Annotated in this window: 47 protein-coding genes, 1 tRNA gene and 2 rRNA genes (1 of these 50 only partly in view); 28 read left to right on the top strand and 22 right to left on the bottom strand. The window is 60.1% G+C overall.

Annotated features, from left to right (window positions below):
• A protein-coding gene (locus LRO94_RS28045) for a methyl-accepting chemotaxis protein (RefSeq protein ID WP_401380621.1) crosses the window boundary here: on the top strand, positions 1 to 563 show its 3' portion. 193 nt of this gene lie to the left of the window's left edge; the window shows 563 of its 756 coding nt (coding positions 194-756); its start codon lies beyond the left edge, outside the window; its stop codon occupies positions 561 to 563.
• 13 nt (positions 564 to 576) lie between these two features.
• Here LRO94_RS28045 and LRO94_RS10365 read toward each other — a convergent pair whose 3' ends face one another.
• Genes LRO94_RS10365 through LRO94_RS10350 form a run of 4 tightly spaced genes read right to left on the bottom strand, consistent with a single transcriptional unit; the run spans position 577 to position 3207 of the window.
• Entirely contained in the window at positions 577 to 1929 is a 1353-nt protein-coding gene (locus LRO94_RS10365) for a sensor histidine kinase (protein ID WP_179179268.1), read from the bottom strand.
• Positions 1926 to 2594, bottom strand: a complete 669-nt coding sequence (locus LRO94_RS10360; RefSeq protein ID WP_032886699.1) for a response regulator transcription factor — start codon at positions 2592 to 2594, stop codon at positions 1926 to 1928. Before LRO94_RS10360 ends, LRO94_RS10365 begins: the two co-directional genes overlap by 4 nt.
• A complete protein-coding gene (locus LRO94_RS10355) occupies positions 2594 to 2905 on the bottom strand; it encodes a PepSY domain-containing protein (protein ID WP_032886701.1) in 312 nt (103 codons plus the stop codon). The genes LRO94_RS10360 and LRO94_RS10355 overlap by 1 nt, the downstream gene beginning before the upstream one ends.
• Positions 2905 to 3207: a PepSY domain-containing protein gene (locus tag LRO94_RS10350; protein ID WP_032886703.1), complete on the bottom strand. Its 303-nt coding sequence runs from the start codon at positions 3205 to 3207 to the stop codon at positions 2905 to 2907. Before LRO94_RS10350 ends, LRO94_RS10355 begins: the two co-directional genes overlap by 1 nt.
• Positions 3208 to 3365: 158 nt before the next feature.
• Here LRO94_RS10350 and LRO94_RS10345 point away from each other — a divergent pair, with 158 nt between their 5' ends.
• From LRO94_RS10345 to codA, 5 genes are all read left to right on the top strand, one after another.
• The gene (locus LRO94_RS10345) at positions 3366 to 4445 is read left to right on the top strand and encodes a patatin-like phospholipase domain-containing protein (RefSeq protein ID WP_179179269.1); all 1080 of its coding nucleotides are present in this window, start codon (positions 3366 to 3368) and stop codon (positions 4443 to 4445) included.
• Positions 4446 to 4521: 76 nt separating this feature from the next.
• Entirely contained in the window at positions 4522 to 4878 is a 357-nt protein-coding gene (gene queD, locus LRO94_RS10340) for a 6-carboxytetrahydropterin synthase QueD (RefSeq protein WP_003173033.1), read from the top strand.
• A 327-nt stretch (positions 4879 to 5205) separates the two neighbouring features.
• Positions 5206 to 6474, top strand: coding sequence for a cytosine permease (codB, locus tag LRO94_RS10335; RefSeq protein WP_032886708.1), 1269 nt, complete (start codon positions 5206 to 5208; stop codon positions 6472 to 6474).
• Complete coding sequence (locus LRO94_RS10330; RefSeq protein ID WP_122681508.1) at positions 6471 to 7676, top strand: PucR family transcriptional regulator; 1206 nt, start codon at positions 6471 to 6473, stop codon at positions 7674 to 7676. The genes codB and LRO94_RS10330 overlap by 4 nt, the downstream gene beginning before the upstream one ends.
• A gap of 27 nt (positions 7677 to 7703) precedes the next feature.
• Positions 7704 to 8939 carry a cytosine deaminase gene (gene codA, locus LRO94_RS10325; RefSeq protein ID WP_179179270.1) on the top strand — a complete coding sequence of 412 codons (1236 nt, stop codon included), beginning with the start codon at positions 7704 to 7706 and terminating at the stop codon, positions 8937 to 8939.
• A gap of 9 nt (positions 8940 to 8948) precedes the next feature.
• Here the strand turns inward: codA and LRO94_RS10320 are convergent, their stop codons facing one another.
• From LRO94_RS10320 to LRO94_RS10300, 5 genes are all read right to left on the bottom strand, one after another.
• Positions 8949 to 11099 (bottom strand): lipase family protein, encoded by a 2151-nt coding sequence (locus LRO94_RS10320; RefSeq protein WP_179179271.1) that lies wholly within the window; start codon positions 11097 to 11099, stop codon positions 8949 to 8951.
• 14 nt (positions 11100 to 11113) lie between these two features.
• Entirely contained in the window at positions 11114 to 11887 is a 774-nt protein-coding gene (locus tag LRO94_RS10315; RefSeq protein ID WP_179179272.1) for a hypothetical protein, read from the bottom strand.
• Complete coding sequence (locus LRO94_RS10310) at positions 11880 to 12716, bottom strand: DUF4123 domain-containing protein (protein ID WP_179179273.1); 837 nt, start codon at positions 12714 to 12716, stop codon at positions 11880 to 11882. The genes LRO94_RS10315 and LRO94_RS10310 overlap by 8 nt, the downstream gene beginning before the upstream one ends.
• Complete coding sequence (locus tag LRO94_RS10305) at positions 12716 to 14734, bottom strand: type VI secretion system Vgr family protein (protein ID WP_179179274.1); 2019 nt, start codon at positions 14732 to 14734, stop codon at positions 12716 to 12718. Before LRO94_RS10305 ends, LRO94_RS10310 begins: the two co-directional genes overlap by 1 nt.
• Positions 14735 to 15039: 305 nt before the next feature.
• Complete coding sequence (locus tag LRO94_RS10300) at positions 15040 to 16026, bottom strand: diaminopimelate epimerase (protein WP_179179275.1); 987 nt, start codon at positions 16024 to 16026, stop codon at positions 15040 to 15042.
• Positions 16027 to 16375: 349 nt separating this feature from the next.
• On the opposite strand from LRO94_RS10300, the gene LRO94_RS10295 reads away from it, so the two are divergent.
• Positions 16376 to 17527, top strand: a complete 1152-nt coding sequence (locus LRO94_RS10295; protein ID WP_179179276.1) for an MFS transporter — start codon at positions 16376 to 16378, stop codon at positions 17525 to 17527.
• Between the two features lie 4 nt (positions 17528 to 17531).
• Here LRO94_RS10295 and LRO94_RS10290 read toward each other — a convergent pair whose 3' ends face one another.
• Both LRO94_RS10290 and LRO94_RS10285 read right to left on the bottom strand, forming a co-directional pair.
• Positions 17532 to 18449: a type III secretion protein gene (locus LRO94_RS10290; protein ID WP_178075190.1), complete on the bottom strand. Its 918-nt coding sequence runs from the start codon at positions 18447 to 18449 to the stop codon at positions 17532 to 17534.
• Positions 18450 to 19054: 605 nt separating this feature from the next.
• Positions 19055 to 19606 (bottom strand): hypothetical protein, encoded by a 552-nt coding sequence (locus LRO94_RS10285; protein WP_177326434.1) that lies wholly within the window; start codon positions 19604 to 19606, stop codon positions 19055 to 19057.
• Positions 19607 to 19671: 65 nt separating this feature from the next.
• On the opposite strand from LRO94_RS10285, the gene LRO94_RS10280 reads away from it, so the two are divergent.
• Positions 19672 to 19842, top strand: a complete 171-nt coding sequence (locus tag LRO94_RS10280) for a hypothetical protein (RefSeq protein WP_233896995.1) — start codon at positions 19672 to 19674, stop codon at positions 19840 to 19842.
• A gap of 503 nt (positions 19843 to 20345) precedes the next feature.
• Here the strand turns inward: LRO94_RS10280 and LRO94_RS10275 are convergent.
• On the bottom strand, positions 20346 to 20540 hold the full coding sequence (locus tag LRO94_RS10275; RefSeq protein ID WP_179179278.1) for a hypothetical protein: 195 nt from the start codon (positions 20538 to 20540) through the stop codon (positions 20346 to 20348).
• An 86-nt stretch (positions 20541 to 20626) separates the two neighbouring features.
• On the opposite strand from LRO94_RS10275, the gene LRO94_RS10270 reads away from it, so the two are divergent.
• The 3 genes from LRO94_RS10270 (at position 20627) to LRO94_RS10260 (ending at position 24438) form a co-directional block, all read left to right on the top strand.
• The gene (locus LRO94_RS10270) at positions 20627 to 21427 is read left to right on the top strand and encodes a glucose 1-dehydrogenase (RefSeq protein ID WP_179179279.1); all 801 of its coding nucleotides are present in this window, start codon (positions 20627 to 20629) and stop codon (positions 21425 to 21427) included.
• On the top strand, positions 21420 to 23261 hold the full coding sequence (locus tag LRO94_RS10265) for a glycoside hydrolase family 15 protein (RefSeq protein ID WP_032888246.1): 1842 nt from the start codon (positions 21420 to 21422) through the stop codon (positions 23259 to 23261). The genes LRO94_RS10270 and LRO94_RS10265 overlap by 8 nt, the downstream gene beginning before the upstream one ends.
• Positions 23262 to 23532: 271 nt before the next feature.
• On the top strand, positions 23533 to 24438 hold the full coding sequence (locus tag LRO94_RS10260) for an alpha/beta fold hydrolase (protein ID WP_095186466.1): 906 nt from the start codon (positions 23533 to 23535) through the stop codon (positions 24436 to 24438).
• A 148-nt stretch (positions 24439 to 24586) separates the two neighbouring features.
• Here LRO94_RS10260 and LRO94_RS10255 read toward each other — a convergent pair whose 3' ends face one another.
• Positions 24587 to 25555 carry a GlxA family transcriptional regulator gene (locus LRO94_RS10255; protein ID WP_032888242.1) on the bottom strand — a complete coding sequence of 323 codons (969 nt, stop codon included), beginning with the start codon at positions 25553 to 25555 and terminating at the stop codon, positions 24587 to 24589.
• Between the two features lie 90 nt (positions 25556 to 25645).
• On the opposite strand from LRO94_RS10255, the gene inhA reads away from it, so the two are divergent.
• Entirely contained in the window at positions 25646 to 26326 is a 681-nt protein-coding gene (gene inhA / locus LRO94_RS10250) for an isonitrile hydratase (protein WP_032888239.1), read from the top strand.
• A 51-nt stretch (positions 26327 to 26377) separates the two neighbouring features.
• Here inhA and LRO94_RS10245 read toward each other — a convergent pair whose 3' ends face one another.
• On the bottom strand, positions 26378 to 27007 hold the full coding sequence (locus LRO94_RS10245) for a LysE family translocator (protein WP_032888237.1): 630 nt from the start codon (positions 27005 to 27007) through the stop codon (positions 26378 to 26380).
• 158 nt (positions 27008 to 27165) lie between these two features.
• Between LRO94_RS10245 and LRO94_RS10240 the strand changes: the two genes are divergently transcribed.
• The 15 genes from LRO94_RS10240 to LRO94_RS10170 all read left to right on the top strand — a co-directional run bounded on the left by LRO94_RS10240 (position 27166) and on the right by LRO94_RS10170 (position 46996).
• Entirely contained in the window at positions 27166 to 27681 is a 516-nt protein-coding gene (locus LRO94_RS10240; protein WP_032888235.1) for a sigma-70 family RNA polymerase sigma factor, read from the top strand.
• Positions 27668 to 28618: a FecR domain-containing protein gene (locus tag LRO94_RS10235; protein WP_179179280.1), complete on the top strand. Its 951-nt coding sequence runs from the start codon at positions 27668 to 27670 to the stop codon at positions 28616 to 28618. The genes LRO94_RS10240 and LRO94_RS10235 overlap by 14 nt, the downstream gene beginning before the upstream one ends.
• A 105-nt stretch (positions 28619 to 28723) precedes the next feature.
• Positions 28724 to 31210, top strand: coding sequence for a TonB-dependent siderophore receptor (locus tag LRO94_RS10230; RefSeq protein WP_179179281.1), 2487 nt, complete (start codon positions 28724 to 28726; stop codon positions 31208 to 31210).
• A 431-nt stretch (positions 31211 to 31641) separates the two neighbouring features.
• Positions 31642 to 33081 (top strand): undecaprenyl-phosphate glucose phosphotransferase, encoded by a 1440-nt coding sequence (locus tag LRO94_RS10225; RefSeq protein WP_179179282.1) that lies wholly within the window; start codon positions 31642 to 31644, stop codon positions 33079 to 33081.
• Positions 33081 to 34541, top strand: a complete 1461-nt coding sequence (locus LRO94_RS10220) for a mannose-1-phosphate guanylyltransferase/mannose-6-phosphate isomerase (RefSeq protein ID WP_179179283.1) — start codon at positions 33081 to 33083, stop codon at positions 34539 to 34541. The genes LRO94_RS10225 and LRO94_RS10220 overlap by 1 nt, the downstream gene beginning before the upstream one ends.
• Before the next feature lies 1 nt (position 34542).
• A complete protein-coding gene (locus tag LRO94_RS10215) occupies positions 34543 to 35454 on the top strand; it encodes a glycosyltransferase family 2 protein (protein ID WP_032888224.1) in 912 nt (303 codons plus the stop codon).
• A 29-nt stretch (positions 35455 to 35483) separates the two neighbouring features.
• On the top strand, positions 35484 to 36260 hold the full coding sequence (locus LRO94_RS10210) for a polysaccharide biosynthesis/export family protein (RefSeq protein WP_032888222.1): 777 nt from the start codon (positions 35484 to 35486) through the stop codon (positions 36258 to 36260).
• Between the two features lie 14 nt (positions 36261 to 36274).
• Complete coding sequence (locus LRO94_RS10205; RefSeq protein WP_032888220.1) at positions 36275 to 38266, top strand: GumC family protein; 1992 nt, start codon at positions 36275 to 36277, stop codon at positions 38264 to 38266.
• Complete coding sequence (locus tag LRO94_RS10200) at positions 38266 to 39456, top strand: glycosyltransferase (RefSeq protein ID WP_122681526.1); 1191 nt, start codon at positions 38266 to 38268, stop codon at positions 39454 to 39456. The genes LRO94_RS10205 and LRO94_RS10200 overlap by 1 nt, the downstream gene beginning before the upstream one ends.
• Positions 39446 to 40774, top strand: a complete 1329-nt coding sequence (locus tag LRO94_RS10195; protein ID WP_095186473.1) for a GH39 family glycosyl hydrolase — start codon at positions 39446 to 39448, stop codon at positions 40772 to 40774. The genes LRO94_RS10200 and LRO94_RS10195 overlap by 11 nt, the downstream gene beginning before the upstream one ends.
• 8 nt (positions 40775 to 40782) lie before the next feature.
• Positions 40783 to 42000 (top strand): glycosyltransferase family 4 protein, encoded by a 1218-nt coding sequence (locus LRO94_RS10190; protein ID WP_095186474.1) that lies wholly within the window; start codon positions 40783 to 40785, stop codon positions 41998 to 42000.
• Positions 41991 to 43094 (top strand): glycosyltransferase family 4 protein, encoded by a 1104-nt coding sequence (locus LRO94_RS10185; protein WP_179179284.1) that lies wholly within the window; start codon positions 41991 to 41993, stop codon positions 43092 to 43094. The genes LRO94_RS10190 and LRO94_RS10185 overlap by 10 nt, the downstream gene beginning before the upstream one ends.
• Positions 43095 to 43096: 2 nt before the next feature.
• Entirely contained in the window at positions 43097 to 44524 is a 1428-nt protein-coding gene (locus LRO94_RS10180; RefSeq protein WP_179180083.1) for an O-antigen ligase family protein, read from the top strand.
• Positions 44524 to 45933, top strand: a complete 1410-nt coding sequence (murJ, locus tag LRO94_RS10175; protein ID WP_179179285.1) for a murein biosynthesis integral membrane protein MurJ — start codon at positions 44524 to 44526, stop codon at positions 45931 to 45933. Before LRO94_RS10180 ends, murJ begins: the two co-directional genes overlap by 1 nt.
• Positions 45934 to 45955: 22 nt before the next feature.
• Positions 45956 to 46996, top strand: a complete 1041-nt coding sequence (locus LRO94_RS10170) for an acyltransferase family protein (protein ID WP_099601513.1) — start codon at positions 45956 to 45958, stop codon at positions 46994 to 46996.
• 26 nt (positions 46997 to 47022) lie between these two features.
• On the opposite strand, the gene LRO94_RS10165 is transcribed toward LRO94_RS10170, so the two are convergent.
• The 4 genes from LRO94_RS10165 to LRO94_RS10150 form a co-directional block, all read right to left on the bottom strand.
• Positions 47023 to 47598: a DUF4174 domain-containing protein gene (locus LRO94_RS10165; protein ID WP_032888204.1), complete on the bottom strand. Its 576-nt coding sequence runs from the start codon at positions 47596 to 47598 to the stop codon at positions 47023 to 47025.
• Positions 47599 to 47762: 164 nt separating this feature from the next.
• The gene (locus LRO94_RS10160; protein ID WP_095186478.1) at positions 47763 to 48395 is read right to left on the bottom strand and encodes a glutathione S-transferase N-terminal domain-containing protein; all 633 of its coding nucleotides are present in this window, start codon (positions 48393 to 48395) and stop codon (positions 47763 to 47765) included.
• A 59-nt stretch (positions 48396 to 48454) separates the two neighbouring features.
• A complete protein-coding gene (locus LRO94_RS10155; protein ID WP_179179286.1) occupies positions 48455 to 50812 on the bottom strand; it encodes a DNA polymerase II in 2358 nt (785 codons plus the stop codon).
• Positions 50813 to 51021: 209 nt separating this feature from the next.
• Positions 51022 to 51489: an SRPBCC family protein gene (locus tag LRO94_RS10150; RefSeq protein ID WP_032888196.1), complete on the bottom strand. Its 468-nt coding sequence runs from the start codon at positions 51487 to 51489 to the stop codon at positions 51022 to 51024.
• A gap of 99 nt (positions 51490 to 51588) precedes the next feature.
• Here LRO94_RS10150 and LRO94_RS10145 point away from each other — a divergent pair, with 99 nt between their 5' ends.
• The gene (locus LRO94_RS10145) at positions 51589 to 51990 is read left to right on the top strand and encodes a GFA family protein (RefSeq protein ID WP_032888194.1); all 402 of its coding nucleotides are present in this window, start codon (positions 51589 to 51591) and stop codon (positions 51988 to 51990) included.
• 1 nt (position 51991) lies between these two features.
• On the opposite strand, the gene mrdA is transcribed toward LRO94_RS10145, so the two are convergent.
• The 4 genes from mrdA to LRO94_RS10125 form a co-directional block, all read right to left on the bottom strand.
• Positions 51992 to 53884, bottom strand: coding sequence for a penicillin-binding protein 2 (gene mrdA / locus LRO94_RS10140; RefSeq protein ID WP_032888193.1), 1893 nt, complete (start codon positions 53882 to 53884; stop codon positions 51992 to 51994).
• 272 nt (positions 53885 to 54156) lie between these two features.
• Positions 54157 to 54272, bottom strand: a 5S ribosomal RNA gene (rrf, locus tag LRO94_RS10135).
• A gap of 169 nt (positions 54273 to 54441) precedes the next feature.
• Positions 54442 to 57333, bottom strand: a 23S ribosomal RNA gene (locus tag LRO94_RS10130).
• A 247-nt stretch (positions 57334 to 57580) separates the two neighbouring features.
• Positions 57581 to 57656: transfer RNA gene (locus LRO94_RS10125), tRNA-Ala, on the bottom strand.
• Between the last annotated feature and the right edge of the window lie 15 nt (positions 57657 to 57671).

The following is a 57671-nucleotide window of genomic DNA, read 5'->3' as shown; positions in this document are numbered from 1 at the left end:
GCACGGCCATGGCCCAGGTCGAAGGCCTGGCCGCCAATAGCGAGAAAATCGGCTCGGTACTTGAAGTGATTCGCGGCATTGCCGAGCAGACCAACCTGCTGGCGCTCAACGCAGCCATCGAAGCCGCCCGCGCCGGTGAGGCCGGTCGTGGCTTTGCGGTGGTGGCGGATGAAGTGCGCAACCTTGCGCGGCGCACCCAGGAATCGGTGGAAGAAACCCGCCTGGTGATTGAGCAACTGCAAAGCGGCACCGAGGATGTAGTCGGTTCCATGGGCAACAGTTATCGCCAGGCGCAGGGCAGTGTCGAACAGGTCGGCCAAGCCGTGACGGCCCTGCGCCAGATTGGCGATGCGGTCACAGTGATCAGCGACATGAACCTGCAGATCGCCAGCGCCGCCGAAGAGCAAAGCGCGGTGGCCGAGGAGATCAACAACAACGTGGCAACCATTCGCGATGTGACCGAGTCGTTGTCGGAACAAGCCAATGAATCGGCGCGGGTGAGCCAGGCGTTGAACAGCCTGGCGAATCAGCAGCAGGGGTTGATGGACCAGTTCCGCGTCTGAGGGTTGAAGAGGGTCAAATGTGGGAGGGAGCCGGTCGAATCGTCGCACCGCCCCTTCCACAGGGCAATTCGATCAGCACCTTGAGCCCGCCCAGCTCGCTTTCCTGCAACTGCAACACCCCGCCCCACACCTCGACGATATCCCGCACGATCCCCAGCCCCAAACCATGGCCATCAATCTGCTCATCCAGGCGTGTGCCACGGCTGAATACCTGATCGCGCTGGGTTTCGGGGATACCGGGGCCGTCATCCTCAACCACCAGCAGGTAGCAGTTGGCGGTTTCACTGATATTCAGCCGCACATCGGCATCCGCCCATTTGCAGGCGTTGTCCAGCAGATTGCCGAGCAGTTCCAGTAGGTCTTCCCGGTCCCAAGGCAATTGCAAGCCTGGGGCCGCGTGGTAACTGAGGTCCAGGTGCTCGCCATGGACCATGTTCAGGGTGGCCAGCAAACCGGGCAGTTCTTTTTCACAGTCGAACAAGGCGCCCGGCAAGGTTTCGCCGGCCAGGCGTGCGCGGTTGAGCTCACGGTTGAGGCGCTGTTGAACCTGCTCCAACTGCTCGCGCAAGAGTTTGCTCAGTTTAGGGTGATCCTTGAGCGCCTCGCTCGACGCAGCGCTCAACAGCACCGCCAGCGGGGTTTTGAGGGCATGGCCCAGGTTGCCGAGGGCATTGCGCGAGCGCTTGAGGCTGTCTTCGGTGTGGGCCAGCAGGTGGTTGATCTGCGCCACCAGCGGCTCCAGCTCCAACGGCACCTGGGTGTCGAGTTGCGAGCGCTGGCCCTGCTGCAATTGGGCGATCTGGTTGCGGGCGGTTTCCAGCGGGCGCAAGGCGCGACGTACGGTGACCCGCTGCAGGATCAATACCAGCAGCAACGCCGCCAACCCCAGCACCAGACCGATCTGACGCATCAGCCGGAAGCTTTCCCGCACGGGTGTGTAGTCCTGAGCCACGCTGATGGAAATTGATTGGCCAAAGCGTTTGTAGTCCGAGCGCAATACCAGCAACTGCTGGCCTTCCGGGCCCAGTTGCAGGTTGCCCTTGAGCCCCACTTCGGGCAGTCGGGGCAACTCCTGATCCCACAGCGAACGGGAACGCCAATGGGTGTCAGCAAAATCGATACGGAAGTAATGCCCGGAAAACGGCCGCTGATAGGCCGGCGAGAGGCGCTGCTCATCCAACTGTACGCCGTTGGGCCCGCGCACCAGCGCCACCAACAGGTTTTCAGCGTCGTTGCGCAACCCTGCTTCCAGGTAGCGCTGCAAACCGGCTTCAAACAACCACAGACTGGTTTGCGCCAACACCAGGCCGACGATCACCATCACACTGATCAACCCCAGGCTGAGGCGGCGTTGAATCGACTTCATGCAGGGCTGGCGCCAAAGCGGTAACCCTGGCCGCGCCGGGTTTCGATCACGCTGCGCCCCAATTTGCGGCGCAGGTGATTGACGTGGACTTCCAGCACGTTGGAATCGCGCTCCGTCTCGCCGTCATACAAGTGCTCAGCCAGGTGGCTTTTCGACAGGATCTGTTCGGGGTGCAGCATGAAGTAGCGCAACAGGCGGAATTCGGCGGCGGTCAGTTGGATCTCGTCACCGTCGCGCAGTACGCATTGGCGACCTTCGTCCAGGTGCAGCCCGGCGGCCTGCAAGGTGGGCTGGTTGGCCTGGCCGTGGGAACGGCGCAACAGCGCCTGGATGCGCAGGTGCAGTTCTTCGGGGTGAAAGGGTTTACTCAGGTAGTCGTCGGCACCGGCCTTGAGCCCTTCGATCCGTTCTGCCCACGAATCGCGGGCGGTAAGAACGAGCACCGGAGTGGCCAGCGCGGCTGCACGCCATTGCGCCAGCACCTCAAGGCCGGGCAAACCGGGCAGGCCGAGGTCGAGGATGATCAGGTCGTAGGGTTCGCTGCGGCCCTGGTAAGCAGCGTCGCGGCCGTCGGCCAGCCAGTCGACGGCATAGCCCTGGCGCTGCAGGCCGGCCAACAATTCATCGGCCAGGGGTACGTTGTCTTCCACCAGGAGCAGGCGCATCAGTCTTCCTCGTCTTTGATCAGTACACCGTTGGTGGCGTCGAGTTTAATCTCACGTACCACACCTTCGGTGGTCACCAACTCCACTTCGTAGGCATATTGGCCGTGTTTTTTCTCAAGCTCGGCTTCCAGCAAACGGGAGCCGGGATACCGCGCCATGGCCTGCTGCAACAGTTGCTCCAGCGGCAGGATCACCCCCTGCTGGCGCAGCGCGAGGGCTTCGTCCTGGTTGAGATCGCGGGCCTGCAAACCTGAGCAGAACACCACCAGCACCAACGCCACTCGACTGCCGGCGCGTAAATTTACCTTCATTACGTATCCTGATGATTCTTGAGAACCTGCCCGGTGAGCGCGTCCAATTCAACATCCCATTCAATGCCGTGGCGATCTTCCAACTCAACCTCGTAGACGTACTTGCCATACGCCTCGTCCAGATCGGTGTCCAGCAGCGTCGAACCGGGGTGCAGGGCCAGGGCCGTGGCTTCCAGTTGGTCAAAGGCGACAATTGTAACAGTGGCGGGCACGGTCAGTGGCTTGTCGGGGTCCACGGCTCCGGCCTGGGACGCCGCGGAGGCGATGATAGCGGCGGCGACCAGAGCAGTGAGGCGTTTCATGATAAGTCTCCATAACACGAAGTTAGTCCTACGCCAGCCACGGTATATGCCGCAACTTAACTGAAGCTGAATTGCCACCATGGCAATTTCGGGAAAGGCCTTTTCCCACAACCCGCGAGATTTCCTATACTGCCCCGCTCGCTTCAACAGAGACCGGTATGACAGCCATTCACATCAAGTTTCCCGCCCTGACCCTCAAGGCCGGCACGCGCGCCCTCGCCCGCATCCGCGAACAAGGCCTTAAGCCTGCCGACGTAGGCATCCTCCCCGGTGCGGCTGGCGGCCCCAAGGCTTTGGGCATCCAGGGCCTGGACTTGGCGCTGTTCGGCGACTGGCTGCCCCGCGCACCACGGGAGCGGGCGCTGATAGGCGCATCCATCGGTTCCTGGCGCTTTGCCAGCGCCTGCCTGCCCAACCCGGTGCAAGGCCTGCTGGACCTCGGCCGCTTGTACAACGAGCAGCGTTTTGCCAAAGGCGTGACCATGGCCGAGGTCACCCAGAGCTGCCAGCGCATGCTCGACGACCTGCTCGCCGGCCGCGATGCACGCGTACTGGACAATCCCGACTATCGCCTGAATATCATGGTGGTCAAAAGCCACGGCCTGCTTGCCGACGACCATCGCGGGCGCCTGGGTCTGGGCCTGTCAACGGTGATCGCCGACAACCTGCGCGGCCGCGCGCGGCTGTCGCGGCATTTCGAACGGTTGATCATCCATGACCCGCGCCAACTGCCACCGGTGCATCCACTGAAGGATTTCCCATCGCGGTTTCTTGAACTGGATGCAGGCAACCTGCGCCAGGCACTTCTGGCGTCGGGCTCGATCCCGATGGTGATGCAAGGCGTGCGCGACCTGCCCGGCGCAGGCGCTGGCACCTACCGCGACGGCGGCCTGCTGGACTACCACCTTGACCTGCCCTACCACGGCGATGACATCGTGCTGTACCCGCACTTTACCGATCGGGTGATCCCCGGCTGGTTCGACAAAGGGCTGCCATGGCGGCGCAGCAATCAGCAGGGATTGCAGGACGTGTTGCTGCTGGCGCCGTCCAAGGACTACCTGGCCCGCCTGCCCCACGGCAAACTGCCGGACCGCAGCGATTTCAAACGCTTTTTGGGCGACGACGAAAGCCGCAATAAGTACTGGCAAACCGCGATGAGCGAGAGCCAGCGGTTGGGGGATGAGTTTCTGCAACTGGCGGATAACGGAGGCCTGGGCGAGCGCTTGCAGGCGCTTTGACCCAGCGGTATGCGCGGCGCGTGATCAAGCTGTTAAACTCGCCGCCTGCCAGATACCTGACCGAGCTGAAAATACTGTGGAAATCTTCAAAGAGTTTACCTTCGAATCCGCCCACCGCCTGCCGCACGTGCCGGATGGCCACAAATGCGGGCGCCTGCATGGGCATTCGTTCAAGGTGGCGATTCACCTGAGCGGCGACCTGGATCCCCACACCGGCTGGATTCGCGACTTCTCGGAGATCAAGGCGATTTTCAAGCCACTCTATGAACGCCTCGACCACAACTACCTCAATGACATCCCAGGCCTGGAAAACCCAACCAGCGAAGTGCTGGCCAAGTGGATCTGGAATGAACTGAAACCACTGCTGCCAGAACTCAGCGCAATTCGCATCCATGAGACCTGCACCAGCGGCTGTATCTATCGCGGCGAGTAAGCCAGCGATGTGAAAAAACCACCCATGCGGTGGTTTTTTTGTGGCTGCCTCACTTACAGCCACGCTTCCCGACGGTAAGGAGCACTTGCGCCGACGGCCGGACTCAAGCCCAGCGATCACACACGCTGTCCGACTGATCCATTTTGTATCACCCCTGCACTGCTTTCGTGCCCGACTGGGCACAGCGAACATTCTTTTCTGCGCTTCTCCCCTGTTTGGCTATAAATACTGTGCACCGTGCACAGCCGCCGCCGTGCGCCCGTCACTGCTGCGGATTTGGCACGCGCGGTGCAATAGGCCTCGTCACTCATTCAGGGAGCAAGGCACATGACGCAGCAAGAAACGGGCAACGATTACCCTTTAAGCGAAGTCCCCATGCATGCGCGCAAGGGCCTGGCGTCAACCGCCATGGTGCTGTTGGGCTTTACGTTTTTTACCGCGACCATGTTTGCCGGCGGCAAGCTGGGAGTAGCGTTCAGCTTCACCGACATGCTCGGCGTGGTGGCCCTGGGTAACCTGCTGCTGGGTATTTACGCCGCAGGCCTGGGCTACATTGCCTTCAAGAGTGGTTTGAACTCGGTGCTGATGGGGCGATTCTGCTTCGGCGAAGTGGGCAGCAAACTCAGCGACTTGATCCTCGGTTTCACCCAAATCGGCTGGTACGCCTGGGGCACCGCCACTGCTGCCGTGGTGCTGGGTAAATATTTCGAGCTGAGCCAGGGCAGTGTGCTGGCCTTGATGGTGCTGTTCGGTCTGGTGTTCTGCGCCACGGCCTACGTGGGCTATCGCGGGCTGGAGATTCTGTCCTACATAGCAGTGCCGGCCATGGGCCTGTTGCTGTTTTTGTCGATGTGGGTCGCCACGGTGAAAATCGGCGGGCTGGACGGGTTGCTGGCGGTGGTGCCGACCGCTGAACTGGACTTGTCGACGGCAATCACCCTGGTGTTCGGCACCTTTGTCAGCGGCGCGACCCAGGCCACCAACTGGACGCGGTTTTCACGCTCAGCCAGGGTGGCGGTGCTGGCCAGCCTGATCGGTTTCTTTATCGGCAATGGCCTGATGGTGTTGATCGGGGCCTATGGCGCCATCGTCTATCAGCAACCGGACGTGGTGGAAGTATTGCTGCTGCAAGGCTTTGCCATGGCGGCGATGGCCATGTTGCTGCTCAACATTTGGAGCACCCAAGACAACACCATTTATAACTTCGCCGTGGCCGGCTGCAATCTGCTGCGCACCAAACGCCGCAAAACCGTGACCCTGGCTGGTGCGGTGATCGGCACGTTGCTGGCGCTGCTCGGCATGTACGACATGCTGGTGCCCTACCTGATCCTGCTGGGCACGGTGATCCCACCCATTGGTGGCGTCATCATGGCGGACTTCTTCTACCGCTATCGCGGCCAATACCCGCGCCTGGCTGAAGCGCGTCTGCCTGCGTTCAACTGGCCGGGGCTGGTGGCGTATGCGGTGGGCACCGTGCTGGCATTCAACTCACCCTGGGTCGCGCCGTTGGTGGGGATCGCTGCCGCGTCGCTGACCTACATCGCGCTGACCGCCGTACTACGCGTGCGTGTACCGCTGGCTGACGCCCAGGCATGAGCCTGACCCTCGCCGACGTACTGGCCCTGCCCGGGCTGGAATCCATGCGCCTGCGGGCCGGTGAAGCCAGCCTGGATAACCGCGTTCGCTGGCCGTACGTGGCGGAAAACAGCGGGATCGCCGAGTGGGTACTGGGCGGCGAACTGGTGTTCGTCACCGGCATCAACCACCCACGGGATGAAGCCAACCTGCTGCAACTGCTGGACGAAGCGTGTCAGCGCCAGGTCGCCGGATTGGTGATTCTTACCGGGCCGGCATATATCCAGGCGATCCCCCAGCGTTTACTCGACGCCGCCGAAGCCGCCGGCATGCCACTGATCGAACAGCCTTATTCGTTGAAAATGGTACTGGTGACCCAGGCTATCGGCTCCGCACTGATTCAGTCCGAACAGCTGGGGCGCTCACGCCATGATGTGCTGGAGCGCTTGCTGACCGGTGACTATCAATCCCTGGATCTGCTGCTGCACCGCGCCGTGCAATTGGGCATGTCCCTGGCGGGGCATTGGCAAATTGTGCAATTGCAACTGGAAGGCAGTGAATTGCTGTTCGCCCAAGACGACGCGACGCGGGTGGAGGCGCAACTGGCCCGACAGCACGATGCAATCAGTCGCCGCTTGCGTCAGTTGTCGACCGCGCTGCCGATACTCGGGCGGGCCGGACAATGGACCCTGTTGCTACCGGCGCCGGATGCTGTCGCGGCCTCGGCCAACCGTCAGCAATTGGCCCAGTGGCTGAAGCCACTGAACTTGCGCCTGGCACCCCTCAAGCTATTTATCGGCTTGAGCGCGGCGCGCCATCCGGCCGAGCGCCTGGCTCAGGCACAGGATGAAGCGCGCCAGGCCCTGGCCGCCGCGCGACGGTTCAGCGAGCGGGCCGGATTGTGCGTGTATGACGAATTGGGCGTGCTCAAGTTGCTCAGCGGCGTGCGTGATCGCGCCCTGCTCGACCAATTTCTCAATGAGCGCCTCGGCCCGTTGCTGCGCCACGACCTGCACCATGGCCCCAGCCTGATGCCGACCCTGGAAGCCTGGTTTCACGAGAATGGTAACCTGATGGCCGCCGCCCAGCGCCTGGCCGTACACCGCAATACCCTGACCCACCGCATCCAGCGCATCGAAGCCCTGTGCGGGCTGACGCTGGATAATTCATATGACCGCCTGGACATCGGCATTGCCCTGATGATCTGGCGGCTGTCTGCCTGATTGTTTTTAGCCAAGAGGAACTTGCCCATGCACATCATCAACGCCCGCCTGCGCAACCGTGAAGGCCTGCATGATCTGCACCTGGAAAACGGCCGGATCGCCAGCATCACCCCACAAGCGACGCCACCCGTCATGAAGGCTGGCGACCTGGATGCCGCTGGCAATCTGGTAATCCCGCCCTTCGTCGAACCCCATATCCACCTTGACGCCACTCTTACCGCTGGCGAACCACGTTGGAACATGAGCGGCACCCTGTTCGAAGGCATCGAGTGCTGGGGAGAACGCAAAGCCACCATCACCGAGGAAGACACCAGGACCCGTGCCAAGAAAACTATCCAGTCCCTTGCCGCCCACGGCATCCAGCACGTACGCACCCATGTCGACGTGACCGACCCCGACCTCACGGCGCTCAAGGCCATGCTGCAAGTGCGCGAAGAAAGCACGCACCTGATCGACCTGCAAATCGTCGCCTTCCCTCAAGAAGGCATCGAGTCGTACCGCAACGGCCGCGAGCTCATGGAAGAAGCCATCCGCCTGGGCGCCGACGTGATCGGCGGCATCCCCCACTTTGAATACACTCGCGACCAAGGCGTGAGTTCTGTGAAATTCCTGATGGACCTGGCAGAGCGCACCGGTTGCCTGGTGGACGTGCATTGCGACGAAACCGACGACCCCCATTCGCGCTTCCTCGAAGTGCTGGCCGAAGAAGCCCGCAGCCGCGACATGGGTGCCCGTGTCACGGCCAGCCACACAACGGCCATGGGTTCCTACGACAATGCCTACTGCGCCAAGTTGTTCCGCCTGCTGGGCCACTCCGGTATCAGCTTCGTCTCGTGCCCGACCGAAAGCATCCACTTGCAAGGCCGCTTCGACAGTTTCCCGAAACGCCGAGGTGTCACGCGGGTCAACGAACTGCTCGAAGCAGGCATGAACGTGTGCTTCGGACAGGACTCCATCGTCGATCCCTGGTACCCGCTCGGCAACGGCAACATCCTGCGGGTGCTCGAAGCCGGTTTGCACATCTGCCACATGCTCGGCTACCGCAACCTGCAAAGCGCACTCGACCTGGTGACCGACAACAGCGCCAAGGCCATGGCCCTGGGTGATCGCTACGGCCTTGAGCCTGGACGCCCAGCCAATTTGTTGATCCTCTCGGCGGACAGCGACTACGAAGTGATTCGCAGCCAAGGACTACCGCTGTACTCGATTCGCAACGGCAAGGTATTGATGAAGCGCCAGCCCGCGCAGGTGGAGTTTATGTAAGCACGGGGATCATACGACTGAGTCGATATCCAGCGATTGCGCCCTCCCCAGCTCGCTTGGCGTGGCGGGAGGGATACTGGCGACCTGAGGCAGTGCCTGGTTTTCACGATGACGGAACCAGCGCTTCAGGCTCGGCGGCAGCGCTGCAGAGTGGGCGTGGCTCCCGTAGATATCACGGGCATCGAGGCGACGCCAACGCAGGGTTTGCAGGCGTTCGCGACTGGTGTGCAGGCGGTCGATCTCGGCATTCAAGGGCTCGTGATATTCATAGGACCGTGCGTTGGTCGGGCGATGTCGGGTGAGTTCACGCCGCTTGTCTTGCAGTTGTTTGCGCATGGTCGCCAGGGCATGGTCGAGCAGTTCAAACTCGCGCTGGGTCACCAGAGGGCCGTTGCTATCCAAAGCTTGTTGCCAGCGCCGCAACGTAGCCCAGGCAGCAGGGATGTAGCTGGCGGTCATGAAGTGCTGTTTGTATTGCACCAGTTGCCTGATCAAACCTTCGCGGTCGGGCATGTCACCTCGCACTTGCAACGCTCGACTGTGACCAGCCTCTTCGATGGACTCACAACCAGGCTTCCACAATACCGACGAGTGCGTGCCATCCGGGAGCATGATCGGCATAAAGTGCTGCTGCTCGCCATGATGTTGGTAAGGGTTGCCGCCAATACGTATCAAGCCGGCTGCGAACAGCAGACCACCTGCGGTGGGCGCGCTGAATAGCGTGACGGCGCCAGGGATCCAGAGCTTGGCGGTAGTATTCATCCAGGGCGCCGGGACGCTGGGAACGGGGTCGTTGTGGTTGACGATGCGATGGTGAACCAACGTGGATGCGCCGCGAGTGAACTCGGAGTCGGCGGCGCGGGGAGCGCCGTAGGTGTAAAGAAGGACGTTGTAATTAGCATCGGGAATTCGACGTAACCCTTCAGCCAGGAGCAACGCAATCGCGCCGCCCAGGCTGTGGCCACAAATCACAATGCGCTGGCCGGTGTGAAACTGATCAAGGTAGCGTAGTACGAAATCACGCACCGCTTGGTATGCCAGATAAAACCCTTCATGCGCCTTGCCAACACCCTCCGCGAAAAGCACCTGGTGGGCGTTGGCATCTCGCAACCCATCAGCTGAACTGGCAGTGCCTCGCACCGCTATCAGAATTACCTCATCGTGGTGAGTGATGAACGCCTGGGTATCAGTGCCGCCTTTTTCGTCATCGAAGAAATGCAAGCGCGCGGGGTGTTCCTGTTCATCCCCCAGTTCCGGGCGATTCTGTGGGTATAACGCAGGATCAAAGGGCAGGATTTCGAAGCGCCTGGAGTACGGGACTTCCTCATAGAGTGGATAGAAACGCTGCGTTTGCTCCGGATCAACTCTCCACGCTTCCTGATGCCCTGAAAGCTGCTCGGCAAATAGATTTCCGACACTTGGGTCTAGCGGAAAACGCACTTCATCCTGGGGTTTCTCCGGCGGCACCTGACCGAAGTTGCAATAACTCAGTGATGCAAACAATGCCAACTGGTACAGGTTCAAGGCACAGAAATCGTCTTGAGTGGAAAGCATTGGGCGCAGGGCTCGAAGCGGGCGTACTTCGAGAACGGTGTGGTTGTTGGGGAAGAGCACGACCCCGAACAAGGCTGGCTGAGGTGGACCGAAGCCGAGGTCTGCCATCATTTTTAGGGCGTGGCGTTGGGGGCGATGAGTACGAGGAGCTATCGGAGGTAAGTGGGCGACATGGCGAACGAGATCGCGCACCTCGACTTGATAAAACCTATTGGCATGCTGTTTCGCGGGATTGTTTTCGATACGGCGACCGTCAGCCGCAGCAAATCGGGTTTGTTCTGCACGAAATTGGAGCTCGGTGATGGGAAGCTTATAGGTAGGACGTATCATTAGCCGCTGATACGGTAGATCTACTCCAGAATACAAATCGTCAAAAACAAGAACCACAGGGCCGCAATACACATCTCCTAGTTTGGCGAAACCTTCCCCATTCAGCCGGCCTTTGTATTGCTGTCCAGTACTGTCATGGACAGTGTAGGACAGACCGCCATACGTCACTCCAACCCCAAGTTCATCTACTAGACAGAAACTTACCCAATGCCCTCGCAATGAGCAGGCGGGCTTATTGTCACTAAAAAAAGGTTGCTTCCTTGCGTCCAAACTCATGAGCTTTCTCCTTGCTACTTGCACGATGGATAAACATCACAGATGCGGCCATCCGGCATTTTAATCGGCTTAAAGTTGGTCGTATCACCATTGCAAAAGGCGTCCAGATCTTCGAAGCTTTTCCCCCTACACCGCTTCCAGCCACCAGGAACGGCAACCCAGCTATCGTCAAAAGCCGGCTGTTCCTCCTCCGTTAAAGTCATCACCACCCTAAGCGTTTTACCCGGTAGCTCATCGCGCAGTGCAACACCCCCTGCGGGCGTTTTTTGCAGTTGACCTGCCGCGTCCAGTGAACGGCATTGCAGAATCTTCCTGATCCCATGAAGAGGGCCTACCGTTCGAAACCACCACTGACATTGACCCGGCAGCTCCTGAACACCGGACTCAGGCATCCGGGGCGAATCTAGGCGATCGATAATGGAAATACCCGCAATATCCCCCCCAACATCCCCATCCCGTTTCCCCCATTTCGCATAAAAATCAAATTCCACGCCACGCAACACCAACGGGCATCCCTCCACCGTTTCAGTTAGCGGCAATTGATAACTCACCCGACTGGCCTCAGGTTTGTATTCGGTAAAAAAGACCTTCCGCTCTGGCCGCTTGCCTCGACGCCTTGGCAAGGTGCAGGTCTCACCCGTGGCGGGCCTGTAGTTGGCGGCTGTTTTAAGTTTAAATTCCGGTGGTAGATCCACCTGCAGCGTAAAGCTTTCGACCGGCTTTACCGCACACCCCGAAAGCCCCGCCATCCCCAGCGCCAGCAGCACCCCCAAGATCCGCCTACTCATCGGTTTTCTCCATCGAGCGCCACAGCTGCAACGTCCGCTGGAAATGATCTTCAGGGGTTTCTCCGACGGTTGGCTGCCATCGAATCACACTGGCGCGACTGGCCTCTTCCAACCGTCGCACTACCAGAAACTCCAACTGCTCCGGCCGGTTCCATTGCCAGGCACGAGCCTGTTCGAGTACCTGGGTCAGCCATACCCTGGGGTCTTGGAATTCGACCAGCGCTGCCAGACTTTCACTGTGCTCCGCCAGCAGGTAACGCAGGATATTGGCGTGCAAAATGGCGTAGGCATTTGGGTTAGGTATGTTCAGCCAAGGGGCTGGATCGGGCACCGGATAATCACCGGGAGCAGGGTTACTGCCATAGTGCCAACGGTCTTCGTGCCAGTAACACACACTGATCAGCGGACCTAGGAATGCTGGCCATTGCTCAACCTTCAGGCAGTTGAGTGCACGCGCCAGCGTACGATTGTCGTGAAATCGGTACAGCGCCTGGTGCCCCTCGGGCCCGACCAGCAGCCGGTCGCGCCAATGCCGCGTCACGTCCGTGAGGTCCACGTTTGGCAAACTGCCCAACCACCCCCAATTCATCTCCGGCTTTTGTAGAAGATCGAGTAGCGCGGGCTCGCCAACCTGATCCAGCAACAGGATCAAGGGGCCAGCCGTGGCGATTTCCGCCAGCGGGGTTTGTGCGTAGAGGCTGCAATAGTCTGGAAAACCTCGCGCTGCCAACATCGGCTGGCGGGCTGCGTTACTGCCTTCAAGTATCAAGCACAGCCTGCGCCCTGCCTGCAGCTGCTGGCTCATCCATTGGTTTGGAAGGTTGTCCATCAGGCAGCCCTCTCACTGATATCGCACAGGCCTTCGCGGCAGCGTTCGCACACTGGACAGAAGTCCGCGCCCAGTTGCTTGGCCAAGTGCATGATGACGCCCTGGACAACGGAGACTTCAGGGGCTGTAGCAACCGACACAGAACTCGCCGACCCGGTCGCGGACGGTGTGCCACCGAGGGTAATGGGCCGACTACTGAAAATACCTCCCGCCTGGATCACCAGGTGCTCTCCGCCCGCCTTAAAGCTCAGGTGTGCGCCGGCGTCGATCACCAAGCTGGCACCGGCCTTGAGATGCACCTCTTGGCCAGCTTCGATCACGAGGGTCTGCCGGACATACGTCTGGCTATCGCCCTGCACGTCCAGGTGGTCGCTGGCTTTAAGAACAACCTTACGATCACCCGTGACATGACGATGCTCCTCACTTTCCAGGTGAACCGTGCTTAACCCCCGGATGAGTTCCCGTCGCTCCCCATCCACTTCCAAGCGAGCGTCATGGCCCACCTGTTGCTCAAAATCCCGTTGAGCCCGAACGTAGATGAGCTCCTCGCCACGACGATCTTCGAGGTGCAACTCGTTGGAACCTTCACCGCCCAGGGTGCTGCGAGTGCGCAAGACACTGCGGGTCTTGTGTTGCGGCAAAGGATAGGTAGGCATGTGCAACGCATTCGGCAGGCAACCGTGGATCAACGGCTGGTCCGGGTCTCCTTCAAGGAAGGTCACCAGCACTTCCATGCCCACCCGTGGGAGCATCGTTGCGCCAAACCCATCACCGGCCCATCCTGACGCCACTCGCACCCAACAACTGCTTTTGTCATCAGTCTTGTCCAACCGGTCCCAATGAAATCGCACTTTCACCCGGCCGTATGCATCGCAATGCACTTCCTCACCGGAAGGCCCGGTGACCGTTGCGGTCTGGGTCCCGTTGATGGTCGGCTTGGGGTGTTTGAGGGGCGGTCGATGTGTCGCACTCCAGGGTGTCGCCGTGAAGCGATTGCGATACCCCTGAAATGTACCCACTTCCTCTGCCGCTTCCTCCAGCACCTGGGGTTGATAACCCTCGTGACGGACCGAAGTGATTAACCAAAGGTCGTTGCAGAGCGGGTCTGGATAGTCTTGCAATTCAAGGAAATGTCCACTGCGCAATACCGGCTGGTCGCTCTTGCCCAGCGCGCGAAAACGGTCGCGTTGATGACGCTCCAAGCCTCTGCGTGCCAGGCGCGAACCCCGTGCATGACCGCTAAAACCTGCTGGATAACAGTAGTCTTCAAGGGTTTGCGCTGCGGTCGAGCCTGCGGTGGTCTGTAAGCGCAAGGAGGGATGTTCAAAGTCATGATCGCGGCGCACCGTTTGCCCACTGCGGGTGCCCAGGCGCACATCGAAACGCTGGATAACCCGCGTATCAGCCTGCGGCCCGCCGGCAGGTGAATAACGTTGCACGGGCAAGCGGCGGAATACGGTCTGGTCATCGCCAAATACCAACACATGCGCGCCCTCGCTGTGACGGAAGTGGTAATGAATGCCCTCCTCTTCACACAGCCGCTGGATGAAATGCAGGTCGGTTTCCGCGTATTGCACACAGAACGTACGAGGCGGATACACCACCGGCCCCAGCTCAAAGGCATAGCTGTCGGCCAGAATGCCGTGGTGCTCAAGGACTGTCGCGATGATCTGGGGAACGCTGCGCTGCTGGAAAATCCGCTGGTCGCGCCGATGACCAAGGTAGGCGAGGCGCGGCGCCAACGTCAGGTGATAGCGGGTGAGCCGCCGGCCAGGATCATCGCGGCCAATTGCGTAAATCTGCCCATGCAATCCTGTATCTGTGTCGCCGAACGCCAGGTATGCGGGCTGGTGGAGCAAAGCCTCCAGATCCAGTGAAGGATTTTCGCTGACCACCTGCACCTGAATAAAAAATGGTTGATCAACGACCTCCTGGCCTTTGAACGCCAACACTTGAAAGTCACTTTTAATACCTGGAAGGATCAAATTGAAACGTGACGAAAAAAACGCACTAACCATCCGTTGTTACCCGCCAAATCTATTTATTACCGTACTGAAATACTTCCCCCGTCAAACGTAGAAAAGTTACCGAGAGAAAGCGCCTGAACGCCATGAAGCTTAGCGATTTCAGGAAAAAATCGACCTCGAAAAAATAAAAGAGAAGTTTCGTACAACGAAGTTTGAAGGGTCTTTTACAAGATATTAATTCTATTCAACCAAACACTTCTTAAAGACAAGAAATGCCCTACACCAACTTTCGCCTAATCAATTAATTGATCGTGAAACAGCTGGCACCCCCTTGGGCATCAGCGATTCAAAAAGCTTTACGCCTGAGGCCGCGCGGTCCCGAACAGACTGACGCTCTGCAGTGTGTCGTTCTGCGTATGCAGGCGTACCGGCGCAGTGCCACCAGGCATCACCACGGCGACTTCACCGCCCTCAACCCAACCCGCTCGCCAAGCCGCACAGGCCACGGCACTGGCGCTGGTTCCGGAGGACGCCGTAGGGCCTTCTCCCCGTTCGAACACCCGGGCAATCACTCGGTTGCGGGAGTGCCTGGCGACCCATTGCAAATTGATCCCGGCCAAACAGGGGCGACCGCTGCCAGCCGGAGGGGCGAAGGCTATCGCCTGCAAGGGTTCATACAACGCGGGTTGCTGCATCTGTCGGTTATCCGGCAAAGCTGACGCCTGATCGACCAAGGTCACACAATGAGGGTTACCTACACGCACAAACTGACTGTGTGTCCACCGCGGATCGATCGCCGCCAACGCCCTCACGTAACTCAGTTCAGTGCCGGCCAGAATTGTCTGCTCCACCTCTTGCGCACCAACGGCGGACGGCCCAAATCCAGGCAAACCCAAGGCCAGCCAAAATCCCGAGAGGTGCTCGTAGACGGCAGGCTCGACACGAGTCACCACCGGCGACACTGCATCAGGCTTGTCATGATGCACTCGCAATTCACACGCCTCAGTCATCAAGCCCTGGTCAGTGAGGGCCTGGGCGAAAATCGTCAACCCATTGCCACTGCGCTCAGCCAGGGAGCCGTCGGTGTTCACGATCAATAGGTCAAACGGCGGTTCGGTCTGGAACGGGCCAACCAACAAACCATCACAGCGGTGGGGCTTGGCATTGATGGGACGCGGCGTCGAATTCCAATCGCATTCAGACGTTATGGCTCGGGTTGCCCAACGCTCGCGAGCACGCACGGCTTGCGCGGCGCTGTCGGGCACCTCAATGCCCTGGCTTCGTAAAAAAGCCGGGCTGGTCACGCCATAAATATTGCCTCGCGCGTCATAGAACAGGGTCATGGTGCTAGTCGCCTTCCAATTTTCATCGGTTCGTCCGCTCACTTGCCTACAGGCTGAGCCAGCAGCGTATTACACAACGTAGCGTTTGTGGGAGGCGGCCTGGAAGGTGGTAATCCACCACGAGAAACCCGGGGTTCACCGGTTCCCACAGGGATTACGCACCTTCCAGGCCGCCTCCTCTGAGCTCAACACCTCCTGTTGTGGCTGCCGACATCCATAGGGTTCCTGGTTTTTAAAAATTAACCTGAGTACAGGTCATCTCCGGGGAACCCGGCTCGCCCCCCAAGGCCCGATGTGCAAGGATGTCGCGTCGGACACCGTTCGTTGAACGCAAAACCAAGGATTTTTCATGACTGCCATTCCCACCTCCGCGCCCGTGATCCCCGGGCGGTTGGAGCAGATGTCGACACGTATTGCATTTTTTATCGCCGGCTTCGGCATTGCTGCGTGGGCGCCGCTGGTGCCGTACGCCAAGGCTCGTGCAGAACTGAGTGAGGGCACCTTGGGTCTGCTGCTGTTGTGCCTGGGGGTGGGGTCTATCATCGCCATGCCGGCCGCCGGCGCATTGGCATCGCGCTATGGTTGCCGACGCGTGCTGAGCGCCGGCACGATCATGATCTGCCTGGCCCTGCCCATGCTGGCCACGGTCAGCTCGATACCGTTACTGATCGCCGCGTTGTTCCTGTTTGGCGCGGGCTTGGGTACTGTGGACTCCACCGTGAACCTGCAAGCCGTGATTGTTGAGCGGGCCAGTGGCAAAACAATGATGTCGGGCTTCCATGGTTTGTTCAGCCTGGGAGGTATTGTCGGCGCGGCGGGGGTTGCCGGGTTGTTGGGACTGGGGCTGTCGCCTCTCCAAGCGACCCTGGTGGTGATCGTCATCATGGCGGTGGCGCTGCTCAAGGCCGGGCCGCATTTGCTGCCCTACGGCAGTGAAAGTTCGGGCCCGGCATTTGCTGTTCCCCACGGCGTGGTGCTGTTTATCGGCTGTCTGTGCTTTATCGTGTTTTTGGCCGAAGGCGCCGTGCTTGACTGGAGTGCGGTGTTCCTCAGTGCCGAACGCGGACTTGACGAAGCCTACGCTGGCCTGGGTTACGCAGCGTTCGCCCTGACCATGACCGCCGGCCGTTTGACGGGTGATGCCATCGTACGGCGCCTGGGCGCTACGCGGGTGATCGTGATCGGGGGCGCACTGGCCACCGCCGGCATGTTGCTGGCGACGCTGCTTCCTACCTGGGAAACCGCTCTGCTGGGCTACGCATTGGTAGGCGCCGGGTGTTCGAATATCGTACCGGTGCTGTATACCGCCGTCGGTAAACAGACAGTGATGCCAGAGCACATCGCCGTGCCCGCCATCACTACCCTGGGGTATGCCGGGATTCTTGCCGGTCCCGCCGTGATCGGTTTCATCGCGCATGGCAGCAGCCTGAGCAGCGCCTTCGTGCTGATCGCATTGTTGCTTGCGGGTGTGTCCCTCAGCGGCAAAATTCTCAAGGTGTAAACCATCAGCGCGCCTTGCGAGCTTCGTCTTGTTCCAGCCAACGATCGAGACTTTTGTTGCTGAGCCAGCCTTCCTTTTGAGGAGGCCCAAATAGTCGCGTTCCGTTCGCGCGCTCCAGTGAAGGCAGTAACCCTGGCCGCTCTAGAATGTTCTTTGCGGTGTAGACGCAAAGCTCGCTGTACTTGGGCCTGGGCATGCCGGTGGACGGCTCCAGCACTGGGATACCCTGCGGGTCAACGGCATACGGGTCCTGCATGACCGCCTTGAGTGTGGCGATTTCGACGTACTGGTGCTGCTCAAACAGAAACGTCCGGTCCTGGGATTTGTCTCTCAGTTGCTCGAAGTGGCCCTGCAGGGCCTGCACCACCTGGGTGTTACTCTGGGCATGGAACGGATCCTGGCTGAACACGCTCGGAGAACTATTGCCCTGCAATGTTTGGGCGGCGGCCCTGAGACTGTCACGAGTAATATCACCGTCGCGGCTCAAGATCGCATCATTCAATCGCGGTCGCTTCAGAATTTCACTGACCACCTGAATCGTTCGGTCCAACTCCTCGTGTTGACCCGTACGTTCAGCGGCAACGCGCCGCAATGACGACCAGGTCAAACGTCCTTCGTTCAGGAATGGGTGCAGCCTGCCAAAATCTTTTTCCAGGGCCGTCGCTAATTGGCTGTCCGTGGACGCCACCCCGGGAGGCGAAAGATTGGCGCGCGTCACTGACAGGTTCTGCAGCGCTCGGTGATGCAGCACCGACAATGTACCGCGCAACGGCAATCGCCCGCGCGACGCGTTTTCCGGGTGCGCTGGGCGAGCGTCATTCCAGGTTTCAGCGTGGGTTTGCGACGCTGGCGCTGTGGGTCTCGAAACCATCCCGTCCAGTGCCAGAGGCCCACCATGAGGTAGTACACCCTCGATTTTCATGGGTTTTCTCCAACTTTTTCCCGATCCCTGCCTGTACGGTGATCGCCCCCTTGGCGGCCGAAATCATCGAATGGATTCCACTCAGGCAAGCACCTCATGTGTGGCTGGACGAATACGACAGTTCCTTACAACCAATGAATTCCAATGACAGCATGTAAAAACCCACGAACGCGCCTTTACCGACTCCACCAGGCCGTCAGGTAACTCATCAGCCTGGAGTGTTTAAGTGGCTTGGTGTTATCACTAGAGGCGTGGTTGGACTTGAGCAGTCCCCTGCAAAAATCTTCCTCTACGGGCGCCTGGAATTTGTGCTGACCTGCGAATGTCCTCATGCGCCTGGCTTCGACAGCATGCGCAGTCTGCAGGGCCAGGGACTCTTGCGTCGCTATGTCGCCTTTGGACAGAGTTGAGTCGCCATCATGGGGATCACGAAACAACTCATGACAGCTGGGTTGAGATGAGTGAAACGAGGTTGACGTCATTTGCTAGCCCTCCACTTGGAATTTGAAAGACGGTGCATATGACCTATGTGGTAAATCGGCGTAAACAGTTCCTGACACAATTGAAGCAGACGCCGTCATTCAATAACGGCGCCTGAGTTTCGGTTAACGGGAAAGCTGGTAGAGCGCTTGCCAGCTGATGCGACCGTCGTTATCACGGCCCGCGAGATTGTCCATTTTCTTCAACACGTCACTGCGTCTGAGAATTTCCTGGGCAAGCTGGACAAGGTGATCCTTGGAAGAATCGCCCGTCTGAGACTGTGACGCCAACCGCCTAAGGTCATGGAAGCTCAGTTCCCCGGCCCTGGGATTACTTTTCAACTCGTTGAAGTGCTTAAGCATTTCCCCGGCCAACTCCTTATCGCTCTTGTATTTGAAGTAATTTTCTCCCTTGATTACAGCATTCACATTTTGCCGATTGATCAGGCCATCCAACGCACCGGTGGAGGTATTCCGGTCAAGGGCGCTCATCAGTTCTGGACGACGTAGCAACTCATTGGCCAGGCGAATGTTCGCGTTCATGACGGGATCGGGAGACCAGCCTTTTTTTGCCATCGCATGGATACTATCAACGCTTATATACCCAGGGTTATTGCGGTCCCTGAAGGCGTTGAAGTTGTCGCTCAACTGCTGCGCCAACTGTTCGTTGTTTTTCAACGAGTACTGCGGATCAGGCCTGCATGGAGGCATCGGATAGGGTCTGCAGGGGGTGGGGTTGGGTCGTGGGGGTGGATTACTACAGCCTGGATTTGGCCTCGGCGGCGGATTACTACAGCCAGGATTTGGCCTCGGTGGCGGATTGCTGCAGCCTGGGTTTGGCCTCGGTGGTGGATTGCTGCAACCGGGAAAGGGTGGTCGATAGCCGGAAAAACAATGGCCTACCCAGTGTTTGAAAGAGGTCACGAAATTCGACGTGGCCGGCGCGCTGTAAGAAGGCTCCATACGTTCAAAAGGGTTCTGACGGGCCGGCAACGACTGGCGATCGCCGAATACCGGCCCGCCCTGGCTCTCCGGCGACAGGAACCTGACGTTCGCAGCCGCGTTGCCGTTCGGGGCGGGCACCTGCCGTTCGGCGTTGCCTTGAGGCGCAAGATTGTCCTGCGAACGAGCAGAGGTTGATGAAGCAGCAGCGTGTGTATCGGACATCGATACCGACATAAGTTTTCTCCATTGCGGTGGGCGCGATCTTCAGCTTGTCGCTCCAACGTAACGTCGAAGCCCATCAGCTTTCCCATGCGTGGTGCTTTCGTCGGTACCGGTTCCTGTGTCCGCCGCAATATGCGCTGCATGGATGTAAGAAATAGCCAAAAAAATCAAAGCCCCTCGCTGAGCTGCGACTTTTCCCAAACGATACGGGTTAGAACCCGACGCTGGCCTGTAAAAAGAACGTACACGGCTAGCCTAGGTACAACCCCGCAGTGTTGTCGCTGGAGCGGGTGTAGTGCTGCTGGTCGAACTCATAGTGGTGTTCTGAGTTCTCAGTGCGCCACGCGTCGAAACGCTGGCGCTCGATGGCGTCCACATTGCGCGCGGTTTGATACGGATACGTGGATATAAGCACCCGCACAACAACCAGTGTGAGTCGGCTCAATTTCTCCCAGCTACCACACGGATGAACTTCCGTTGCGCGCCATCAGTCAGCTAATTGAACTCATGAATTAATAGGCTGGGTGGGCAATGCACATCTCGTTAGAGCAACAAGTAGCACTGGTGACGGGCGCCAGTTCCGGAATCGGTGCTGGTGCGGCCAAGGCTCTGGCTCAGGCCGGGGCTGCCGTGGTGCTGAACTACAACCGCCAAGCCGCCCCCGCCGAAACGCTGGCGGCGCAGATCAACGCCGACGGCGGGCGGGCGATTGCCATTGGCGCCGACGTGTCCAAAGAGGCCGATGTAGAACGGCTGTTTGCCCAGACCCTCGATGCGTTTGGCCACCTGGATATCCTGGTGGCCAACTCCGGCATGCAGAAGGACGCTGCCGTGGTCGACATGACCCTCGACGATTGGAACAGCGTGATCGGCGTCAACCTCACCGGCCAGTTCCTCTGTGCCCGCGCTGCCCTGCGTATCTTCAACCGCCAGGGCATCCGTGAAGGCGTGTCCCGGGCGGCGGGCAAAATCATCCAAATGAGCTCGGTGCACCAACTGATCCCTTGGGCCGGGCATGTGAATTACGCCGCGTCCAAGGGCGGCGTGGAAATGCTGATGCGCAGCCTTGCCCAAGAGGTCAGCGAGCAGCGCATCCGCATCAATGGGATTGCGCCAGGGGCGATTCGGACGGCGATCAACCGCGCAGCCACCGAAGGCGCGGCGGAAAAAGAACTGCTCAAGTTGATCCCGTATGGCCGGGTCGGCGATGTGGAAGACGTCGCCAACGCCGTGGTCTGGCTGGCCAGCGATGCCTCCGACTATGTGGTCGGCAGTACCTTGTTCATTGACGGCGGCATGAGCCTATATCCGGAGTTTCGTGACAATGGTTGATTTGAAAAAGGTTGATTTGAGAAACGAACCACAGAGCGCCATTGACGCCCACGGCATCATCGGCGACATGCGCAGCGCGGCGCTGGTTAACGATAAAGGCAGCATCGATTTTTTCTGCTGGCCGGAATTCGACAGCCCCTCGATCTTTTGCTCGCTGCTCGACACCCCCGATGCCGGTATCTTCCAACTCGCCCCGGATTTGCCCAACGCCCGCCGCGAGCAGATCTACCTGCCCGACACCAACGTGCTGCAAACCCGCTGGCTCAGCGATGAAGCCGTGGTGGAAATCACGGACCTGCTGACCATCAGCGAAGAAGCCGATGACCTGCCACTGTTGATCCGCCGGGTACGCGTGGTCAGCGGCCAAGCCAACATTCACCTGCGCTGCGCCGTGCGCCATGACTACGCACGCACGCCAACCGCCGCCTCCCTCGATAACGGCACCGTGTGCTTCAGCGCCGACGGCCAGCCTGGCCTGCGTTTGTCCAGCAGCCATCCACTGCAACTCGAAGACAACACTGCCGTGGCGAGCTTTACCCTGACTCAGGAAGAAGGCGCCGAATTTGTCCTCGGCGGCCAAAACGATGAACGCGTCGACAGCAGCTGTACCGACTTGGCGCTGGCCCACACGTTGAAGTTCTGGCGTGGCTGGATCGCCCAATCGAACTACCGTGGGCGCTGGCGCGAAATGGTCAACCGCTCGGCCCTGGCGCTGAAGCTGTTGACCTCGCGCAAACACGGCGCAATTATCGCCGCCGCCACCTTCGGGCTGCCGGAAGCACCCGGCGGCGAGCGCAACTGGGACTACCGTTACACTTGGATCCGTGACGCCTCGTTTACCGTCTATGCCTTTATGCGCTTGGGCTTCATCGACGAAGCCAATGCTTACATGCGTTGGCTCAAAGGACGCGTCAGCGACTGCTGCGGCAAGCCGACCAAAATCAACATCCTCTACGGCATCGACGGTCGTCAGGAGCTGCCAGAAACCGAGCTGGACCACTTCAGCGGCCACGGTGGCGCCCGGCCGGTGCGCATCGGCAATGAGGCCGTCGACCAGATCCAGCTGGATATTTATGGCGAGTTGATGGACGCGGTGTACTTGGTCAACAAGTACGGCGAAGCCATCTCCCACGAGGGTTGGAAACACACCGTGGAAGTCGCCGATCAGGTCTGCGAAATCTGGAACCAGAAAGATGTGGGCATCTGGGAAATGCGCGGTGAGCAGCACCACTTTCTGCATTCGCGATTGATGTGCTGGGTGGCCCTGGACCGTGCGATCCGCCTGGCCTCCAAACGCTCGCTGCCGGCGCCGTTCGCGCGCTGGGACCAGACGCGCCAGGCGATCTACGCCGACATCTGGAGCAACTTCTGGAACGAAGAACGCGGGCACTTTGTACAGCACATCGGCAGCACGGCGCTGGATGGTTCGATGCTGCTGATGCCGCTGGTGCGCTTCGTCGCCGCCACCGACCCGCGCTGGTTGAGCACCCTGGAAGCGATCCAGAAAAGCCTGGTGCGCGACGGCATGGTCTACCGCTATCGCAACGACGACAGCCAGATCGACGGCCTGCAAGGCACCGAAGGCGCATTCACCGCTTGCTCGTTCTGGTACGTGGAATGCCTGGCCCGCGCCGGCCAGGTGGAAAAGGCCCACCTGGAATTCGAACAACTGCTGCGCTACGCCAACCCACTGGGGTTGTATGCCGAAGAGTTCGACAGCCAGGCGCGGCATCTGGGCAATACGCCCCAAGCGTTGAGCCATTTGGCGCTGATCAGCGCGGCGACATTCCTGGACCGTAAATTGAGTGGGGAGAAAACGGTATGGCAACCCTGAGAGGTGACCGGTAAGGCACTGACTCACTGCGGTCCAAATAGCGGCCTGTGCTCTACAAAAACGCAAAGGCTGACACATACTGCTGTGGCGAACAGGCTTGCCCCGCGCTGGGTGGCGAAACCGGCCCAATCAAAACGCCGCATTCTGCCTGACAGAACGCGGCGCCTGATTTTAGGGCCGCGTCGCAGCCCAGCGCGGGGCAAGGCCGCTCACCACAAGGGCCTTGCTTCCCTTCAAATGTGCTAACGCTGGCCAACCACGGAGCCCAACCATGACCCTGACCGCCCCATTGCTCCACGCGCAAACCTCCATGCTCGACATCGCCTATGAAGCCCACGGCCCTGCCGACGGTGAGCCGGTGATCCTGCTGCATGGTTTCCCTTACGACCCGCGCGCTTACGACGCCATTGCCCCGGTGCTCGCCGGGCGCGGCTGCCGGGTGTTGGTGCCGTACCTGCGCGGTTATGGCCCCACGCGTTTTATCAACGCGCAGGTAATGCGTTCCGGGCAACAGGCCGCGTTAGCCAAGGATCTGCTGGAGTTCATGGATACGCTGGGTATCGCGCAAGCCACGCTGGCGGGTTATGACTGGGGTGGGCGCGCCGCGTGTATCGTCGCCGCGCTGTGGCCGCAGCGGGTGCGCGGGCTGGTGACCGGGGATGGCTACAACATCCAGAACATCGCCAAGTCGCTCAAGCCTCGGGCGCCGGTGACGGAGCATCGGTTGTGGTACCAGTATTACTTTCACACCCAGCGCGGTGTGGACGGGTTGACCGCCAACCGTCGCGAGCTCTGCCAATTGCTATGGGCGCTGTGGTCGCCGTCATGGGCCGAGGGGCCGGACCTGTATGGGCAGACGGCGCCGTCCTTCGATAACCCGGACTTTGTCGAGGTGGTGATTCACTCTTACCGCCACCGTTTCATGTATGCGCCCGGCGATCCGGCGCTGGAAGCCATCGAGCAGGCGTTGGCGATGCAACCGGCGATCTCGGTCCCGAGCATCTCGTTGTGCGGTGCCGATGACGGCGTAGGCCCACCGCCGGAAGAGGACGATGACGTGGAGCACTTCAGCGGTTTTTACCGACGTCAGGTGTTGCCCGGCGTGGGCCACAATATTCCCCAGGAAGCACCGCAGGCGACCCTGTCAGCGATCATCGAGCTACTCGATAGGGCTTAAGGCACTGCGGCAATCCTGAAGCTGAACACGCTGCCCTGCCCCTCCTCGCTCTCAGCTCGGAGGGCGCCGCCGTAGGCTTCGATAAAAACCCCGCCCGCTGTGGGTGGGAGGCCAACATAGCACCTTGGTTCAACGGTGTACTTTTCGTTCAGGCCAGTGCGCAAAAGCGTTCGCGGTAGGCCTGGGGCGTGACCGACAAGGCCCGCAAAAAGCTGCGGCGCAGGGTTTCTTCACTGCCAAAACCGCACTGCACGGCGATACGTTTGATTGACGCATTGCTGTCTGCCAATTGCCGGCGGGCGGTTTCGACGCGGATCAGCTCGACGGCGCGCGCTGGGGTTTGCCCGGTTTCGGCGCGGTAGTGGCGCACAAAGCTGCGCTCGCTCATGCCGGCCTGGGCGGCCAGGGTCGGGATGTTCAATTCCAAAGTGAGGTTTTCGGCCATCCAGGCGTGGAGTTCTGCGAAGCGGCTGTCGCCCTTTTGCAGGGACAGGGTCACGCTGAACTGCGATTGGCCGCCGGGGCGCTTGAGAAACACCACCAGGTGCCGCGCCACTTCCAGCGCTACCGCGCCGCCGAGATCTTCTTCCACCAAGGCCAGGCAAAGGTCGATGCCGGCGGTGACACCGGCCGACGTCCACACGGCGCCCTGCTGGATGAAGATCGGATTGGACTCCACCGTCAGCGAAGGAAACCGGCGCGCCAATTCCTCGCAGCGCGTCCAGTGAGTCGCCACGCGACAGCCATCGAGCATGCCGCTGGCGGCCAGCAAAAATGCGCCCGTGCACACCGAGGTCATGCGTCGGGTATGCCGGGCCTTTTCCCGAACCCAGTCCACCAGCGCCAAGTCTTCGGAGGCGCCATAAACGCCCCAGCCGCCAGCGATTACCAAGGTATCGCAAGGCGCATCGACGGCGGGCAGCGGTTCGGCTACCAGGGCCAGCCCGGCAGAGGTCATCACCGGCGCGCTTTGAGCAGCGATCACCGAGACCGCATAAGGCAGTGGCAGGCCGCGCTGGCGGGCCAAGTCATTGGCGGAAGCGAACACCTGCAACGGCCCGGTCACGTCAAGCACTTGGGCGTTATCGAAAGCGAGGACGTGGACAATTCTGGGCATGATTGGCGTAATTCGTGGGGTCAATGGCGTATTCGCCAAAGCCTAGGCCTCTAGAGTGAAGCCGTCCACCTCTTTATCGGAGCATCCTTGATGACCTTGCAGATCGGCTTTGTGTTGTTTCCCGGCATCCAGCAACTGGACCTGACCGGCCCCTATGACGTGCTGGGTTCGCTGCCGGACGTGAAATTGCACCTGGTGTGGAAAGACCTGGCGCCGGTCACCTCCAGCACTGGGTTGGTGTTTACACCGACCACCACCTACGCCGACTGCCCCAACCTGGATGTGCTCTGCGTGCCCGGCGGTTCCGGCGTGGGTGCGCTGATGGAAGACCCGGCCACCCTGGATTTCCTCAAGACCCAGGCCCAGACCGCACGCTATGTGACCTCGGTGTGCACCGGCTCGCTGGTACTCGGCGCGGCGGGTCTGCTGCGCGGCCGCAAGGCCACCACCCACTGGGCCTACCACGACATGCTCGCCCCCCTCGGTGCTATCCCGGTGCAGGAGCGCGTAGTGCGTGACGGCAACCTGTTTACCGGGGGTGGAATCACCGCGGGGATCGACTTCGCGCTGGTGCTGGCGGCCGAGTTATACAGCGAAGCGGCGGCGCAACTGGTGCAGTTGCAGATCGAATATGCACCGGCACCGCCGTTCGATTCGGGCAGCCCGCAGACGGCGCCTGCGCATGTCCTGGAAGAGGCGAAGAAGCGCACGCTGGAATCGCGCAGGGTGCGCGGTGAGATCACCGCACGGGCGGCGGCGCGGTTGGGCTGACATGGACGCGCGCCGCTAGCTCTTGCCTGGCGTGCTCCCCGCCACCCAAGATCAGTTGGGACGAGACATCACCGCCAGGCGCACCGCCAGCAGCATCAGTACCGTCGCCAGGCCCCACTTCTGCAGCCAGGCGCTGTTTGAACGCCTGGCAAAGAATCGGCTGAGCGCCCCGCCAAAACACCCCAGCAGTACGTGAAATACACCGGCAATCACGGTCAGCACCCCGCCGAGCACCATCAGCTGCATGGCAATGGGCCCGGCCTCGGGCCTTACGAACTGCGGCAGGAATACCAGAAAAAACAGCAACGCCTTAGGGTTGAGCAAGCTGTTGAGCATCGCCTGCCAACAGACTTGGCCCAAGGCCACACGGTTGATGTGAGCCATGTCCAGGCCAGGGCTTTTCTGCAAGGTCTTGAACACCAGCCACAGCAGGTAGATCACTCCCGCATAGCGGATCACATCAAAGGATGGCGGCCAACTGGCGACCAGCGCCGTCACCCCGCTGGCGGTCAATACCGTCAGCAGCAGGTCCGCCACACAGATGCCCAACGCCGACGCCATTGCTCCGCGCCAGCCGTGGGTCACGCCATGGCTGATGACAAAAGCCATGTTCGGCCCCGGTGATAGCAACAACAGCACCACGGCACCGGAAAATATCGCCAGGGTCGCCACGTCGATCATGCTCAGCCCTCCACCAGGAAAGCCCGCAGACTAATCGGCGCGCCTTGGGCAAACAAAAAATTGTGCTGGATACATTGCTTGCCAGTGATTGCTCAACGCCACGACCAACGTCTAGAATGCGAAACATTATCAATTAAGACTGCTGCGCCAGGATGCCCATGTCGAGCGATCACCCACTGGACCATGCCGCCATCGGCCAGCTGTACCATGCCCATCATTCGTGGTTGCGCGGCTGGTTGAGTCGGCGCACCGGTTGCCGTGAGCATGCCGCCGACCTGGCCCAGGAAACCTTCGTGCGCCTGCTCAATGCGCGCAAGCAGCAGACGGTGCAGCAGCCGCGCGCGTACCTGAGCAGCATCGCGCGCAGCCTGATGATCGACCAGTACCGGCGCCGTGAACTGGAGCGTGCCTACCTCGAAAGCCTCGCGCATTTTCCGCAGGCTGAAGTGCCGTCGGAGGAAACCCGGCGGCTGATCCTCGACAGCCTCGAACGTATCGACCGCCTGCTCGACCAACTCAAGCCGCGCGTGCGCGAAGCGTTCCTGTTGGCCCAACTTGATGGCCTGACCTGCGCCCAGATCGCCCTGCGTCTGGGCGTGTCCAAAGCGACCGTGGAGCGCGACCTGTCCAAGGCGCTGCACGCCTGTTATCGGTTGCGTTATGCCGAACTATGACCCGCGCCTCGTAGACCAGGCCATCCAGTGGATGATCACGCTGCGCTTCAACACAGCCGACGACGCCAGCACCGCCGCATTTGACCGCTGGCTGCACACCAGCGCCGAACACCAGCAAGTGTGGCAGCGGGTGGCGACGATGAATGACGACTTCAGCCAACTACCGGCCCAGGTCGGGCGCCATGCCCTGCGGGGTGCGCGCCAACGCATCAGCCGTCGTGATGGCTTGAAACTGCTCGGGCTGATGGCCGGCGCAGCCGGTTTGACCTGGCTTGGCCGCGACTACACGCCGCTGCCGGCCCTGATGGCCGATTACCGTACCGTCACCGGCGAACGACGCTGGGTGGCGCTGAACGATGGCAGCAACATCCAGCTCAACAGCGCCAGCGCTTTCGATACGGCGTTCAATCAAGAGCGGCGCCTGGTGCACCTGCGCCAGAGTGAAATCCTGGTCAATACCGGCGTCGACAGCCGACCTTTCTGGGTGCAGACCCGCGACGGTTACTTGCGCGCCATTGGCACCCGCTTCCTGGTACGCGAAGACGCCCAAGGCACATTGCTCGCCGTGCAACAGGGCAGCGTGGCGCTGTTTGCCGACCGTCACGACACCCACGCACAGCAGTTGATAAAGCCGGGCGAACAGGTGCTGTTCGACCGCAATGGCATCCGCCCTCCCCTCGCCAATGGACTCGACCCTTGGGCCTGGAGCGATGGCGTGATCAGCGCCCACAACATGCGCCTGGATGACTTCCTCGCCGAGCTGGGCCGCTATCGAAACGGCCTGCTGCGGTGCAGCGAAGCGGTCGCCGGGATGCGCGTGTCGGGCACCTATCAGTTGGACGATACCGATCAAGTGCTCAGCCTGGTGGCGCATTCACTCAAGGTCGACGTCACCTACCGCAGCCGTTATTGGGTGACTGTTTCACCCCGCGTATAACCCTTCAAAAATAAATGAGGTGAATTCGCATTACCGCTCGACCTGTTAGGAAAGGCCGATCAACAGGCCGGTTCTGTTCACTTCCTTCAGGAGCATCCCGCGGTCATGCAAGCGTTCCCCTCCCAACGTTCCCCCCTCAAGCGCGCAGCGCAGGCCGCTTTGCTCGGCGCCTGCCTGAGTGGCGCGGCTGTGCCATTGGCCGTGATGGCTCAAACCCCAGCCAGTGACATCCAGGCCCGCGACTGGCATATCGCCGCCGGCCCCCTGGCCGATGCGCTGGACCAGTTCGCCCGTCAGGCCAGTATCAGCCTGTCGTATGACGCCACCAGCGTCGCCGGCAAGGCCAGCCCAGGCCTCAACGGCCGCTTCGACCCGCAACAGGCCCTCGGCCAGTTGTTGCGAGGCCAAGGCCTGGAAGCCCAGCGCCAGGGCAACAACACGTGGTTGCTGCTGCCCGAAGTGGCCGAAACCGGCGCTCTGAACCTGGGCGCCACGATGGTCACCGGCGAGCGCTTGGGCGTCATCACCGACGGCACCGGTTCGTACACCACCGGCGCAGTGACCATTGGCAAAGGCGAACACAGCCTGAGGGAAACGCCGCAATCGGTCAGTGTGCTGACCCGCCAACTCATGGATGACCAGAACCTCACCACCATCGACGATGTGATGGAACGCACGCCGGGGATCACCACCTACGAGTCGCCCATGGGCGGCAAGTACTTCTATTCCCGTGGCTTCAAGATGCTCGGCCAATACCAGTACGACGGCGTGCCGTTGGACATGGGCAAAGACTACGTACAAGCCGACAGTTTCAGCGCCAACATGGCGATCTACGACCGAGTGGAAGTGCTCAAGGGTGCGGCCGGGATGCTAAAGGGCGCCGGCACCGCCAGCGGCGCGGTGAACTTCGTGCGCAAGCGGCCCCAGGCCAATCCCACCACCAGCCTGTCGTTGTCCGCCGGCACCTGGGACAACTACCGCGCCGACGTCGACACCGGCGGCTCGATGAATGACAGCGGTACTATTCGCGTCCGCGCAGCGATCAGCCAGCAGGAGCGCGGCTCTTACATGGACATCCAGAAGCGCCAGGACCAAGCGTTCTACGGCGCGCTGGACATCGACCTAAGCCCCGAAACCACCCTGGGCGTCGGTGCCAGTTACGAAGACGTGGACGCCACACCGTGCTGGGGCGGCCTGCCCCGCTACGCCGATGGCAAAAGCGCCAACCTCAGCCGCTCCACTTGTCTGGGCCAGTCCTGGAACGACTGGCAAAGCCGGCGTACCACGTTCTTTGCCGACTTGACCCATCAACTCAACGATGACTGGAAACTCAAGGTGTCGGCGGTGCACAGCCGCAATCTGCAAGACACCAAGTACGCTGCCAGCGAAGGCACGATCGCCTACGGAGATCCGGCACCCACGGCCGGTTCCTATGCCGCATTGATGGACTACAACCACAAGGACTTCGGCCTCGACGCCTACGTCGATGGCACGTTCGAAGCCTTCGGCCTGGAACATGAGTTGATCCTCGGCGCCAACGGCAGCCGTGGCACTCAGGACGATGTCTACGCGATCCAGAGCCTGGCCTTGCGCCAGAGCATCTACCAACCTAATCGTCACTTCCCGGAACCGGCCGACAGCACCTTCTGGCCGAACATGTACCGTGGCGGCACGGTCAAGGAGACCGCTACCCAATACGGCACCTATGCCACATTGCGCCTGCGCCTGGCCGAGCCGCTGATGTTAATCGTCGGCAGCCGCGTCAGTTGGTACGAGAACCGTCGCCAATCCTACAACCTGGCCTGGGGCGAATGGGCTTCGCAGGATGCACGCACTCGGGAAACCGGCGAAGTCACACCGTTTGCCGCGCTGATCTACGACCTCAATGAGCACCTGTCGGTGTACGCCAGCTATGCGGATATCTTCCAGCCGCAGAGTTCCTACGCTACCGTCGACGGCGCTGCGCTCAAGCCGAAGATCGGCGACAACTACGAGTTGGGCATCAAGGGCGAATGGTTCGACGGACGCCTCAACAGCTCCCTAGCGCTGTTCCGCGCCCTTGAGAAAAACGGCGCCGAATCCGACTACACCACCCAATGCGCGACCTCAGCCGATGGCTATTGCTACACCGACAAAGGCAAGGTGCGCGCCCAGGGCATAGAGGCCGAAATCAGTGGTGAAGTGCTGGAACGCCTACAGCTGTTCGGCGGCTATACCTACACCCAGACCAAGTCCCTGAGCAACATCGAAGTCGCGAAGGAAGGTGGCGTTTCCAACACCTACGTGCCCCGCCACATGCTGCGTTTGTGGGGCGATTACCAACTCGACGGCGCGCTATCGAAATGGAGCGTCGGCACTGGGGTCAACGCCCAGAGCAGCAACTATCGTGTGCAGACCATTAAGCTCGAACAGCCCGGTTACGCCACTTGGAATGCGCGCCTGGCCTACCGCGTGGATGACACCTGGACCGTAGCGCTCAACGGCAACAATCTGTTTGATAAAACCTACTACAACACCGTGGGTACCGCCTCTTGGGGAAACTTTTATGGCGAACCGCGTAATTTTTCGGTGAGTTTGAAAGGCAACTTCTAATCCCGCGAAAGCCCCAGTGGCAAGGCACTTAGTGCGCCTTGCCACGCCCTCTTTGTCCCCCTTTCCTACCTCGTTCATAAAAAGGTTTTCCCGTTAAGCAGGAAAAATCTCACATTTATTCCTACACTCAAAAACACACCCCATCACCGAGTGTTCGGACAAGGAATGTCAATAAAATGCCGATAAAAAGACTGATTAACCCGTCTATCCTGCATGCCCCGCAACATCGTCAATCCGTTGACTAGCACTATGAAGGAAACACTCCTTAAGTCACTACCCCCGCGAAAAGCATTCAAATGGATTTATTTTTTTGAATGGATAGTTGCGTATTACCCAGCGTAGCCGTAGTTCGAAGTGCCTTTAAAGCAACCCGTTGCTTTATTGAACAAACAATCGAACAAGCGCGACTGGAGTGCAATGAGGGATGTTTTATGCGAGAAAAGTCGTCCGTCGACAGTCTGTTTTTAACGCGTGCCGGTTTTGTTGAGTTCTTTGTTGTTTTCGTCAAATTCATACATGGCCTGATCGCCATTTTGCCCCCGTTGGTCCTGGTGATTTTCATCGACCCGATGGACCCAGAGCTACGCGGTCATTTCCTCGGCCTATTGGTATTTTTCGCGGTCCTGACGATCATTCTGTTCCAGGCCCTGGGCATCTATTCCGAAGAGTTATTCAGCAACCGGTTGCGTCTGAAAACCAAGATCAAAGCCTGGTCGGCGGCGTTTTGCATCCTGCTGTTCATGTACCAGATCCTGCAGTTTTTCCCGCTATTGACCCCGCGCAACCTGGTGGCGTGGTACGTCGCCAGCCTCTGCTTGTTCTGCCTGGAACGCCTGCTGATGCTGCGCCTGTACCGCCACCTGATGCGCAAGGGAAAATACCTTCAACGCACGGTGATCCTGGGCTTTACCGACACCGCCGTGCATGTGGCCGACCACCTGCAACGCAACGGCGATATCCGTTCCGGGCTGATCGGTTTTATCGACGACCGCACTGAACGCATCCCCAAGGAATTGAGCCGCCTGCCCTTGCTGGGAAACACCCGTGACCTGGAAAAACTGATCCGCGCCGAGCAGGTAAACCAGGTGATGATCTGCCTGCCTTGGGCCGCCGAGCAGCGCATTCATGGGCTGGTCAATCGCCTGCGGCAGCTGTCGGTGAACGTGATGCTGGTGCCCGACATGGCCGCCTTGCGCTACGGCCACAGCAAAATCACCGACGTCGGCGGCATCCTGATGTTCAACACCTCGCAACTGCCGTTGCGCGGCTGGTCGCCGGTGATTAAGCGCTTGGAGGATTGCTTCCTCGCCAGCCTGGCGCTGGTGTGTCTGTCGCCGGTGATGGTGGTCACGGCGATTGCGATCAAACTCGATTCCAAGGGCCCGGTGCTGTTCCGCCAGAACCGTTACGGCTACAACGACAACGAAATCCGCGTCTTCAAGTTCCGCTCCATGTACACCGACCAGAGCGACTTCACCGCCGAACGCCAGACCACTCGCCAGGACCCACGCATCACTCGGGTGGGCCGCATCATCCGCAAGACCAGCATCGACGAGCTGCCGCAGTTGTTCAACGTGCTGCTGGGCAACATGTCGATGGTCGGCCCGCGCCCGCACGCCACGGCGACCAAGGCCGCCGGTGTCCCGTTCGAAGTGGCGGTGAGCGAGTACAGCTCGCGCCACCGCGTGAAGCCAGGCATCACCGGCTGGGCGCAGATCAATGGCTACCGGGGTGAAACCGACACGCTGTTCAAGATCCAGAAACGCGTCGAATACGACCTGGAGTACATCTCCAAATGGTCGGTGTGGTTTGACCTGTACATCGTCTTCATGACGGTCCCCGCCGTCCTTTCCACCAAGGAAGTCTATTGATGAATACCCTCAACGGATTAATTCCCTGCATCGTTTCCGGTGGTTCGGGCACACGGCTGTGGCCGGTGTCGCGACAGAACATGCCCAAGCCCTTCATGCGCATGCGTGACGGCCAGAGCCTGCTGCAAAAAACCTTTCAGCGCGCAGCCAAATTGCCTGGGGTGGAAAGCGTGCTGACGGTGACCAATCGCGACCTGCTGTTCCGCACCCTGGATGACTACCGACCGGTCAACAACGCCCACCTGCCCCTGGACCTGTTGCTGGAACCGTTCGGCCGCAACACAGCGGCGGCCATCGCCGTGGCAGCGTTGCATGTGCAGGAACATTTCGGCGGCGACGCGCAGTTGCTGGTGATGCCCGCCGACCATTTAATCCTCAATGAAGCCGCGTTCGCCGAGGCCGTGACTCAGGCCCGCGACCTGGCCGAAGCCGGCTACCTGGTGACCTTCGGCATCCAGCCCGACCATGCAGAAACCGGCTTCGGCTACATCGAACAGGGCGAAAAACTGAGCCACGGTAACCGCGTAAAACGCTTCGTCGAGAAACCCGACCTGGTCACCGCCCAAGGCTACCTCGACGGCGGCAAGCACCTGTGGAATGCCGGCATGTTCTGCTTTAAGGCCAGCACCCTGGTAGACGAACTGGCCGCCCATGCCCCCGACGTTCTGGAAGCCGCACGCGCCGCGCTGGAGCGCAGCCAGAGCCTGCAAAACAAAACCTCGCGCCAGCGTGAGTTGGACGCCGATGGCTTTGCCAGTGCGCCGGATATTTCCATCGATGTGGCACTGATGGAAAAGTCCAACCAAGTGGCCGTGGTGCCCTGTGACATTGGCTGGAGCGATATCGGCTCGTGGGAAGCCCTGCGCCAGCTCACCCCCAGCGACGCCCAGGGCAACCAGGTCAATGGCGAAGCAATTTTGCATGACGTACACAACTGCTACATCGACTCACCCAAGCGCGTATTGGGCGCCGTGGGCGTGCGCGACCTGATCATCGTCGACACCCCCGACGCCTTGCTGATCGCCGACGCCCACCGCAGCCAGGACGTGCGCTACATCGTCGCCGAGCTCAAGCGCCAGAACCATCCGGCGTACAGCCTGCACCGCACCGTCACCCGGCCGTGGGGCACCTACACCGTGTTGGAGGAAAGCAGCCGCTTCAAGATCAAGCGCATCGTGGTCAAGCCCCAGGCGTCGTTGTCGCTGCAGATGCACCACCACCGCAGCGAGCACTGGGTGGTGGTCAGCGGCGCGGCGCAGATCACCAACGGCGAGCGGGAGTTCCTGATCAACGCCAACGAGTCCACCTACATTCCGGCCGGGCACAAACACCGGCTGACCAACCCCGGCATCATCGACCTGGTGATGATCGAGGTGCAGAGCGGCGAGTACCTGGGTGAAGACGACATCGTGCGCTTCGACGACATCTACGGCCGTGCGCCTGCCGACGTGAAAAAATGACATGCGCACCTCCTTGATCATCCCGACCCGTAACGCATCCAGCCACCTGGCACGCCTGCTGCCGGCGCTGAAGATGCAAACCCTGCAACCGGACGAAATGCTGGTGGTGGACAGCGCCTCCAGCGATGACACCGTGGCGCGTTTTCGAGAGTTCGGAGCACGGGTCGAAGTGATCGACGCCCGTGACTTCAACCACGGCGGCACCCGCCGTTGGGCCAGCGAGCAGGTTGGCGGCGACGCGTTGTTCGTGATGACCCAGGACGCTATTCCCGCCACGCCCGAGACGTTCGCCAACCTGCTCGCCGAGTTGCAGGAGGACCCGCTCAATGGCGTCGCCTATGGGCGCCAACTCCCCCACCCTGACGCGGGTGTACTGGGCGCGCAATCGCGACACTTCAACTACCCGGAGCACAGCCGCAGCAAAAGCCTGGCCGACGCGCCCACGCTTGGGATCAAGACCTGCTTCAGCTCCGACTCATTCTCCGTGTACCGACGCAGCGCACTGCACGCGGTGGGTGGTTTCCCCGCCGACGTGATCGGCAGCGAAGACGCCTACGTCGCCGCGCGCATGCTTCTCGACGGCTATAAGGTGCGCTACGCCGCTACGGCGCTGGTGCATCACTCCCACGATTACAAACTCATGGACGAGTTTCACCGCTACTTCGATATCGGCGTGTTCTACGGCCGTGAGCCGTGGATCAAGCAGGCCTTTGGCGACGCGGGTGGCGAAGGCAAACGCTATGTAATGGCTGAACTCGCAGCCTTGCGCAAAGCCGGCGCCTTGCACCGCGTGCCGGAGGTGCTGGTGCGCAGCGCGTTCAAATTGCTCGGTTACCGCCTGGGCCATCTTGAGCGTCGTCTGCCTCTCGCCCTCAAGCGGCGCATCAGCATGTTTCCCGGTTATTGGAGGTGAGCATCATGACCCACAGGAAGTCCCCCTTGATGAAACGAACCCTGCTCGTCGTGGCCATGATGGCTCTGGCCGCCTGTAATACACCGGCGCGCATCGTGCCGCCCGACAGCCAGACCGTCGAGGACGGCAAGCGCGCCCTCGACCAACTGGCCCAGTTGCCACCGGCGGTGGAACGCATCCGCATCGGCGACCAGTTGCGCATCGTGCGTGATGCCGGCGAGATGCCGACGCTGTCGGCGTTCAACGTCAGCACGATCTACGAGTTGACGCTGTACACCGTGCAGACCGACGGCAAGATCAACTACCCGTTCCTGGGGCCAATCCAGGTTGCGGGGCGCCAGCCTTCGGAGCTGGCGACAGAGCTGACCGGCAAGCTCGCGCAGACATACCGCGAGCCGCGTGTGACGGTGAACATCAATCAGGCGCCGGGCAGCTCGGTCATTGTCGGCGGCGCGGTGAATAACCCGACGGCGGTGCAGATCGCCACGGCCAACACGCTGGAACAGGCGATTATCGGCGCCGGCGGGGTGAGCCCGGCGGGCAATGCCAGCATGGTTGCGCTGCTGCGCGAAGATGCCCAGGGCGCCTATCGCGCCTATTTCCTGGACTTCAGCCAACTGCTCAAGACCGGCCCCAATGGGCGCAAACCGGTGCACCTGCAACGCGGCGATGTGGTGTTCGTGCCCAAATCCAACGTGGGCGAGCGCATCCAGGGAGTGGATACCTACATGAACCAACTGATCCCGTTCACCAAGTCCATTGGGGTTGGCTACAACTACACACGCACCAGCGGCGGCAATAACTAAAGGAGCGACATCCTATGATCGAGATCCGTTCTTTTCGTGATCTGCTGCGCCTGTTCTTCATCTTCCGGCGCGAGTTCAAACTGGCCGCCATTGCCGCGTTGGTGATCATACTGCTGGGGGCGTTCCTGCTGCCGGCCAAGTACGAATCCACCGCTCGACTGCTGGTGAAACCGGGCCGCGATTCGACCCTGCCCATCGAGATCAGTAATCGTCAGGCGCTGGTGATGCCCAGCACCCAGCGCGACCCGATTGTCGACGAAGAACGCCTGCTGACCGGGCGCCCTATCGTGCGTGCAGTGGCCGAGCACTACCTGGAAGTCATCAACAATGCACCGCCGCCGGAGGGTTTCTGGAAGCGCACCAAGCACGCCGTCAAGGAGGGCGTCGGCGCGGTGTTCGACGGTATTCGCGTGGTGCTGGAAAGCGTCGGTGTGATCGAAAAAACCACGCCGGTGGAACGCCTTGCCGCCAACCTGGAAAAGAGCTTTGAAGTGAGCCACGCCGCCGGTTCCACGGTGATGGACATCAGCTTCACCTGGGGTGATCCGCAAATCGCCCAGGCGGTGGTCAAGGATTGGGTCGAGACCTACATCAACGAACGTACCCAGGCTCTGGGGCGCAAGAGTTTGTATGTGTTTTATGAAGGTCAGGTGTCCACCAGCGCCACGGAGATCAAGGGCTACAAGGAGCAGATCCTCACACACCTGAATGAGATCGGTGCGGCCAGCATCACTGATCGCCTGGAAGACTTGTCCGAGCGCATCAACGTATTGCGCGGCGAGACGTTCAACACCACGCGCCTGATCGCCTCCTCCGACAGCGCCATCGCGAGCACTCGCACGCAGCTCAAGACCCAACCCAAGGAAGTGACCACGGTTCGCCAGATAGCACTGAACCCGCAGCAGCAGGACTTGCGTCGCCTGCTCAACCAGAAGCTGCTGGAAAAGGCTGACATGATGCGCACCTACACGGATAACGCGCCGCCGGTCAAAGCCCTGGATGCGTCGATCCGCGCGATGCAGGCCCACGTCTCCAGCGAAAGCAACACCGTGCAGAGCTCGGAAAACCGTGCGCCCAACACGCTGGAAATCCACTTGCAGCGCGTGCTGCTGGATGAAACGAGCAATAACCTGGCGCTGCGCACTCAACTGGTCCAGCAGCAAAAGCAACTGGTCAACCTTGAAGCTCAACGCAAACAAGCCCTGGAGATCGAACCGGAGTTGACCCGCCTGGGCCGCGAGCTGAGCACCGCCGAACGCAACTACGCGTTGTACGTGGACAACCTGGAAAAATCGCGTATCGACCGTGAGCTGGATAACAGCCAGATCAGCAACATCGCGGTGATCGAAGAAGCCACCCTGAACCCCGGCCGCATCTTCCCGAAAACCCTGGTGATGCTGCTGTTGGCGATTCCGTTTGCGATCGTCGTCGGCCTGCTTGTGATCTACCTTTGCTACCTGCTCGACCAGCGCATCCACGACGGTGGTTTGGTGGAACGCAAGTTCGGCCTGCCACTGTGGACGACCCTGCCGGAGTTGGACACCAGCACCGCCCAAGGCACCAACGCGTTCAATGCAAGCATCTACCGCCTGTACGGTTTGCTGCAGTTGGAGCGGATTGCCGAGCAAGGCATGACGCTGGGGCTGACCTCAGCGCGCCATGGCGAGGGGGTGACCTTTGTGGTGGAACACCTGCGTCAGTTGCTCCAGGAAAACGGCATCAACGTGCGGGTCGGCGGGGCTGAACCTGCCAAGCCGGGCGAAGTGGTGCTGCTGGACGCGTCGGCGCTGCTGGATAACCGCGATGCGTTTATCAACCTGCGCCGCGCCGACCTGATCGCCCTGGTGGTGGAAGCGAATACCAGCACGGTGCCCGTGGTCGAGCACGCGCTGTCGATCCTCAATACGGCATTCGGCAAGGTGGACGGCATCATCATCAACCGGCGTAAGTTCGAAGTGCCGGCCAAGGTGCTTAAATTCATCGCCAAGTACCGGGGAGCGTTCTGATGCGCATCGCCCTGCTCGCCCCATTGCCGCCGGAAAAAAACGGGATCGCCGACTACGCGAACCATTTCCGCACGGCATTGGAACACCTGGGCGTAACGGTGCTGACGCCGTTGACCGGTGTGGCGAGCAACAGCGAGGCCATCAAGCAGGCTATCGCTGCATTCGACTGGCAGAGTGTGGACCTGGTCCACGCCGAACTGGGCGGCGGGCGGCTGGGGGAGTTTCTGGCCCTGCGTGAACTGCGCAAGACCTACCCGGCATTGCCCTTGACCGCCACCGTGCATGACCCGGAACGGATCGTGTGGCGGCGCGAGCAGTTGCCATTTCCGCTGAACCTGCTGGACCGCTTGCCGAGCCCGCTGCCCCAGGCGGCGGTCGTGCTGGCCGACCCACTGACCCTGCGTGAAGAGCGTCAGGTCGCTAAAGGCCTGACGCGGCTGATCACCCTCACTCGCTTGGGCGCCCAATGCCTGAGCCAGCGCATGCAACTGCCGGCGGGCAAAGTCGCGGTGATCAACCACGCCAACCTGGCCATCCCACCCGTGCCGCTGCCGCCGTTGGACACGCTGCACCTGCTGTACTTCGGTTTTATCTACCGGGGCAAAGGCATCGAGGACCTGCTGCAGGCCCTGGCCGCCGTGTTCGAACAAGCCCCTGAATTGCGAGACCGTGTGCGCCTGACCCTGGCCGGAGGCACAGCCGCCGAAATGGCGTTTGGCGCAGGCAGCAATTACCTGGAGCAGTTGAATAGCCAAATCGCCGACCTCGGCCTGACGGACGCTATTGATTGGCGGTTGAACCTGCCGGCCGACGACATCGCCCAGACCATTCAGGCGCACCATGTGATGGTGCTGCCGTACCGTGAATCGAAAAAACTCGGCCTGCTCGGGCGCCAGCGCGGCACCAGCGGCGCGTTGTCCTGGGCGGCGGCGTGCGGGCGTGGAGCGATTACCTCGGATGCCCGGGCGTTTGCTGAAGAAGTCGCCAGCGGCAACGGCGCCATCTACCCCGAAGGCGACGTGGCCGCGCTCAGCGAGCAACTGCTGCGTCTGGCGCGCACACCGCTGTTGGCCCGGGACTGGGCCGAACGCGCCGGCGAAATCGGCCGTGAGCGCTTGTGGCCGTTAACCGCGCAGAAGTTCGCCGCACTGTTTGGCGACGCCATTTCAGGAGCTCGCCATGGCGCGTAAACGCACCTACTTCGCCACCCTGGCCGTGGTCGCTGCCTTGGGCCTGACTGCGTTTTTTTGGGGGCGCCAGGCGGATGCAGAAAGCCATGTGCTCAAGGGCAACAAAGAGGTGGTATGGAAGGATTTCCTGGGGGTGAACGCGCAATTCCTATGGTTCAGCCCCGAGCGTTATCAGAAGCAGATCGACCGTCTCAAGGCGCTGGGTTTGGAGTGGGTGCGCCTGGACCTGCATTGGGATCAGTTGGAACCCGTAGAGGGCCAGTACCAAGTGGCAACCCTGGACCAACTGGTGGGCAAGCTGCAGGACAACCAGCTCAAGTCGGTGTTTTACCTGGTCGGCTCGGCGCCGTTTGCCACCACGGCACCGGCGGGTGCGCCCTATCAGGACCAGTACCCGCCGAAGGACCCGAATGTGTTCGCCAACCGCATGGCGTTGCTCGCCCAGCGCTACCCCAGCGTGGACGCCTGGCAAGTGTGGAATGAACCTAACCTGCTGGGCTTCTGGCGTCCGGTGGCCGATCCGGCCGGCTACGCCACGCTGCTGACCACCTCAGCCGCCGCGCTGCGAGCGATGAGCCCGAGCAAACCGGTGGTCGCAGCCGGTATGGCGTTCTTCAGCGAAATGCCTAACGGCCAGACCATGTTCGATGCCCTCGGCGCACTCGGCGTGGCCAGCCTGAATACCGTCATCTCCTACCACCCCTACACCCAATTGCCCGAAGGCAACGACCCGGCCAACCTGGACTTTATCGCCAAGACCACCGCACTCAACCAAGCCTTGCGCACCGGCGGTGTGCAGACCCTGTGGAGCACCGAATGGGGTTGGTCGACCTACACCGGCCCCAAAGACGCCCAGGACATCATCACCCCACAGGCCCAGGCCGATTACGTAGTACGCCGCCTGGCGCTGATGAGCGCGATGGATTACGACAAGATTTTCCTGTTTACCTTGAGCGATCTGGACCAGCGCGCCAGCGTGCGTGACCAGTCCTACGGTTTGCTGGACATCGACACTAACCCCAAGCCGGTCTACACCGCGCTGAAAAACTTTCTCGACGTCAGCGGGCCGAAGCTAATCCCCGGCGACCCACCCACCGCCGACCAATTGCCCGATGGCCTGTTCAGCATCGGCTGGACCCGCACGGATGGTCGCAAGTTATGGTTTTTTTGGTCGGCACAGGGCGGTGACGCTCACTTGCCAGGATTGGCCAGCGCGACCCTGTATGACCCGCTGCGCGGCACGCAAACCCCGGTGAGCGGCACCAACGGACTGACCATCACGGTCAAGCCAAATCTGCAAATACTGTTATGGGAGTGAGGCCTGCGATGCGCATTTTATGGATCCTGCCCTACTCGCCCTGGCCCGCCACCAGCGGCGGCAAGACGCGTCAGTTCCATTTGCTGCGCAGCCTTGCGGCGCGTGGGCACCAGATCACCTTGCTGCTGCATGACAAGCACCCGGTGTCGCTCACCGACCGCCAGGTGCTGGAGGCGTTTGTCGAACAGTTGATCATCCTGCCGCGCCGCCCGTTGCGCAGTTTCAAGACCCTGGTGGCCGGGCTGTTTGCGCCCTACCCGCTGCTGGCCAGCGTGAATGGTTTGGCGGGCGAGTTGCAGGACACTTTCAATTGGTTGCTGGGTGAGCAGTGGGACGTGGTGCAGATTGAGCACAGCTACAGTTTCCAGCCTTACGAAGATGCACTGGCGCGCAAGTCACAGCCGTTTGTGCTGACCGAACACAATGTGGAGTCGGCCCTGGGCGCAGCCACTTACGACCGTTTGCCGCGTTGGGCGCTGCCGTTCATTCGCTACGATCAATGGCGCTATACCCGCTGGGAACGCCGAGTGATGCGCCAGGCCGCGCAGGTGGTGGCCGTCACCGACAGCGACGCGCAGGTCCTGGAAAAAATCGCCGGAAAACCGGTACCGGTGGTGGTCAATGGCGTGGACTGCGATCACTTCGCCGCCGCCCGTCCCGACCCGTCGACGCGACGCGTGCTGTTCCTGGGCAACTATGAATACGCGCCGAACGTGGACGCCATCGAATGGGCGCTGGATGAAATCCTGCCCAAGGTCTGGGCGCGCTGCCCGGATGCGCGCATGAGCGTGTGCGGTTTCGGCATGCCGGGCAGTTGGCGCGAGCGCTGGAAGGACCCGCGCATCGAGTGGCAAGGTTTCGTGCCCGACCTGCTGAATCTGCAATCAAGCTGCTCGGTCTTTCTGGCGCCGTTGCGCCACGGCGGCGGGTCGAAACTCAAGGTGCTAGAAGCCCTGGCCGCCGGCCTGCCGTTGGCCAGCACCGAGCAAGGTGTATCCGGGCTGGACTTGGTGGAAGGCCTGGACTACCTCGGCGGACAAAGCGCCACCAAGCTGGCCGATGCGGTGGTACGCCTGCTGCAATTCCCCGACGCCGCCGCGCCCATGGGTGAAGCTGGCCGCGCCTACGTGCGTCGGGCCCATGACTGGAGCGTCGCCGCCAGCCAGTTGGAGCAGGTGTACGCCACCCTCGCGCCGCAGAACCAAAAGGAGCCGGCATGCGTGTAGGCCTGGATTACCGCACCGTCGGCACCTCGCCGCAATCGGGCATCAGCCGCCAGGTGTATGCGCTGGAGAGTGCGCTGCACACGCTGCCGAACATCGAAGTCGAGCGCTTTACCGTGGCGCCCCTGGGCGATGAAACCCGGTTGTGGGCCCATTGCCCGGCTTGGGGCTGCGCCAAGACTGCCATGCACCAGCCACAGAATCGCCTGCGTTTCGAGGCGGGTTTCTTGCCGCGGGCGTTGCGCGAACACCATGTCGATCTGTACATCAGCACCTTCAATATGGGCCTGCCGTTGCCACCCAAGCCTCAAGGACTGCGCACCGTCGTGCTGTTGCATGATCTGTTTCAGATCACCCTGAACAACTACCACGCCAACCGCTTGAAGGCGTTGATCTACAAGACCAGCGATCGCCTGTCGATTGCCTACGCGGTGCACAGCGCCGACCGCGTGTGGACGCCGTCGCAATACAGCGCCGATGAAACCGCGCGGCTGTTCCCCAAGGCGGCGAGCAAGATTCGCGTGTTGCCCAACCAGGTCGATGGGTTCTCCGAGCTGGCCGCCGACCTTAGCGCGCGCCAGTTGCCTGCGCGTTACTGGTTGTTGGTGGGCACCCGCGAGTTGCGCAAAAACGTGCCATTTCTGGTGGACGCCTGGCAGCAAGCGCGACGCCAATCGCCCTCAGTGCCGGAACTGGTATTGGTAGGCAGCCTCGATCATTTGCCCGAAGCACAGCGCACACTGCCAGGTATTCGCGCCTTGAGCGGTGTGTCGGACGCTGAGTTGCACGCGTTGTACCGCCGGGCCTCGCGCCTGTGGCAGCCGTCGTATGCCGAAGGGTTTGGCCTGCCGGTGATCGAAGCCTTGAGCGTCGGCACCCCCGTGGCGGTGGCCAGCGGTACATCACTGGATGAAATCACGCCACCGTCAGCCCCCCGCTTTTCGCCCACCGATGGCCCGGCGCTGACGCAATTGATGATAGGCCTGGGCGAGCAACCCGACGAAGAATCCCCCGAGCAACGCCGCCAGTGGGCGCAACGCTTCAACCACCACGCTTATCGCCGGCGCCTGGCCGAACTGATCGAGGAACTGACGTGAGAGTGAATCTGGCAAGCCTCGTCGCGATACTCTTCGGCCTGCTGTTTGGCGCCCTGGCTTTGCTGCTGTCGCCGGCCAAGGCGTTTCTGGCCGTGGTCGGTCTGGCGGCTGCGGTGACCATCCTGCGCTTTCCGTTCTGGGGCCTGTTGCTGTTTGCGGCCGTGGCGACGTTCATGCCGTATTCCACGGTTAACCTGGGCATTCGCACCACGGTGAGCGAGGCGATTCTGGCCCTCACCTGGGGCGCAATCCTGTGGCACAGCTTCCTGTCGCGCCTGCCGCAAGCGCCCAGCCTGACCCGACGGCCCACCGACCAAATGCTGTTGTGGCTGATGCTGTTCAGTGCGTTCCCCTTCATGGTCGGTCAGGTTATCACCCACGCCGACAGCAGCGGCTTGGCCAACTGGCTGCGCTGGTTGCTGAACCTGTCGGGGGTGTTCCTCGCGGCCAAATTGCTGGTGGATCAAAAGCACCGCGAATCCCTGGTGATCGCACTGTTGCTCGGCACCCTGGCGATGTTGGTGTTGTCCATCGGGGTGTTCGTGCGCACACGCTCAGGGGCCGGGATCGCGCCGATTCTTGGCCTGTTCAACTACGCCAATTTCGACATGCTCAAATTTGGTCTGGAGGCCATGTCTTCGCGCATGGGCTCGCCGTGGACGCACCCGAATGCCATCGGTGGGATCATGGCGTTGCTGCTGCCTTTAGCCTTCTGCTTCGGCATGACCGAACAAGGCTGGAAACGCGCACTCGGTTTGGGCGTGGCCTGTTTGGGAGCGGCGGCATTGCTGCTGGCCAGCAGCCGTGGCGCGATGGTCAGCCTGGCGCTGGTGCTGATATGGATGGCCTCACGGCGCGTGCCGTACACCGGTCGCCTATTGATGATCGGTGCGGCGCTGACGATAGCGCTGGTGATGGCTTATCCACCGTTGCAGGATCGCCTGGCGACGATTTTTTCTACGAACAACGCCAGTACCGAAGTGCGTTTCGATGAATACCGCATGTTCCCGCAGGCCGTGGCGGCCTATCCGCTGGGCATCGGCTTCAAGGTCGACCCGCCAGTGCCGGGCACTGGTCTGCTGGGCATCTCCAACCTGTGGCTGAACTACATCTACAAGATAGGCCTCGTCGGCATGCTGCTGTTTGTGGCGGTGACCGTCCGCTGGTGGCGTGAAGCCCGTCCAGAGAAAGGTCCGATCCGCCTGACCAAGGACAACGCCCTGTGGCTGGGTACCACGGCGGGGATTCTGTCCGCGCTGGTCAGTGGCTTGTTTGACCACTATTTCAGCTTTGCGGTGGTGATGGTGGCGCTGTTCTGGCTGATGGTGGGCATCAATGTGCTGGAGGCGCGGCGCTTGTTTCCGGCGCGCCTGCCGCAGGTCAAGACAGTGACCTACCGTAAACCGCTGTTCAGCGGCGCACGGCCCTGATGCTGGGCTCCGCCGCATGGCTGACCCTGGCGACCTTGCTGGGCCTGTGCCTGGGGTTCGCCCGTGAGTGGTTGCTGGTCGCGGCGTGGGGCGCGGGGGAGCGCAGTGATGCGTTCCTGATTGCGCTGTTCTTGCCCGAGGCGCTGCGCATGTCATTGGCCGGCGGCGTGCTCAGTGCGGCGGCGTTGCCGTTGTACCTGGCGCGAAAGGATGGCGAGCGGCTGGACTGGCTGGCGGTATTGTTTCCGGCCTTGATGCTGATCGCCTTGGTGACCAGTCTGCTGCTGACGCTGTTGGCGCCGTGGCTGGTGCAAGTGCTGGGCCCAGGGTTGGCCGACACCGCGACGGCGTTGGCCAGCAGCAACCTGCAGGTCGTCGCCTGGTGCGTACCGGGGCTGATGCTGCATGCGCTGTTCAGCATTCCATTGCAGGCCAGCGAGCGTTTTGTGCTGGCCGGCTTGGGCTCGCTGCTGTTCAACCTGCCACCGGTGACGTACCTCGCCCTCGCCGGCACCGCGACTCAACCCCACTCACTGGCCCTGGCATGCCTCGCCGGCAGCCTGCTGATGCCTCTGGCGCTGCTGCCGCCGATGTGGCGCCAAGGCTGGCGGCCGTGGCGCTGGCAGCTGAGCTTCGCGCCGTTACTCGAGCTGGGCCAACGCATCGGCCCCTTATTGATAAGCAACGGAGCCAGCCAGGGCCTGGCGCTGATCGAAAGACTCGTAGCATCGCTGCTCGGCGAAGGCGCAGTCACTTGGGTCAACCTGGCCCGCAAGCTGATGAACCTGCCGCTGATTGCGCTGATGAGCCTCAATCAGGTGCTGCTGGGCATGATGAGCCGACGTCAGGGCGATGCGCGCCTGGCCCTGCTCAAGCGCGGCCTGGAAACCGCCAGCGTGCTGACGCTGCCCGCCGGCGTCGGGCTGGTAGCCGCCGCACCAAGCCTGGTGGCGCTGCTGTTGCCCCAGCAATCGTCTGACTCGCCGTTGCCGCTGCTGCTGGCGTGGTTTGCCGTGCCGTTGGTGTTCGGCGCCTGGAACGCCTTGCTCGCGCGTTACGCCTACGCCGCCGGCGATACGCGCCAGCCGCTGCGCTGCGAATTGCTCGGCAGCCTGGTCAACGTGTTGCTGCTCTGCGTCTTGCCATTTGTGTTCGGCCTGGCAGGAATTCCACTGGCCGCGCTGGCGGGAGTGATCTGCACCGCGTTGCTGCTGATGCAACGCCAAACACTGCTCGGCGCCCTGCCCTGGGCCCGGCACTGGCTACTCAGTGCGCTGGTGCTGGGCGTGGCGGCGCTGGTGTTGTTTCGTCTTGAAGGCGTATGGCTGCAACTGGGGCTGAGCACCCTGGCCGGTGCCTTGGTATTGCTCGGGATGGGGCTGTGGCTGAAACCATGGCGCAAGGCATGAAGGGTTGACTGGGGAAACGCAGATGAAACATCGCTGGATCCAAATGGACATCGCCAAAGGCATAGGCATCCTGGTGATCGTGTATGCCCACAGTTGGTTTGTCGCCACGTCACCGGACCTTATGTATCTGATCCTGGCGTCGTTCGTGCTGCCTTTGTTCTTCTTTCTGTCGGGGGTCCTTTTCAAGCCTGAACAGCCCTTTCTCGAGATGGCGGTGCGTAAGGCGGATGGCCTGCTCAAGCCGTTTTTCTTCACCATGCTGGTGTACGTGATCGTGCGAGATCTGCTGCGCGGCCAGCCGCTGCTGCCGGATATCGGCGGCGTGTTGTATGCCTCGGTGGACACCATCCCATGGCAGGCTCTTTGGTTTTTGCCGCACTTTTGGGTGGCGATTCTTTTTGGTTGGGTGCTGCTACGGTTGATCCAGCGTCTTTCGCTGGCCGTGAGTTGTGTACTGATGCTGGTGCCGCTGCTGATCGGCATCTGGATGCTGCCCTGGTTCTGGCAATTGCCGGTGACGGTCGGCGGGCAAACCTGGGTACTGCCCGGCTTGCCGTTCAGCCTGGACATCACGCTGATCAGCAGCGCGTGTTTCGTCTACGGCTATCTGCTGCGGGACTGGCTGCGTACCCATGCGGGGTCAGTGCTGACCCTGTTGCTTTCGGTGGCGCTGTTCGCGGTTGTGTTCATCTACAGCCACGACACCATGGACCTGGCGCAACGGCGCTACGACCACTGGCTGTGGACCAGCCTGCTGGCGGTGATTGGTGTTTACGTGTGCTGGGCGCTGGCACGGGTGCTGATGGTGTCGGCCCTGATTACCCGGGCGATGACCTATATTGGCCAATCGACGCTGATTTTGTTGATCTTCCATGGCGAGATCCAGCACAAGACGTTTGACCTGATGGAGCGGCTGGGGCTGCATGCGTTTGTCGCGGCGTGTATCGGTTTTGTCGTGGCTGTGGTGGTGCCGTTGTTGATCGGGGAAGTGATCAAGCGGGTGGCGTTTTTGCGGTTTTTCTACTTTCCGTTTCCGGTGCGTAAGCCACAAAAAACCCTGTAGGCGGCGTGGCCTACAGGGTTTCGGGTTCAGTCATCCAGTTGTTGAGGGGCTGGCTTGCTGCCCGGCTTTGCGGGCTTGGCGCCCTTGGCTGGCGCTGGTGGGGCGGGTTCAGGTTCTGCGGCGGCAGCGGCTTCTTTCTCCGCCATGGGCATCTGGTCGATGGTGCTGAAGAATTCCTTCAAGTCGAGGGTATCCGGTGGCACGGTCTTCTCAAGTTTCTTATCGCCATCCTTGCCGATCAGGATCACCTTAGTGCCGCTGCCAGCGCCAAGTTTGAGTGCGCGGATCAGTGCATTGGTTTCGGGCGGCGTTAGCTTTTTATTGTCCTTTGGGTCCTTGGCGAACTTCTCGCCTTCGGCGCCAATGCTGCCGAACTTCACGGTGTAGAACACCATGGCGCGCTCTTCAAAGGACTGCTTGATGGCGGGCTCGTCCAGTTGTTTCTTAAGGGTCGCCAGCGTGGAGTTGCCTGAATCAAGCTCAACCACCACCAACGGCCGGGCCTTGCCCAGATCCTGCTTGAGCGGGTTGATATCATCAGCAGCCAACAGCGGCCCCGTAAAAGCCATCAAGGTAGCCAGGGTCAGCGACCGGATGAGCATGCGCACCTCCTTTGAATTCCATGCAGGGTTCTTGAGTTTCATGTCTGCGACAGTCAAATTCAAGGATGATTCCTACAGCGCTTTAAGAAAGCGTAGGTCAGGACGCCCGCTACGCAAGGGTTTGGCGCGGACATCCGTGATTGTTTCCGTTGATTGCGGAAACATTACGAGACCTTCCACTCCGGCCAATGCCGCGCAAAAACCGGGGCCACGACAGGATCGGCATCCACCTGCGCCAACGTCTGGGCAAAGCCGGGTGCCAAGCCGCCCAACGCCTCACGGGCGTCATCCCAGCGCGACACTGCTGCCGCCATAATGCCTAGTGCATTCGGCTCACCGTTCGGCGCAAACAGCTGCTGTTCGAACTGATCGGCGAACACTACCCAGGCCTGATGCAGATAGCGGCGAGTGCCGGTCGCGAGTTGCACTTGGGCCGCTTCATTGGCGTTGCCCAACCAACGTTGCGGGTAGTCAATGATGCCGATCGCCGAATAACAGTTGGCGGCGATATACACCAGGCCTCTGATGATCTGCGCCCGGTCGCCGTTCAGCAGGTGCGAGTCGGGAAATTCGAGCCCCAGGTGAATGAGGATCGCGGCGCTTTCCGTCAGCACCTGCCCGTCGGGAGTGACCAGCGTGGGGATTTGCTTGAGCGGGTTGATGCGTGCCAAGGCTTCGCTGCCCTCGCTCTCCTGCCAGGAGCTGGCGTCCACTCGGTGCCACGGCACCGCACAGCGCTGCAGGGCGATTTCGATCATGCAAGAGCCGGATTCGTCGGTGCCGTAGAGCGTGTACATGAGCGTTTTCTCCTATCGATGGAGGCATAACCTCCCACACTTTTAAGGGGTGTTGATCGTTAGAACAGCCCCATTTGCCCACCGACCAAGGTGCCGAAATCGTCATTCACAAAGGGCAGAATCGCATCGGCCACCGGCTGCAACTGCCGGGTAACGTAGTGATCGTAGTCGATGGGCGCTTGGCGTACTTCCAACGGTTCAGGGCCGTTGACGCTGATCACGTAGCTGATCCAACCGCCGCGCTGGTACTGGCGCGGCCGCCCCAGGCGGTCATTGTAGTCATCGGCCAGGCGCGCGGCGCGCACGTGGGGCGGTACGTTGCGTTCGTAGTCATCCAACCGGCGGCGCAGGCGCTTGCGGTAAATCAGCAGTTCGTCGAATTCGCCGCTCAGGGTTCGGCGAACGTAGTCGCGAATGTAGTCCTGATGGGGCTGGCGGTGAAAGATGCGCTGGTAGAGTTCCTGCTGGAATTGCCGAGCCAGGGGCGACCAGTCGCTGCGCACGGTTTCCAGGCCTTTGTAGACCATGTCTTCGCTGCCATCAGCACGCGTGACCAAGCCGGCGTAGCGTTTTTTGCTGCCCTCCTCCGCACCGCGAATGGTGGGCATGAGAAAGCGCGTGAAGTGGGTTTCGTATTGCAACTCCAGAGCGCTTTGCAGGCCAAATGCGCTGTGCAGATGTTCGCGCCACCACGCATTGACGTGCTGCACCAGCGCCTCTCCGATACGGCTGGCAGCTTCCTGGGAATGGGCCTTGCCGAGCCAGACGAAGGTTGAATCGGTGTCGCCGTAGATCACCTCATAGCCCTGAGCTTCTACCAGCTCGCGGGTCTGACGCATGATCTGGTGGCCGCGCATCGTGATCGAGGACGCCAGTCGTGTGTCAAAGAAGCGGCATCCGCTGGAACCGAGCACGCCATAAAACGCATTCATGATGATTTTCAGAGCTTGGGACAGCGGCGCGTTGTGTTCGCGCTTGGCCACTTCACGGCCCTCGGAGACGCGGGCGACGATAGACGGCAGGCAATGACGCGTACGGGAAAAACGCGCACCGCGAAAGCCTTCCACTGATTCGCTGTCGTCCGGGTGCTTGAGGCCTTCGATCAAGCCCACGGGGTCGATCAAAAAGCTGCGGATGATCGACGGGTAGAGGCTTTTGTAATCGAGTACCAGCACGGATTCGTAGAGACCGGGACGTGAGTCCATGACAAATCCGCCGGGGCTGGCCTGGGGCGGTTTGTCGCCCAGGTTGGGCGCGACAAAACCCTGGCGGTGCATCAGCGGCATGTACAGGTGGGTGAATGCTGCGACCGATCCGCCATTGCGGTCGGCTGGCAACCCGGTGACGCTGGCTCGTTCGAGCAGGAACTTGAGCAGTTCGGTCTTCTCGAAAATCCGCGTGACCAGCTCGCAGTCCTTGAGGTTGTAGCGCGCCAGTGCGGGCTTGTCCTCGGCGAACATGCGGTTGATTTCGTCCATGCGCTGGTAGGGCGTGGAGATATCCTTGCCCTCGCCCAGCAAGGTCTGCGCAACGTTTTCCAGACTGAAGGATTCAAAGCTCCAAGTGGCCGACCGCAGGGCTTCGATACCGTCGATGATCAGGCGCCCCGCCGCTGCGGCGAAGTAATGGTTGCGACTGCCATGTTCGCGCCAGGCCATGGGTTCGTCGCCACGGCCAAGCATGAGCGGCACCTTGAGGCGTTGGGCGTGTTCGTGGAGCACGCGCAGGTCGAACTGCACGACATTCCAGCCGATGATGGCGTCGGGATCAAAGGTGGCGAGCCATTGGTTGAGGCGCTCCAGCAATTGGGCGCGGGTGTCGCAGTAGTCGAGCTTGAAGTCCACTGCGTCGGTTTTGTTCGGTGGCCCGAGCATGTAGACCTGGCGCTCACCGCAGCCTTCAAGGGCGATGGAGTACAGGTCGCCCTGAGCGGTGGTCTCTATGTCCAGGGACACCAGTTTGAGCGGTGGGCGGTAGTCGGCGGAAGGTTTCATCTGCGCGTCGCGCAGAGCGCCAGAGACGTCGGGTGTGCCACCGAACCAGACCGGGGCGGTGATAAAGCGCTCCATCATGTAGCGCTCAGGTGGACGTACATCGGCTTCGTAGACGTCGACGCCGGCAGCGCGCAGGCGTTTTTCTACATCCATCAATTGGCGGTGCTGGCGGGTGTACAGGCCCAGGACCGGGCGGTGATGAAAATCGCACAACTGCAAGGGGCGCAATTCAACATCACGCTCGCCCTTGAGCAACCAATCCAGCGGCTTGCGATGGGCCTCTGGGATGAACATCACCGAGGTCTGCATGGGTAGGCGGATGAACTGTGGGCCCTGGTCCGTGGCCAGCCAGAAACTGACCTCCGTACCCGCCGGGGTATCGCGCCAATGCCGGGTCAGGACAAAACCCTGCTGTAAATCCACCTTGCCGCACCTCAGGAATCGCTTTCAGGCGTTGATTCTACGCGGCATCTGGGCCAGCGCGGCAGGTAAACGCGTACGCAGGCTGCAATCTCACACATTTATTGCATTAGCCGACTCAGGGCTCTTGGCACATGGAAGTTCTGGAAGTCACTACAGCCATGGGAGCTGAAAGCTGTAAGCACGGGCATCAGCAATGATGCCCGCTTGGGTCATGCCCGACGGGCAGTGTTCAGATAGTTTTCGATATTACCCATCTGCTCGTCCCAGCCACGAGAGTTCATCTTGAAGGCCTTCTGGCGACGAGCCTGGGGCACTGCGTCGAAGCCGGACTCCACAACCCGAAGCAGAATGCCCGGAGCACGATCTTCAATCGTGAACTCAACCAAGGTGGGTGTCTCCTGGTCATAATCGACGCCCTTCTCAACCGCAAAGGGATGCCACCAGAAAGAGAACAATGTCTGTGGCAGGATGCGTTCGATTTTGGCTTTCCAGACCACATGCTCGTAACCTGGATAGGTAATCGGCGCCTCGATGGTTTCTCCCACCCCGAAGACTTTGCCCTTAAGGGCGACGCCAAACCAATCGCCGAATTGCTCAGCGTTGGTCAGTGCCTCCCAGACCTGTTTGCGTGAAGCGTTGAGCAGGACTTTTCGCTCGATGCGATCTAATACGTGCATAAGTCACCTCCTCCATTGACAGTAGGCGACATCAAACAATGCGCAACCTGAGGTTGTAAGCAATGATGATGACCCCATCCTTGAACCCGGCAATACGTTATGACTGAACCATTGAATGGAAGTTGCTTTTGCAAAGGTGTGCGCTATCAGGTGGACATCTTGGATATGCCCATCAGCCACTGCCATTGCAGGAGCTGCCGCAAGATACACGCGGCGGCGTTTGTCGCCACGGCAGGGGTGATGCGCGAACATTTTCGCTGGACGTTAGGGGAGGAATTGCGCGCGGCCTTCGAGTCTTCACCGGGAAAATTCAGACATTTTTGCAAACGCTGCGGCTCACACCTGATGGCGGAGCGTAGCCAGCAGCCCCATGTAATTGTGCGAGTGGCAACGCTGGATGATGATCCGGGCGTCAGTCCCACCTCGCACATATGGGCGAGCCACGATGTACCCTGGCTCGCCTATGAGGATATGGAACGCTGGGACGAGTGGAAGCCATGACCTAGACGCGCGGCTCACCCGGTGCCTTGGCTGGCGCTGCATATTGCGGCTTCAGGTGACCGTCCTGGTCCAGCAGCCAAGCATCCATGATCTGCCGCACGACCGGTCCTGCAACGCGACCACCGGCCTCACCGTTTTCGATCATCACCGAGATCACGATTTTCGGGTGTTCGGCGGGAGCAAAGCCGACGAACAAGGCATTGTCGCGGTGGCGTTCCAATGTCTTCTCACGGTTATAGCGCTCGCCCTGCTTGATCGCGACCACTTGGGCCGTACCACTCTTGCCGGCGATGCGATATTGCGCACCTTGCGCAGCGGCCCGAGCGATACCGCGCGGATCGTGCATTACCAGTTGCATGCCGTGGTTGACCTGCTCCCAGTCGCGCGGGTCTTTGAGTACAACGTTCGGCATGGGGTTTTCGTCGACGGGCGGCACGCCATTGATCGTTTTGGCCAGGTGCGGTCGGTTCCATACACCCTTGTTGGCGATCAGCGCGGTGGCCTGAGCCAGTTGCAGCGGCGTGACCTGCATGTAGCCTTGGCCGATGCCGAGAATCACGGTTTCGCCTGGAAACCAGGGCTGGCGGCGGGTCGCGCGCTTCCAGGCCTGAGACGGCATCAGGCCGGCTGACTCTTCAAACATGTCTAGGGATACTTTCTGACCCAGGCCGAATTCCGCCAGATAGTCGTGTAGGCGGTCGATACCCAGCTTGTGGGCCAGGTCGTAAAAGTATGTGTCGTTGGAGCGCATGATGGCTGCGTCCATATCCACCCAACCGTCGCCGCTATGGTTCCAATTGCGGTATTTGTGGTCGAAGTCGGGTAGTTGGTAGTAACCCGGGTCGAAAACCCGGGTTTGGGCGGTGACGACACCGCTGTCTAGGCCTGCGATGGCCACTTCTGGCTTGATGGTCGACCCCGGTGCGTACAGGCCTCTAAGGACACGGTTGAACAGCGGTCGGTCGATGGAGTCGTGCAGCGCGGCATATTCCTTGAAGCTGATACCGGTTACGAACAGGTTCGGATCGAAGCTGGGCTTGCTGACCATGGCCAGTACTTCACCGGTTTGCGGGTCAAGTGCCACTACTGAGCCGCGACGATCACCCAGGGCCTCCTCAGCCGCTTCCTGGAGCTTGACGTCGAGGCTCAGGACGATGTTCTTGCCGGGGATCGGGTCAGTATGCTTGAGCACGCGCAGCACGCGACCCTGGGCGTTGGTCTCAACCTCTTCATAACCGACATGACCGTGTAGCTCGGATTCGTAAAACCGCTCAATACCGGTCTTGCCGATAGACTGCGTGCCACGGTACTCCACCGAGTCGAGGGTCTTAGATTCTTTCTCGTTAATACGGCCCACATAGCCAATGGAGTGGGCGAAGTGAGCGGCGAGCGGATAGTGACGGACGAACTGTGGTTCTACATCGACCCCCGGCAGGCGGAACTCATTCACTGCCAGCAACGCAATTTGCTCTTCGGTCAACTCGTAAAACAACGTCACTGGAACGAAGGGATGGCGCGCTTGCTTCAAGGCCTTGTCGAATAACCCACGGTCCTCAGGCGGCAAGTGCAGGAGATTGACGATGGCATCCAACTCTCCCTTGAGGTCGGTGGTGCGTTCTCGGGTGATGGTCAGGTTGTAGCTGGGGCGATTGTCGGCCAATACCACACCGTTGCGGTCATAGATAAGGCCACGCGTCGGTGTAATGGGTAATACGTGGACGCGGTTGTTCTCAGAAATTGTGGAGTGGTAGTCGAACTGTACGACCTGCAGGAAATACATACGCCCCACCAGAGCGCATGTGATGCCAATGACCAGTAGCGCGCAAGCGAGCAAGCGTTTATTGACAAGACGGTTTTCTTTTTCGTGATCTTTGATCGGTATTGGTTCTGGCATTTCTACAGCATCTCGTTGAAGAGGGTCGACGCCGCATCCTGCGATGAAAGATCAATCCTTGGGAAAATGTGCTGCACCATACCAAAAATGCAGAAACACTTTGCATTGAATTCCTCAACGGTACTTTGACGGATGTTTGCGCATCAATGACCAAGGTGGCAGGCCCGCCGTCCCTGAGGATATTCGAGAGCTCGCCCTGACCCGCCCTCGCACTTTCCGCCCGCGCAAAACAAAACCCCATCTGCTTTCGCAAATGGGGTTTCGGAATTTAATCTTGACGATGACCTACTCTCACATGGGGAAACCCCACACTACCATCGGCGATGCATCGTTTCACTACTGAGTTCGGGATGGGATCAGGTGGTTCCAATGCTCTATGGTCGTCAAGAAATTCGGGTACTGAGTCGCGACCAGCAGGCCTCGCTTCAGCAAATTGGGTATGTGATAGCTTTCGGTGTTTGCAAGAGTCGAACTTTCGGTTCATTTCGTCTTCACACACCGCAATCTGGTGCTCTTTCGCTTTTCAGCTCGAAGCAAGCAAATTGCTTGGGTGTTATATGGTCAAGCCTCACGGGCAATTAGTATTGGTTAGCTCAACGCCTCACAGCGCTTACACACCCAACCTATCAACGTCGTAGTCTTCGACGGCCCTTCAGGGAACTCAAGGTTCCAGTGAGATCTCATCTTGAGGCTAGTTTCCCGCTTAGATGCTTTCAGCGGTTATCTATTCCGAACATAGCTACCCGGCAATGCCACTGGCGTGACAACCGGAACACCAGAGGTTCGTCCACTCCGGTCCTCTCGTACTAGGAGCAGCCCCTCTCAAATCTCAAACGTCCACGGCAGATAGGGACCGAACTGTCTCACGACGTTCTAAACCCAGCTCGCGTACCACTTTAAATGGCGAACAGCCATACCCTTGGGACCGGCTTCAGCCCCAGGATGTGATGAGCCGACATCGAGGTGCCAAACACCGCCGTCGATATGAACTCTTGGGCGGTATCAGCCTGTTATCCCCGGAGTACCTTTTATCCGTTGAGCGATGGCCCTTCCATACAGAACCACCGGATCACTAAGACCTACTTTCGTACCTGCTCGACGTGTCTGTCTCGCAGTCAAGCGCGCTTTTGCCTTTATACTCTACGACCGATTTCCGACCGGTCTGAGCGCACCTTCGTACTCCTCCGTTACTCTTTAGGAGGAGACCGCCCCAGTCAAACTACCCACCATACACTGTCCTCGATCCGGATAACGGACCTGAGTTAGAACCTCAAAGTTGCCAGGGTGGTATTTCAAGGTTGGCTCCACGCAGACTGGCGTCCACGCTTCAAAGCCTCCCACCTATCCTACACAAGCAAATTCAAAGTCCAGTGCAAAGCTATAGTAAAGGTTCACGGGGTCTTTCCGTCTAGCCGCGGATACACTGCATCTTCACAGCGATTTCAATTTCACTGAGTCTCGGGTGGAGACAGCGCCGCCATCGTTACGCCATTCGTGCAGGTCGGAACTTACCCGACAAGGAATTTCGCTACCTTAGGACCGTTATAGTTACGGCCGCCGTTTACCGGGGCTTCGATCAAGAGCTTCGCGTTAGCTAACCCCATCAATTAACCTTCCGGCACCGGGCAGGCGTCACACCCTATACGTCCACTTTCGTGTTTGCAGAGTGCTGTGTTTTTAATAAACAGTCGCAGCGGCCTGGTATCTTCGACCGGCATGAGCTTACGGAGCAAGTCCTTCACCCTCACCGGCGCACCTTCTCCCGAAGTTACGGTGCCATTTTGCCTAGTTCCTTCACCCGAGTTCTCTCAAGCGCCTTGGTATTCTCTACCCAACCACCTGTGTCGGTTTGGGGTACGGTTCCTGGTTACCTGAAGCTTAGAAGCTTTTCTTGGAAGCATGGCATCAACCACTTCGTTAACTAAAAGTTAACTCGTCATCAGCTCTCGGCCTTAAGATCCCGGATTTACCTAAGATCTCAGCCTACCACCTTAAACTTGGACAACCAACGCCAAGCTGGCCTAGCCTTCTCCGTCCCTCCATCGCAATAACCAGAAGTACAGGAATATTAACCTGTTTTCCATCGACTACGCTTTTCAGCCTCGCCTTAGGGACCGACTAACCCTGCGTCGATTAACGTTGCGCAGGAAACCTTGGTCTTTCGGCGTGGGTGTTTTTCACACCCATTGTCGTTACTCATGTCAGCATTCGCACTTCTGATACCTCCAGCAAGCTTCTCAACTCACCTTCACAGGCTTACAGAACGCTCCTCTACCGCATCACTTACGTGATACCCGTAGCTTCGGTGTATGGTTTGAGCCCCGTTACATCTTCCGCGCAGGCCGACTCGACTAGTGAGCTATTACGCTTTCTTTAAAGGGTGGCTGCTTCTAAGCCAACCTCCTAGCTGTCTAAGCCTTCCCACATCGTTTCCCACTTAACCATAACTTTGGGACCTTAGCTGACGGTCTGGGTTGTTTCCCTTTTCACGACGGACGTTAGCACCCGCCGTGTGTCTCCCATGCTCGGCACTTGTAGGTATTCGGAGTTTGCATCGGTTTGGTAAGTCGGGATGACCCCCTAGCCGAAACAGTGCTCTACCCCCTACAGTGATACATGAGGCGCTACCTAAATAGCTTTCGAGGAGAACCAGCTATCTCCGAGCTTGATTAGCCTTTCACTCCGATCCACAGGTCATCCGCTAACTTTTCAACGGTAGTCGGTTCGGTCCTCCAGTTAGTGTTACCCAACCTTCAACCTGCCCATGGATAGATCGCCCGGTTTCGGGTCTATTCCCAGCGACTAGACGCCCTATTAAGACTCGCTTTCGCTACGCCTCCCCTATTCGGTTAAGCTCGCCACTGAAAATAAGTCGCTGACCCATTATACAAAAGGTACGCAGTCACCCAACAAAGTGGGCTCCCACTGCTTGTACGCATACGGTTTCAGGATCTATTTCACTCCCCTCTCCGGGGTTCTTTTCGCCTTTCCCTCACGGTACTAGTTCACTATCGGTCAGTCAGTAGTATTTAGCCTTGGAGGATGGTCCCCCCATATTCAGACAAAGTTTCTCGTGCTCCGTCCTACTCGATTTCATGACTAAGAGATTTTCGCGTACAGGGCTATCACCCACTATGGCCGCACTTTCCAGAGCGTTCCGCTAATCTCAAAGCCACTTAAGGGCTAGTCCCCGTTCGCTCGCCACTACTAAGGGAATCTCGGTTGATTTCTTTTCCTCAGGGTACTTAGATGTTTCAGTTCCCCTGGTTCGCCTCTTACGCCTATGTATTCAGCGTAAGATAACCATCTTATGATGGCTGGGTTCCCCCATTCAGACATCTCCGGATCAAAGTCTGTTTGCCGACTCCCCGAAGCTTTTCGCAGGCTACCACGTCTTTCATCGCCTCTGACTGCCAAGGCATCCACCGTATGCGCTTCTTCACTTGACCATATAACCCCAAGCAATCTGGTTATACTGTGAAGACAACATTCGCCGAAAATTCGATTTGGCTCTTTCGAGCCACTCACAAATTTTACCTTAGCCTGATCCGTTACCAGTGAAAGTAACGTTCAGTCTATCTTTCTATCACATACCCAAATTTTTAAAGAACGATCTAATCAAAGACTAGAAATCAACATTCACCATCATCACAATGGAATGCTCATTTCTAAGCTTTCAACAAACAGAAGCAGTAGTGGTGGAGCCAAACGGGATCGAACCGTTGACCTCCTGCGTGCAAGGCAGGCGCTCTCCCAGCTGAGCTATGGCCCCGTATTTCTACAGGCG

The organism is Pseudomonas sivasensis (assembly GCF_021391435.1).
GTDB classification, from domain to species: domain Bacteria; phylum Pseudomonadota; class Gammaproteobacteria; order Pseudomonadales; family Pseudomonadaceae; genus Aquipseudomonas; species Aquipseudomonas sivasensis.
This window is presented reverse-complemented; position numbering and strand designations above follow the sequence as displayed.

What these genes read in the sequence shown, in the direction of transcription:
- LRO94_RS10360 (WP_032886699.1), bottom strand. Translation starts at nt 2,594, where the DNA reads ATGCGCCTGCTCCTGGTGGAAGACAACGTACCCCTGGCCGATGAATTG.
- LRO94_RS10235 (WP_179179280.1), top strand. Translation starts at nt 27,668, where the DNA reads ATGCCGAACTATGACCCGCGCCTCGTAGACCAGGCCATCCAGTGGATG.
- LRO94_RS10210 (WP_032888222.1), top strand. Translation starts at nt 35,484, where the DNA reads ATGAAACGAACCCTGCTCGTCGTGGCCATGATGGCTCTGGCCGCCTGT.
- LRO94_RS10300 (WP_179179275.1), bottom strand. Translation starts at nt 16,026, where the DNA reads ATGACCCTGTTCTATGACGCGCGAGGCAATATTTATGGCGTGACCAGC.
- LRO94_RS10355 (WP_032886701.1), bottom strand. Translation starts at nt 2,905, where the DNA reads ATGAAGGTAAATTTACGCGCCGGCAGTCGAGTGGCGTTGGTGCTGGTG.
- LRO94_RS10225 (WP_179179282.1), top strand. Translation starts at nt 31,642, where the DNA reads ATGCGAGAAAAGTCGTCCGTCGACAGTCTGTTTTTAACGCGTGCCGGT.
- LRO94_RS10185 (WP_179179284.1), top strand. Translation starts at nt 41,991, where the DNA reads ATGCGTGTAGGCCTGGATTACCGCACCGTCGGCACCTCGCCGCAATCG.
- LRO94_RS10195 (WP_095186473.1), top strand. Translation starts at nt 39,446, where the DNA reads ATGGCGCGTAAACGCACCTACTTCGCCACCCTGGCCGTGGTCGCTGCC.
- LRO94_RS10200 (WP_122681526.1), top strand. Translation starts at nt 38,266, where the DNA reads ATGCGCATCGCCCTGCTCGCCCCATTGCCGCCGGAAAAAAACGGGATC.
- LRO94_RS10310 (WP_179179273.1), bottom strand. Translation starts at nt 12,716, where the DNA reads ATGGACAACCTTCCAAACCAATGGATGAGCCAGCAGCTGCAGGCAGGG.
- LRO94_RS10330 (WP_122681508.1), top strand. Translation starts at nt 6,471, where the DNA reads ATGAGCCTGACCCTCGCCGACGTACTGGCCCTGCCCGGGCTGGAATCC.
- LRO94_RS10270 (WP_179179279.1), top strand. Translation starts at nt 20,627, where the DNA reads ATGCACATCTCGTTAGAGCAACAAGTAGCACTGGTGACGGGCGCCAGT.
- LRO94_RS10260 (WP_095186466.1), top strand. Translation starts at nt 23,533, where the DNA reads ATGACCCTGACCGCCCCATTGCTCCACGCGCAAACCTCCATGCTCGAC.
- codA (WP_179179270.1), top strand. Translation starts at nt 7,704, where the DNA reads ATGCACATCATCAACGCCCGCCTGCGCAACCGTGAAGGCCTGCATGAT.
- LRO94_RS10165 (WP_032888204.1), bottom strand. Translation starts at nt 47,598, where the DNA reads ATGCTCATCCGGTCGCTGACCCTGGCTACCTTGATGGCTTTTACGGGG.
- LRO94_RS10205 (WP_032888220.1), top strand. Translation starts at nt 36,275, where the DNA reads ATGATCGAGATCCGTTCTTTTCGTGATCTGCTGCGCCTGTTCTTCATC.
- LRO94_RS10220 (WP_179179283.1), top strand. Translation starts at nt 33,081, where the DNA reads ATGAATACCCTCAACGGATTAATTCCCTGCATCGTTTCCGGTGGTTCG.
- LRO94_RS10245 (WP_032888237.1), bottom strand. Translation starts at nt 27,007, where the DNA reads ATGATCGACGTGGCGACCCTGGCGATATTTTCCGGTGCCGTGGTGCTG.
- LRO94_RS10255 (WP_032888242.1), bottom strand. Translation starts at nt 25,555, where the DNA reads ATGCCCAGAATTGTCCACGTCCTCGCTTTCGATAACGCCCAAGTGCTT.
- LRO94_RS10290 (WP_178075190.1), bottom strand. Translation starts at nt 18,449, where the DNA reads ATGAAAATCGAGGGTGTACTACCTCATGGTGGGCCTCTGGCACTGGAC.
- LRO94_RS10170 (WP_099601513.1), top strand. Translation starts at nt 45,956, where the DNA reads ATGAAACATCGCTGGATCCAAATGGACATCGCCAAAGGCATAGGCATC.
- inhA (WP_032888239.1), top strand. Translation starts at nt 25,646, where the DNA reads ATGACCTTGCAGATCGGCTTTGTGTTGTTTCCCGGCATCCAGCAACTG.
- LRO94_RS10265 (WP_032888246.1), top strand. Translation starts at nt 21,420, where the DNA reads ATGGTTGATTTGAAAAAGGTTGATTTGAGAAACGAACCACAGAGCGCC.
- LRO94_RS10190 (WP_095186474.1), top strand. Translation starts at nt 40,783, where the DNA reads ATGCGCATTTTATGGATCCTGCCCTACTCGCCCTGGCCCGCCACCAGC.
- LRO94_RS10350 (WP_032886703.1), bottom strand. Translation starts at nt 3,207, where the DNA reads ATGAAACGCCTCACTGCTCTGGTCGCCGCCGCTATCATCGCCTCCGCG.
- LRO94_RS10320 (WP_179179271.1), bottom strand. Translation starts at nt 11,099, where the DNA reads ATGAGTTTGGACGCAAGGAAGCAACCTTTTTTTAGTGACAATAAGCCC.
- LRO94_RS10295 (WP_179179276.1), top strand. Translation starts at nt 16,376, where the DNA reads ATGACTGCCATTCCCACCTCCGCGCCCGTGATCCCCGGGCGGTTGGAG.
- LRO94_RS10150 (WP_032888196.1), bottom strand. Translation starts at nt 51,489, where the DNA reads ATGCACGTATTAGATCGCATCGAGCGAAAAGTCCTGCTCAACGCTTCA.
- LRO94_RS10315 (WP_179179272.1), bottom strand. Translation starts at nt 11,887, where the DNA reads ATGAGTAGGCGGATCTTGGGGGTGCTGCTGGCGCTGGGGATGGCGGGG.
- LRO94_RS10240 (WP_032888235.1), top strand. Translation starts at nt 27,166, where the DNA reads ATGTCGAGCGATCACCCACTGGACCATGCCGCCATCGGCCAGCTGTAC.
- LRO94_RS10145 (WP_032888194.1), top strand. Translation starts at nt 51,589, where the DNA reads ATGACTGAACCATTGAATGGAAGTTGCTTTTGCAAAGGTGTGCGCTAT.
- LRO94_RS10365 (WP_179179268.1), bottom strand. Translation starts at nt 1,929, where the DNA reads ATGAAGTCGATTCAACGCCGCCTCAGCCTGGGGTTGATCAGTGTGATG.
- murJ (WP_179179285.1), top strand. Translation starts at nt 44,524, where the DNA reads ATGCTGGGCTCCGCCGCATGGCTGACCCTGGCGACCTTGCTGGGCCTG.
- LRO94_RS10215 (WP_032888224.1), top strand. Translation starts at nt 34,543, where the DNA reads ATGCGCACCTCCTTGATCATCCCGACCCGTAACGCATCCAGCCACCTG.
- LRO94_RS10230 (WP_179179281.1), top strand. Translation starts at nt 28,724, where the DNA reads ATGCAAGCGTTCCCCTCCCAACGTTCCCCCCTCAAGCGCGCAGCGCAG.
- LRO94_RS10345 (WP_179179269.1), top strand. Translation starts at nt 3,366, where the DNA reads ATGACAGCCATTCACATCAAGTTTCCCGCCCTGACCCTCAAGGCCGGC.
- codB (WP_032886708.1), top strand. Translation starts at nt 5,206, where the DNA reads ATGACGCAGCAAGAAACGGGCAACGATTACCCTTTAAGCGAAGTCCCC.
- mrdA (WP_032888193.1), bottom strand. Translation starts at nt 53,884, where the DNA reads ATGCCAGAACCAATACCGATCAAAGATCACGAAAAAGAAAACCGTCTT.
- LRO94_RS10305 (WP_179179274.1), bottom strand. Translation starts at nt 14,734, where the DNA reads ATGGTTAGTGCGTTTTTTTCGTCACGTTTCAATTTGATCCTTCCAGGT.
- LRO94_RS10160 (WP_095186478.1), bottom strand. Translation starts at nt 48,395, where the DNA reads ATGTACACGCTCTACGGCACCGACGAATCCGGCTCTTGCATGATCGAA.